This window comes from Psychrobacter sp. UBA3480 (genome assembly GCF_002377945.1).
Lineage (GTDB): Bacteria > Pseudomonadota > Gammaproteobacteria > Pseudomonadales > Moraxellaceae > Psychrobacter.
In genome coordinates this window covers 122,560-180,230 of the sequence record NZ_DFQV01000020.1, presented here as the reverse complement: position 1 = coordinate 180,230, position 57,671 = coordinate 122,560, and the positions used below count along the sequence as shown (strand labels likewise).

At 40.8% G+C, this 57,671-nt stretch carries 46 protein-coding genes (1 of these 46 running past the window's edge); 6 read left to right on the top strand and 40 right to left on the bottom strand.

Going from position 1 to position 57,671, the window contains the following annotated elements; translation table 11 throughout:
- Positions 1 to 430 carry the end of a CobW family GTP-binding protein gene (locus tag B2863_RS08055; RefSeq protein WP_296209099.1) on the top strand. 830 nt of this gene lie to the left of the window's left edge, so 430 of the gene's 1,260 nt are visible here — the last part of the coding sequence; its start codon lies off the left edge, out of view; it ends in the stop codon at positions 428 to 430.
- A gap of 252 nt (positions 431 to 682) precedes the next feature.
- On the opposite strand, the gene B2863_RS08050 is transcribed toward B2863_RS08055, so the two are convergent.
- The 4 genes from B2863_RS08050 to ubiG form a co-directional block, all read right to left on the bottom strand.
- On the bottom strand, positions 683 to 949 hold the full coding sequence (locus tag B2863_RS08050; RefSeq protein WP_101204603.1) for a DksA/TraR family C4-type zinc finger protein: 267 nt from the start codon (positions 947 to 949) through the stop codon (positions 683 to 685).
- A 159-nt stretch (positions 950 to 1,108) separates the two neighbouring features.
- On the bottom strand, positions 1,109 to 1,945 hold the full coding sequence (locus B2863_RS08045; protein WP_296209097.1) for a YciK family oxidoreductase: 837 nt from the start codon (positions 1,943 to 1,945) through the stop codon (positions 1,109 to 1,111).
- Positions 1,946 to 2,020: 75 nt separating this feature from the next.
- Positions 2,021 to 2,731: an HAD family hydrolase gene (locus B2863_RS08040; protein WP_296209095.1), complete on the bottom strand. Its 711-nt coding sequence runs from the start codon at positions 2,729 to 2,731 to the stop codon at positions 2,021 to 2,023.
- Positions 2,732 to 2,798: 67 nt separating this feature from the next.
- On the bottom strand, positions 2,799 to 3,626 hold the full coding sequence (ubiG, locus tag B2863_RS08035; RefSeq protein WP_296209093.1) for a bifunctional 2-polyprenyl-6-hydroxyphenol methylase/3-demethylubiquinol 3-O-methyltransferase UbiG: 828 nt from the start codon (positions 3,624 to 3,626) through the stop codon (positions 2,799 to 2,801).
- Between the two features lie 505 nt (positions 3,627 to 4,131).
- Here ubiG and B2863_RS08030 point away from each other — a divergent pair.
- A complete protein-coding gene (locus B2863_RS08030; protein ID WP_057757933.1) occupies positions 4,132 to 4,752 on the top strand; it encodes a thiol:disulfide interchange protein DsbA/DsbL in 621 nt (206 codons plus the stop codon).
- A 200-nt stretch (positions 4,753 to 4,952) separates the two neighbouring features.
- On the opposite strand, the gene yjgA is transcribed toward B2863_RS08030, so the two are convergent.
- The 8 genes from yjgA to mazG form a co-directional block, all read right to left on the bottom strand.
- Positions 4,953 to 5,465 (bottom strand): ribosome biogenesis factor YjgA, encoded by a 513-nt coding sequence (yjgA, locus tag B2863_RS08025; protein ID WP_057757930.1) that lies wholly within the window; start codon positions 5,463 to 5,465, stop codon positions 4,953 to 4,955.
- A gap of 49 nt (positions 5,466 to 5,514) precedes the next feature.
- Positions 5,515 to 6,480, bottom strand: coding sequence for an RNase adapter RapZ (gene rapZ / locus B2863_RS08020; protein ID WP_296209091.1), 966 nt, complete (start codon positions 6,478 to 6,480; stop codon positions 5,515 to 5,517).
- A 51-nt stretch (positions 6,481 to 6,531) separates the two neighbouring features.
- A complete protein-coding gene (gene panC, locus B2863_RS08015; RefSeq protein WP_296209090.1) occupies positions 6,532 to 7,434 on the bottom strand; it encodes a pantoate--beta-alanine ligase in 903 nt (300 codons plus the stop codon).
- A gap of 57 nt (positions 7,435 to 7,491) precedes the next feature.
- Positions 7,492 to 8,292, bottom strand: a complete 801-nt coding sequence (gene panB / locus B2863_RS08010) for a 3-methyl-2-oxobutanoate hydroxymethyltransferase (protein ID WP_296209086.1) — start codon at positions 8,290 to 8,292, stop codon at positions 7,492 to 7,494.
- A 126-nt stretch (positions 8,293 to 8,418) separates the two neighbouring features.
- On the bottom strand, positions 8,419 to 8,940 hold the full coding sequence (gene folK / locus B2863_RS08005; RefSeq protein ID WP_296209083.1) for a 2-amino-4-hydroxy-6-hydroxymethyldihydropteridine diphosphokinase: 522 nt from the start codon (positions 8,938 to 8,940) through the stop codon (positions 8,419 to 8,421).
- Between the two features lies 1 nt (position 8,941).
- Positions 8,942 to 11,164, bottom strand: a complete 2,223-nt coding sequence (pcnB, locus tag B2863_RS08000; protein ID WP_296209081.1) for a polynucleotide adenylyltransferase PcnB — start codon at positions 11,162 to 11,164, stop codon at positions 8,942 to 8,944.
- A gap of 166 nt (positions 11,165 to 11,330) precedes the next feature.
- A complete protein-coding gene (locus B2863_RS07995) occupies positions 11,331 to 11,705 on the bottom strand; it encodes a ComEA family DNA-binding protein (protein WP_296209078.1) in 375 nt (124 codons plus the stop codon).
- Positions 11,689 to 12,555, bottom strand: coding sequence for a nucleoside triphosphate pyrophosphohydrolase (gene mazG, locus B2863_RS07990; protein WP_296209076.1), 867 nt, complete (start codon positions 12,553 to 12,555; stop codon positions 11,689 to 11,691). Before mazG ends, B2863_RS07995 begins: the two co-directional genes overlap by 17 nt.
- A gap of 138 nt (positions 12,556 to 12,693) precedes the next feature.
- Here mazG and B2863_RS07985 point away from each other — a divergent pair, with 138 nt between their 5' ends.
- Entirely contained in the window at positions 12,694 to 14,181 is a 1,488-nt protein-coding gene (locus tag B2863_RS07985; RefSeq protein ID WP_296209073.1) for a phosphomannomutase CpsG, read from the top strand.
- Positions 14,182 to 14,283: 102 nt separating this feature from the next.
- Here B2863_RS07985 and B2863_RS07980 read toward each other — a convergent pair whose 3' ends face one another.
- The 22 genes from B2863_RS07980 to sdhC form a co-directional block, all read right to left on the bottom strand.
- Positions 14,284 to 15,669: a UDP-glucose/GDP-mannose dehydrogenase family protein gene (locus B2863_RS07980; RefSeq protein ID WP_296209070.1), complete on the bottom strand. Its 1,386-nt coding sequence runs from the start codon at positions 15,667 to 15,669 to the stop codon at positions 14,284 to 14,286.
- Between the two features lie 37 nt (positions 15,670 to 15,706).
- Positions 15,707 to 17,386: a glucose-6-phosphate isomerase gene (pgi, locus tag B2863_RS07975; protein WP_296209069.1), complete on the bottom strand. Its 1,680-nt coding sequence runs from the start codon at positions 17,384 to 17,386 to the stop codon at positions 15,707 to 15,709.
- 3 nt (positions 17,387 to 17,389) lie between these two features.
- Positions 17,390 to 18,274 (bottom strand): UTP--glucose-1-phosphate uridylyltransferase, encoded by an 885-nt coding sequence (locus B2863_RS07970; protein ID WP_296209067.1) that lies wholly within the window; start codon positions 18,272 to 18,274, stop codon positions 17,390 to 17,392.
- Between the two features lie 80 nt (positions 18,275 to 18,354).
- Positions 18,355 to 19,416, bottom strand: a complete 1,062-nt coding sequence (gene galE, locus B2863_RS07965) for a UDP-glucose 4-epimerase GalE (RefSeq protein ID WP_296209065.1) — start codon at positions 19,414 to 19,416, stop codon at positions 18,355 to 18,357.
- 127 nt (positions 19,417 to 19,543) lie between these two features.
- On the bottom strand, positions 19,544 to 21,772 hold the full coding sequence (locus tag B2863_RS07960) for a polysaccharide pyruvyl transferase family protein (RefSeq protein ID WP_296209063.1): 2,229 nt from the start codon (positions 21,770 to 21,772) through the stop codon (positions 19,544 to 19,546).
- On the bottom strand, positions 21,765 to 25,250 hold the full coding sequence (locus B2863_RS07955) for a hypothetical protein (protein ID WP_296209060.1): 3,486 nt from the start codon (positions 25,248 to 25,250) through the stop codon (positions 21,765 to 21,767). Before B2863_RS07955 ends, B2863_RS07960 begins: the two co-directional genes overlap by 8 nt.
- A 20-nt stretch (positions 25,251 to 25,270) precedes the next feature.
- Entirely contained in the window at positions 25,271 to 26,323 is a 1,053-nt protein-coding gene (gene pseI / locus B2863_RS07950) for a pseudaminic acid synthase (RefSeq protein WP_397476662.1), read from the bottom strand.
- Positions 26,324 to 26,788, bottom strand: a complete 465-nt coding sequence (locus tag B2863_RS07945; protein ID WP_296209055.1) for a GNAT family N-acetyltransferase — start codon at positions 26,786 to 26,788, stop codon at positions 26,324 to 26,326.
- 3 nt (positions 26,789 to 26,791) lie between these two features.
- Positions 26,792 to 27,883 carry a UDP-2,4-diacetamido-2,4,6-trideoxy-beta-L-altropyranose hydrolase gene (pseG, locus tag B2863_RS07940; protein ID WP_296209050.1) on the bottom strand — a complete coding sequence of 364 codons (1,092 nt, stop codon included), beginning with the start codon at positions 27,881 to 27,883 and terminating at the stop codon, positions 26,792 to 26,794.
- Between the two features lie 112 nt (positions 27,884 to 27,995).
- Positions 27,996 to 28,796 carry an SDR family NAD(P)-dependent oxidoreductase gene (locus B2863_RS07935; protein ID WP_296209047.1) on the bottom strand — a complete coding sequence of 267 codons (801 nt, stop codon included), beginning with the start codon at positions 28,794 to 28,796 and terminating at the stop codon, positions 27,996 to 27,998.
- A 1-nt stretch (position 28,797) separates the two neighbouring features.
- Entirely contained in the window at positions 28,798 to 30,426 is a 1,629-nt protein-coding gene (locus B2863_RS07930; protein WP_296209044.1) for an aldo/keto reductase, read from the bottom strand.
- Between the two features lie 211 nt (positions 30,427 to 30,637).
- Positions 30,638 to 31,807, bottom strand: coding sequence for a UDP-4-amino-4,6-dideoxy-N-acetyl-beta-L-altrosamine transaminase (gene pseC, locus B2863_RS07925; RefSeq protein WP_296209041.1), 1,170 nt, complete (start codon positions 31,805 to 31,807; stop codon positions 30,638 to 30,640).
- Positions 31,807 to 32,805 (bottom strand): UDP-N-acetylglucosamine 4,6-dehydratase (inverting), encoded by a 999-nt coding sequence (pseB, locus tag B2863_RS07920; protein WP_296209038.1) that lies wholly within the window; start codon positions 32,803 to 32,805, stop codon positions 31,807 to 31,809. The genes pseC and pseB overlap by 1 nt, the downstream gene beginning before the upstream one ends.
- Positions 32,806 to 32,916: 111 nt before the next feature.
- The gene (sucD, locus tag B2863_RS07915) at positions 32,917 to 33,792 is read right to left on the bottom strand and encodes a succinate--CoA ligase subunit alpha (RefSeq protein WP_101204626.1); all 876 of its coding nucleotides are present in this window, start codon (positions 33,790 to 33,792) and stop codon (positions 32,917 to 32,919) included.
- A 150-nt stretch (positions 33,793 to 33,942) separates the two neighbouring features.
- Positions 33,943 to 35,109 (bottom strand): ADP-forming succinate--CoA ligase subunit beta, encoded by a 1,167-nt coding sequence (gene sucC / locus B2863_RS07910; RefSeq protein WP_057757869.1) that lies wholly within the window; start codon positions 35,107 to 35,109, stop codon positions 33,943 to 33,945.
- 158 nt (positions 35,110 to 35,267) lie between these two features.
- Positions 35,268 to 36,722, bottom strand: a complete 1,455-nt coding sequence (gene lpdA, locus B2863_RS07905; protein WP_296209032.1) for a dihydrolipoyl dehydrogenase — start codon at positions 36,720 to 36,722, stop codon at positions 35,268 to 35,270.
- A 261-nt stretch (positions 36,723 to 36,983) separates the two neighbouring features.
- Positions 36,984 to 38,231: a 2-oxoglutarate dehydrogenase complex dihydrolipoyllysine-residue succinyltransferase gene (gene odhB, locus B2863_RS07900; protein ID WP_296209029.1), complete on the bottom strand. Its 1,248-nt coding sequence runs from the start codon at positions 38,229 to 38,231 to the stop codon at positions 36,984 to 36,986.
- A gap of 155 nt (positions 38,232 to 38,386) precedes the next feature.
- Positions 38,387 to 41,263, bottom strand: coding sequence for a 2-oxoglutarate dehydrogenase E1 component (locus B2863_RS07895; RefSeq protein ID WP_296209026.1), 2,877 nt, complete (start codon positions 41,261 to 41,263; stop codon positions 38,387 to 38,389).
- A gap of 914 nt (positions 41,264 to 42,177) precedes the next feature.
- The gene (locus B2863_RS07890) at positions 42,178 to 42,888 is read right to left on the bottom strand and encodes a succinate dehydrogenase iron-sulfur subunit (protein WP_055123743.1); all 711 of its coding nucleotides are present in this window, start codon (positions 42,886 to 42,888) and stop codon (positions 42,178 to 42,180) included.
- A gap of 223 nt (positions 42,889 to 43,111) precedes the next feature.
- Complete coding sequence (gene sdhA, locus B2863_RS07885) at positions 43,112 to 44,962, bottom strand: succinate dehydrogenase flavoprotein subunit (protein WP_057757857.1); 1,851 nt, start codon at positions 44,960 to 44,962, stop codon at positions 43,112 to 43,114.
- 331 nt (positions 44,963 to 45,293) lie between these two features.
- Complete coding sequence (gene sdhD / locus B2863_RS07880) at positions 45,294 to 45,698, bottom strand: succinate dehydrogenase, hydrophobic membrane anchor protein (protein WP_296209794.1); 405 nt, start codon at positions 45,696 to 45,698, stop codon at positions 45,294 to 45,296.
- A 2-nt stretch (positions 45,699 to 45,700) separates the two neighbouring features.
- Positions 45,701 to 46,087, bottom strand: coding sequence for a succinate dehydrogenase, cytochrome b556 subunit (sdhC, locus tag B2863_RS07875; RefSeq protein WP_082624524.1), 387 nt, complete (start codon positions 46,085 to 46,087; stop codon positions 45,701 to 45,703).
- Positions 46,088 to 47,100: 1,013 nt separating this feature from the next.
- On the opposite strand from sdhC, the gene gltA reads away from it, so the two are divergent.
- A complete protein-coding gene (gene gltA / locus B2863_RS07870) occupies positions 47,101 to 48,381 on the top strand; it encodes a citrate synthase (RefSeq protein WP_057757851.1) in 1,281 nt (426 codons plus the stop codon).
- A 132-nt stretch (positions 48,382 to 48,513) separates the two neighbouring features.
- On the opposite strand, the gene B2863_RS07865 is transcribed toward gltA, so the two are convergent.
- Positions 48,514 to 49,446: a hypothetical protein gene (locus B2863_RS07865; protein ID WP_296209019.1), complete on the bottom strand. Its 933-nt coding sequence runs from the start codon at positions 49,444 to 49,446 to the stop codon at positions 48,514 to 48,516.
- 219 nt (positions 49,447 to 49,665) lie between these two features.
- A complete protein-coding gene (locus B2863_RS07860; protein ID WP_296209016.1) occupies positions 49,666 to 50,199 on the bottom strand; it encodes a type IV secretion protein Rhs in 534 nt (177 codons plus the stop codon).
- Between the two features lie 437 nt (positions 50,200 to 50,636).
- On the opposite strand from B2863_RS07860, the gene B2863_RS07855 reads away from it, so the two are divergent.
- Together B2863_RS07855 and ribBA are read left to right on the top strand one after the other, a co-directional pair.
- Positions 50,637 to 51,926: a replication-associated recombination protein A gene (locus tag B2863_RS07855; protein WP_296209014.1), complete on the top strand. Its 1,290-nt coding sequence runs from the start codon at positions 50,637 to 50,639 to the stop codon at positions 51,924 to 51,926.
- Between the two features lie 344 nt (positions 51,927 to 52,270).
- On the top strand, positions 52,271 to 53,383 hold the full coding sequence (gene ribBA, locus B2863_RS07850) for a bifunctional 3,4-dihydroxy-2-butanone-4-phosphate synthase/GTP cyclohydrolase II (protein WP_296209011.1): 1,113 nt from the start codon (positions 52,271 to 52,273) through the stop codon (positions 53,381 to 53,383).
- Positions 53,384 to 53,531: 148 nt separating this feature from the next.
- Here the strand turns inward: ribBA and B2863_RS07845 are convergent, their stop codons facing one another.
- The 4 genes from B2863_RS07845 to hemC form a co-directional block, all read right to left on the bottom strand.
- The gene (locus B2863_RS07845; RefSeq protein ID WP_296209009.1) at positions 53,532 to 54,023 is read right to left on the bottom strand and encodes an acyl-CoA thioesterase; all 492 of its coding nucleotides are present in this window, start codon (positions 54,021 to 54,023) and stop codon (positions 53,532 to 53,534) included.
- 52 nt (positions 54,024 to 54,075) lie between these two features.
- Positions 54,076 to 55,110 (bottom strand): hypothetical protein, encoded by a 1,035-nt coding sequence (locus B2863_RS07840; RefSeq protein WP_296209006.1) that lies wholly within the window; start codon positions 55,108 to 55,110, stop codon positions 54,076 to 54,078.
- 60 nt (positions 55,111 to 55,170) lie between these two features.
- Positions 55,171 to 56,160, bottom strand: coding sequence for a uroporphyrinogen-III synthase (locus B2863_RS07835; RefSeq protein WP_296209004.1), 990 nt, complete (start codon positions 56,158 to 56,160; stop codon positions 55,171 to 55,173).
- Between the two features lie 110 nt (positions 56,161 to 56,270).
- Complete coding sequence (gene hemC / locus B2863_RS07830) at positions 56,271 to 57,305, bottom strand: hydroxymethylbilane synthase (protein WP_296209000.1); 1,035 nt, start codon at positions 57,303 to 57,305, stop codon at positions 56,271 to 56,273.
- Between the last annotated feature and the right edge of the window lie 366 nt (positions 57,306 to 57,671).

The following is a 57,671-nucleotide window of genomic DNA, read 5'->3' as shown; positions in this document are numbered from 1 at the left end:
TACCGATGAGACCGAGGCTCAGGCCAATCCTCAGACCAGTGCTGATAGTGATCTCCCCTATCGCTACCATGAAGAGCAGCAAGATTTTCAATTGGCTGGATGGCGACTACCTGCACACTACATACTAAACGCTGATGATTTACAGAATTGGTTATTAGCCTTGCCAAACTGGCAACGTATCAAAGGCGTGGTGCATACTTCTGATGGCTGGATGCAGATCAATTTTAACCCTGGTAGTCTAACTACTAGAACTATCGACCCACAGACGGATAGTCGATTGGAAATTATTTTGCAATTAGGCAATACTGTCGATACAAATGCTGTCGATAAAGCTACAGAAAAATCAGAAGCTGAGAATGATGCCAAAGCGTCATCAGTATTAATAGATTGGGAAGAGTGCGATCGCGAACTGATGGCGCTGGTCATATAGCAGTAGACATAAAAAAACGAACATTGCTATTTTATCTAGCAATGTCCGCCCTTTCTTTTTTCAACGCAACTAGGGCGTGTCCTCATTTTAAAAATGATGATAAAAATGAGATAAATCGCAGTCAAACAAGGAAAATAGCGCAGATAATATCGAGATATTATTCAGCTATTTGACGCCGTTTGGCAAGATTTAGCCATTTTTAACCCATTTAGATGACTATCGATTGAATTGAGGACACGCCCTAACTATTTTTTAACGCAATTGACTGTCTTTACTACCACGACGATTAAACAGCTCAGCCGCTTTTGCCTCTTGCTCGAGCTCCGTCTGACAGCTAACACAATGCTGAATACCGGGCACTGCCAGTCGCCTTGCCTCTGGAATAGGCTTACCACATTCGTCACACAGCTCAGCACTTACACCTGTCGGTAACGAACGTCGCGCGCGTTCCAATGCATCATTTACCGTTGCATCCATTTGTTCGTGCTCAGCACCATCTCTTGACCAGCCACCTGCCATAATCTTATCCTATTTTTTTATTCATTATAATTAAACAATACAAATGTCTTTAATAACAAATAGATGGGGCTAGCCATGGTTAATTGCAACCTGCGATAGTGTATAAAACCATCAATAAAGAATGACGTCGTTATTTCGACTCAACTTAAAATTTCGCTACTAATCTTTAGGTTGTAGCTTAATGACCTGACCGCGTACGCCAATACTTTCGTCACTCATCAGACAGACATAGCCTGCCATGATATCTTCAGGTGTTTTTAAGCTCATAGGATTTTCACCTGGATACGCATGTGCGCGCATATTGGTACGAGTACCACCTGGATTAACGCAGTTAAAACGTAGATTGGTTGTGTTCTGCGTCTCTTGAGTAAAGATATCACTCATACCTTCTACTGCTTGTTTGGAGAGTGCATAAGCACCCCAAAATGCGCGAGGATGTGTACCTACAGTGCTAGAGGTAAAGACAACAGAGCCATGATCAGCATCTTTTAATAGCGGCAATAGCGCTTGAGTCAGCATAAAAGTCGCTGTGAAATTGACTTTCATCACTTGGGCGAAAGTATCGACATCATACATCTCAAGCGGCGTCAATTGTCCTAATACACCAGCATTATGTAAGATACCATCTAACTGGCCGACTTCTTTATTGATTAGCCCTTCGAGCTGCTGCATTTCAGCGTAAGTCGCCCCTTCTAAGTTCATCGGCAACATAGCAGGCTGCTTACCGCCAAGGCTTTCAATCTCATCGTAGACATATTCAAGCTTGCTACTAGTGCGTCCTAACAATAAGACAGTGGCGCCATAACGAGCATAGGTCAATGCCGCAACGCGGCCTATACCATCCCCTGCACCAGTCACCAAAATAGTCTTGCCATCTAAGCAGTTACTTGACGGTACAAAGCTACGAATATCATCATGAGTCAAAGGCTGAATAGGACTCTGAACAGTTTGTTTATTGTCTTGTGGATCGACTGGTTGATTATTATTGTCACTCATGGCATTGCTCACTACTTATCATTAAATCGTTGAGGATATGTGCTTATGTTTGTAAATCTGGTGATATATAGCAGTCTATAAATACTCAAACTTACCAGACGATAGCAGCAATTTATTTAACTGCTCAGGCGTATCCGTAATATAGTCGGCGCCCCATTTTTTCAAAGACTTTTGATCTTCAGGTGGAATATACCCATAAGCGGCCAAAATCGTTGGCATGCCAGCGGCGTTGCCAGCTTCAATATCACGTACATGGTCACCAACATAGAGTACGCAGCCCGCTGCCCCTCGTGGAATACCCAGTTTTTCTAGCGCCATATACATTGGCTCTGGATCTGGTTTGGTACGTGATACATCATCTGGACAGACCAAAACCGCACAGCGTTGATCCAGTTGCATCTCACTTAATAGCTTTTCGGCCAAATAACGTGGCTTGTTGGTAACGATACCCCATGGCACACCCTTTGCTTCAAGCTCAGTCAGTACCGCTTCAAGCGCCTGAAACACGCAGCTATCGACACAAATATCTGCTTCATAATCATCTAAGAACTGCTGACGAAACTCAAGCAACGCTTCCTCGCTGACTTCGAGTTGATCGTTATGTCTTAGCATCAATTGCACCATGGCCGAGGCACCCGCAGAGACTTGCTCGCGGATTTCCGCTTCAGGCGGTGCCTGCCAATTATTTTCGAGACTCATTTTACCAATGATACGAACAAAATCAGCAGCAGTATCGATTAATGTCCCATCAAGGTCAAATAAAACAGCTTTTACAAATTGGGTCATAGTGGATGCTCTTGAGATTGATGACATGTTTAGTGAAAGTATGGCAAATAAATGGCTGCGTGCAGCATTAAACCAGTGGCTTTTGTACGGCTATCATATAATTAACATCGACATTTTGGGCAAGCCAGTAGCGTTTGGTCAGCGGATTATAATGTAAACCGATAATATCCTGACGAACAAATCCAGTATTAAGGGCCATTTTGTCTAATTCAGCTGGCGTGATAAATTTGGCATAGTCGTGGGTGCCGCGATCAAGCAATCGCAGCACATACTCTGCACCAACGATGGCAAACAGATAAGACTTAGGATTGCGATTAATCGTTGATAGTACACAGACGCCGCCAGGAGCCAGCAACTCATAACAAGCTTGCACAATCGAGCTAGGATCTGGCACGTGCTCTAGCATCTCCATGCACGTCACCACATCAAACTGACCAGCATGTGTTTTTGCCAACACTTCAACAGGTATATGCTGATAACGAAGCGTGCTCTCTAACTGACTTTGCTCTGCATGTAACGCAGCAGCTTTTAGGTTCTCTGTACCTAAATCAATCCCTGTCACATCAGCACCGCGGCGTGCCATAGATTCTGACAATATTCCGCCGCCGCACCCTACATCGAGTACTTTTTTGCCAGCAAGTCCTTGCTCAGCGGTTTTATTAGCAGCGTGTTGATAGCCACGTTTGACGTTTTCTTCTATCCAGTTTAAACGTAATGGATTGATCTCGTGTAGCGTTGCAAACGCCCCTGTGTTGCTCCACCACTCACTCGCCAAGTTATTAAATTTTTCGACTTCGCTAGGATCTACGTTGATGGTGGTAGACTCTGTACTATTGAAAGCGCTATTATTATTTTGATCATTTGAAGTTGATGAAGAATTTAAAGCAGAGCTCATGGTATATTCCTTGATTGTCACTATCGTTATTATCGTTTACAGTGCACGATTATGTGCTTAATATTAGCATGAGAGTAGCAGTTTTGTCGTAAGCACATCGTCACCGATTGTGAATAGGCTCAAACTTTACCCTGTTTTTTGGGCAGTATCTTGATATAGAAAAGATACATATCTTCGTGACAATATCGCATCCTGATACTTTTAAATCTCTTAAATTCCATATAGAAATAAAGCAGACGTTTGAGAAACAGTAGGTTCAGAAAGTAACAAGCAATATACCTTAAATAATAGCTAACAGCTTTACAACTATCGGTTAAGAATGCGATTCACAAGTACATACATTTTACGTTATCATAGTCGATACTTTGCTATTGTTCGATTATACTCGACACTGTCTGGTTTAGACGCTTTAAAAGCTATATATTTTAAAGTGTCACATGTTTAACAACCATATAGACACCAACCTCTTAACCCATTCTAAGTCTCCACACCTCAAGGATAAAGTATGAAACGTGTCATCACACTGACTGGTCTAGCCATGGCCATTGGACTTGCCTCTATGGGCGCACAAGCTGCAGACTATGTCGCTGGAAAAGATTACCGTGTGCTAGACAACCCAGAGAAAATCAGCGGTGATGCTATCATTGTTCGTGAATTCTTTTGGTATGGCTGCCCACATTGTAATGCGCTTAACCCGCACATGGAAAAATGGGCAAAAACCAAAGACAAAGATGTTGCATTCTTCAAGACACCAGCAGCACTTAACCCTGTTTGGGAAGCCAATGCTCGCGGTTTCTATGCGGCTCAGCTTTTAGGCTTTGAAAGCAAAACTCATGACGCATTATTTGACGCTATCCATAAAGATGGTAAAAAACTGTTTGACCAAGCGTCACTAAGCAAATGGTATGCATCAAAAGGTGTTGATGAAAAGAAATTTAACAGCCTATATAACTCGTTCGCTGTTGGTACGAAAATCGGTCGCTCTCAAGAAGGCGCCAAGCGTTATCAAATCACTGGTGTTCCATCTGTCGTGGTACAAGGCAAATATGTAGTAACTGGTGAAAACGCTAAAGTCGCTAAAGTTGTTGACTACTTAGTTGACAAAACTCGCGCTGAAAAGAAATAATTCAAGCCATAAGTACTTGAATAACTCACATGACGTACAGCATATCTGTATGTTGTGCACAAAAAAGCCAATCATATATTGATTGGCTTTTTTGCATCTTAACCTTTTAGCTATACGTCTTTTAATTACTCATTATTTAATTGCTAGTCTTTCAACTAGTAAAATTCTAATTAATAGATTTCAAGCTTGGTATATAGATGTTATTTCTTCAGCTGCGATAAAATAGCCACTTCACGTATATAGCTTGCCAAATCTGCTTTAGATTCTGCCAACAACTCATCATCTTGCATGTGTTTGGCATACTCTATCCACAATAGTAACTGATACATACTGTGGTGCTCAGAAGCTTTATATTGCTTCACAAACTGCTTAAGTGTACCTTCATCATTGATATTTAAACGCTCGTACCAGCTCTCTATTTTTGAGACTTGCTCTTTAGGAAAAAAGGCATCAAACAGTGCTTTTATCAGCTCATGGCGATTCTCTTCAATCATAAGCTTGCCAACACGTTTGGTCTGACGATTACGAGCATTTGCGCTAGTAATATCAGCCAATGCCATTAGCTCTGCCATAAAATAATCACTGGCAGGTAAGGCTTTTAGCTGTTTTTTCGATAAGCTAGCAAGCGGTATAGATAATTGCTGCAAGCGCTCATGGGCTTTTTTGAGTTCTGTGCGCGAAACGCGCATATCCTGTTCTTTCCAGTCGATCATAAAAGCTTTCCAAAATAATAATTAATAAATTAAATAGTGTCTGATATCACTACCAGCGACTTTTTTCGCGGTGTTTTGCCAATACCTTCACGCCTTTAGGCATGGCGTCAGAAAGGCAGCGTTGTAGATGATCAGTGATAAAAACAGAGCGATGTTTGCCGCCTGTACAGCCTATGGCAACCGTGACCGTATGACGATTATTGTGCAAAAACTCTGGTAGCCAACGGGTCAAAAACTTATCGATATCACCCATCATTTCTGCTACTTCTGGATAATCTGAGAAGAATGCGCCTACCTCAGTATCTAGTCCTGTTGAGTCACGTAACTCAGGGTTCCAATGTGGATTCGGTAAAATTCTAACATCGAATACAAAGTCAGCATCGATAGGGCTACCGTATTTAAAACCGAAAGACAGTAGATTGATGACAATCTGATTGTCCATACCTATATGTTCACGCAAACTGTCTTTTAATTGATGAATATTTAGGCTACTGGTATCAATCCTAATATCAGCATGACCAGCAATTGGCTCTAATAGCTCAACTTCTTTTTTGATAGCAGCGGGTAAATTAAAGGCAATATGTTTAGCGTTATCACTATCAATATCTTGTGACATTAGAGGATGTACGCGTCGCGTCGCATTAAAACGGGCTATCAGCGTACTCTCTTGTGCAGTCACATATAAAATTTGTACCGCATGCGACCCATAAGTTTCCTTGAGAGAAGCATATGTCACTGCAAAGTTAGATAAATCCGCACGTGGCGTTCGAATATCGACACCAAGCGCAATACGATGAATGCCGCTTTCATTAACCAGTTTATGAGCAGCATTAGGTAATAAAGACAGCGGCAAATTATCAATAGAGTAATAGCCTAGATCTTCTAAGATATTCAATACTGAGGTTTTACCAGATCCCGAACGCCCTGAGACCACCAATATACTGAGCTTATTCGTAGACGTCTGATCCGCTATCGTTGCTGCTGCATTACTATTTTGATCCTGACTTACACCCATGATCTACTCATCCAAGTCTATTGTATCTAGTCTACTGCTATGTCATAAAAGCTAATTTACCACTACCAACTGATTGTCCAACAAACGCGCTTTTCCTAGCCACGCTGCAACTAAAATAACGATGTTTTTGTTCTCTATATTAAAGGCTTTAGAGTCACTTACGACAGAACCTAACTCCTCAGTCTTTATTTCCAGATAATCAATAATAAAACCTGCGTCACTAATACGTGTCCGCGTATCTACTAATAGCTTATCAAATGCTTGCTGACTAAGAGCCGTACTTTTCAAACGCTGCGCTAATTCTTGCAATGCTTGATGTAATACAGGAGCTACTTGTCGCTCATTTGCACTTAAGTATTGATTGCGCGATGATAGCGCTAAGCCATCATCAGCACGAACAATAGGCGCGCCGATGATATTAATAGGATAACTCAAGTCACGTACCAACTGCTTAATGATAGCAAGCTGCTGATAGTCTTTTTGTCCAAATACTGCCACATCTGGTTGTACGATATTGAATAATTTAGCGACAACAATACCAACACCATCAAAGTGTCCAGGACGTGATTGACCACATAACTGATTGGCAATAGCCCCTGCCAACACAGCAGTAGGTGGTGGTAATACTGGGTACATTGCATCAATGCTAGGTGCAAACACATAATCTGCATCCACTGTCGCAAGCTTAGCTACGTCTGCATCTAATGTACGCGGATAGCTGTCAAAATCTTCCCCAACGCCAAACTGAGTAGGGTTAACGAAGATACTGACCACCACTATATCTGCATGCTGTTTGGCAATTTTTACCAGCTCAAGATGACCGTTATGCAGATTACCCATCGTTGGTACTAACGCAATGCGCTGCTGACAGTCTTGTTTGTCACTTTGTTGACCACGATAAGGCTGCAGCGCTTCACGTAGTGACGAGATATCATGATGAATAATTGGAGACATGATTACTTTTCTTCTATTCAGACGTTCTGTTATTCAATAACTTTAATAACTTCAAAATCAGCTAAATTGGTGCTGCTCAGTCGGGAAGCTACCTTCGCGTACTGACTGCTGATAGAGCGCAAAAGCACCTTCGATACTGTGTGCGCTATTACGCTCATCGGTTAAAAAGTCATGAATAAAACGTGGAACTCGGCCATGCGCCATACCTAGCATGTCATGCATAACCAATACCTGACCATCAGTATCGGCTCCAGCACCAATACCAATAACTGGCACGGCAACAGCTTCAGTAACGGCTTTTGCAAGCGCGGCTGGAACACATTCTAATACTAGCAGTGCAGCGCCAGCGTCAACGACTGCCTTAGCATCTGAAAGTAGTTTATCAGCCGCCTCATCACCGCGACCTTGAATTTTATAACCACCAAACACGTTGACAGACTGCGGAGTCAAACCAAGATGTACACAAGTTGGTGTACCTGCTTGTGCCAAGGTCGTTACCAATTCACAAAGCTCACTGCCGCCTTCGATTTTTATCACATGCGCTCCTGCTTGCATTAGCGTGCGACTATTAGTGACGGCTTCCGGCAATGTCACATAACTCATAAACGGCAGATCAGCCAATATCAACGCGTGTTTGTTACTACGGGCAATATTAGCAGTGTGATAAGCCATATCATTAACTGTCACAGGTAGTGTTGAGTCATGACCTTGTACAACCATGCCCAAGCTATCCCCAATTAAAATCGTATCAATTTCGGCTTTTTCCATCATTCGTGCAAACATCGAGTCATAACAGGTCAAGCAAGTGAACTTGGTACCTTCTTTCTTAAATTTATTTAGAGTAGATAATGTTGTCATATGACCCTCAATTAATCTGCAATGCCTTTGATTATCAATATTTTTACTATCAGAGCTATGCTTGAAATACGTTAGACGAATCTTTCAAACATTTAACGTCTATCACTTAGCATCAATTACTTATAATCAATCGCTTGATAGTAATGTTAAACCTGTCCAATCGCGACTTTGGGAATAGTCACCTATCGACTTACCGGCGATGGTTAAGTTTGGCGCCAATTCTCGCAGTGGTATTAAGACAAAATTGCGCTCACTTAAACCAGCATGCGGTATTGTCAGTGTTGGATCAGTAATCTGTATCTCACCGTATAGCAAAATATCAACGTCCAGACTACGTTCGCCCCAACGGCGTAAACGTGCTCGCTTGGCCATGCTCTCTAACTGCTGACAAAAAGCAAGCAGCTCATAAGGGGTAAGTGTCGTCTCAAAACCAGCCACTGCATTAACAAAATCTGGCTGGTCTTGTGGCCCCATCGGTGCTGAAGCGTAAAAAGAAGATACACTTACTTCGCGTACTTGCTCATATGCTCGCATTACTGCAAGCGCTTGCTGCAAATGATCGGCAGGCGAACCCAGCTCATTAGCGAGGTTGCTACCCAAGCCCACATAACAGGTAACCCAGTTACTATTATCTATACTGTTATCCATATTATACGCTTTCAGTACTAGGCTGACGGCGGCGGCGCTTCGATGGTACAGGGCCTTTGTTATCAGTTATTTTCACAGCAGGTATCTGATCATTCGTATCTTGCTTCGCTTTAGCAGCCTTTGCAGTAGTTGCTTTCACCGATTTCTTGGCTCTCGCAGGTGCAGCGGTTTTTGTCGCGTCTTTACTATCTACTGCCTTGCTACCTACTTCCTTTACACTTTTAGTATCGCTTTTATCAGACGCTTCAACTGCAGGTTTAGGCGCTTTTTTCGCATACTTCGCTGCTGGCTGTGCTTTACCATTACCGCCCTTCGCATCGCTATTGCCTTGTACTTCGATGTTGCTCGCACTATCTACAGTAGGTTGACGACGGCGACGCTTATGCGGAATCGGCTCGTTATTCATACTGACTAACGCAGGTGATCTTGCGATCGAGCGAGTTGGTCTAGCTGACGCTTGAGCTTCTGGCTGGCTGGTATTAGACGGCTGAGTGCTACTATTTACGCGCTCGGCTTTAACCCCTTGCTTTGATGCATCTTGATTGATTGATGCTTGCTTTCGTACAGGTGCTTTGCTGCGCTTCGACGTATCATCAGCTGACAGCTGCTTCTGCAATGGTGGCACAACGTTTTCGTGCTCGATAACAAATAATGGCTTAGGCTTCACCTGCTGACTTGCCGATTGTTTATTATTAGCAAGAGACAACAGCTGTAGCTGAGCAAGCTCGTTATTGTCTTGCTCTACTTGCTGCACGTTGTGTCTTCCGCTGTCAGTGCGGCCAGCTTTAGTTTGGCTTGCAGCACGGCGACGACGGGCTGGAATATTTGACGAATCATTTACCATTGTTTGATCATTTCTACCTTTTTCAGCACGGTCATCGGCTTTGTTTTGCTTTGTACTGTTCTGATTAGGTGCTGCGTTATCAGTAGTCTGTGTTTTTGATTCTTGACGATTACGTCCGCGACCACGTTGCCCTTTTTTATAAGCGCCTCGGCGAATATTTTCATCAAATTCATCAATCGCCTGCTGCTGCTCTTGTTCAGACAAGGTTTGATACGTCTGCCACCAGTCACCCATATCGTTGGTTGACTCTGATAGCGGATGCTCTGCATCACCACATTGCTCACGCAACAACAAAAAGTCAAAGCCCGCACGGAAGCGCGGATGCTCAGATAGCTGGACGATTTGTTTGCTGCGCGGAGCTGCAAGTTTTGGCTGCAATATCCAAATATCACGGATAAATTGCTCAGCAAATTTCGGAATAGCGGTTTTGATACGCTGACGGTCGATGACTTTACCAGCAGCATGCATTTGCGCTTCGGCAAACGGCATATTACGTTTCTTGGCTTTTGCCAATTGATGTAGGTAATTTTCCCACAGTAAGGCAGCATAGAAGAACGCAGGGTTGATACTCTTGCCCGCTGCAATACGCTTATCGGTATTGATAGCTACCTGATTGACTAAAGCGCTTGGCTCAGATGGGGGATAGATAATGAGACTATCAATCGCACCTGACTCAAATAATAGTGGCAATAGGGGTACTAGATAGCCACCGGTAAACATCTTTTGCGTTTCATCATAGAGACGATGCGGTGATATTTGCTCAAGCAGCGCCCAGTTCCCATCATTAAATTGAGCAGACAACGCTTCATCAAACTCAAAACCCAACTTGGCTTTGAAACGTAAGGCACGTAACAAGCGCACAGGATCTTCTTCGATACGTACTGGCGCATTGCCCAATAGACGAATGATTCTGTTATCAATATCATCAAGCGCGCCGCAGAAATCATGGACGATGCCTTTGAGCGGTTGATAATAAAGCGCATTAATAGAGAAATCGCGACGGGAGAAATCTTGTTGAATATCGCCCCAAACATTGTCGCGCAGAATCATACCGTCTTGATTGGTATTAGCATCACTGGTTGGTGGACCACGGAAAGTAGCAACTTCAATCAACTCGCGACCTGAATACACATGCGCTAACTGGAAGCGGCGACCGATAATGCGGCAGCGCTTACCAAAGACATCTTTAATCTCATGCGGCTTGGCATCGGTGACAGCATCAAAGTCTTTCGGGCGCAGACCTAATAAAGTATCGCGCACCCCACCACCGACGATATACGCATCAAACCCAGCACGGGTCAATGTGGCAATCACTTCAGTAATGGAATTGGGTAATTCAGATTTGTTCAGTTCTAACTGCTTGGCGGCACGCTCGGCCATGCATCTACTCCTCGCCGGTATTCTTTAACTACCCCTGAATAACACAGCGTTTATCAGGCGGATGTACCCGCTAGTTTAACAAATTTTGGACCTACTGGGGGTGTTATGACATTTACTTACATGCTATTTTGTCAATATTGGGGTTAATTAATGCAAAACACCATAATTAATCACGCACGCTTAAACGTCTTTGGTTTTTCTCGACTGTTTTTGCACCGATACCTTTCACCTTTGCCAACTCATTCACTGTCTCAAAATCGCCAAACATGTCACGATATAAAATTATCGCCTGTGCTTTACTGCTGCCGATACCATCCAACGAAACCAGATCGCCTTCATTGGCTCGATTGATATTGATGACTTTTTGCTTACGCGCTTGTGTGATAGCTTGTTCTTTTTCTATTAAATATTTATAGGCACGCTGAGGGTCGTCAAAACAAGGATCTGCATTGGCGTTATTGAGTGCGACTACAGATAATAGGAGACTAAAAGCGGTGGTCGTCAGTAAGCTGGTAAATGAAAATTTACGATGAGCGTTCATGTCGTTTCGCCGCTTCCCACAGTGCATCCATTTCTGTTATATCGCTGTCTTCAATACGCTTGCCAGAGAGTTCTAGCTGCTCCTCAATATAACCAAAGCGAGATTTAAACTTGTGCACGCAGGTTAAGGTAGCCGCTTCTGCATCCAAATTTAGTTTGCGTGCAACGTTCACGAGTGCAAACATACAGTCGCCTAATTCCTTTTCGACTTCTCTGATATTTGCTTTGACCTCGATTGTAGACTTATCTGTTAGCTCATGTTTTAGCTCAGCAATCTCTTCGTCTAGCTTATCTACAGCACCTGCAATACCTTCCCAATCAAAACCCAACTTTGACGCTTGCTTTTGTACATCTTGCGCCTGCATCAATGCGCTACCCGCTTTGACTTGGTCTAAGCGTCGTTTCGATTTACCACGTGCTTCGCGTGCCTGCTGTTCCTCGAGCTTGATTTCGTCCCAGCGTACTTTTACTGCCGCATCGTCTTTGAGCGTTTCGGCTTCAAACACATGTGGATGACGGCGAACCAGCTTCTCTTGCAAAGTACTGATAACATCGCTCATATCAAAGCGCCCTTGCTCCGCATACATCTGACAATGAAACACCACTTGCAGCAGCACATCGCCAAGCTCACCTTTGATGTCTTCATCATCGTCGCTTTGTACCGCTTCGCCTAGCTCGTAAGCCTCTTCGATGGCATACGGAATAAGGCTATGGTTGGTTTGCTTTTTGTCCCACGGACAGTCTGTCCTTAGTCGTGCCATCAACGCTAACAAATCATCAAGCTCGCCAGTAGCGTCTGGCGTTCCTTGCACGGGCTTAGGCACGGTAATTTTATTGTCTGAAATACTCATAAGGATAGCTCTTATCGTTTTATGTATTGTTTGCTGATTCGTTTAATAGTTAGTGTATCATTGAACACAGCTTGGCTTATAATTGTGCTACTGACGACTTCATTTTACCACTGCTCATGCGCGAGGAACTTTATCATTATGCCCACTTCTGCGACCACCAGCTATCAACCAGCTGCGACATTCGACCCTATTACGATCAGCTCATTCAAAGCTTATGATATACGTGGTGAGCTTGGCGTTAATCTGGATGAAGAGATTACTTACCGTATTGGGCGTGCCTTTGCGCAGATTTTATATCAGCGTTATCAGGCAGCGGCTCAAACCCAAGTCAATGATATGGCAACTCTAAAACCTGCTATCGTTATCGGTAGTGATATTCGCCACTCTAGTGAGCAGTTAAAGCAAGCAGCTATCACAGGTATGATGGATGCAGGCGTTGATGTGATTGACTTGGGTATGAGTGGTACTGAAGAAGTATATTTTGCCACCAGTCACTATCAGGCGTTAGGTGGTATCGAAGTGACTGCCAGTCATAACCCTATCAATTATAATGGCCTAAAACTGGTTAAAGAACATTCAAAACCAATCAGCGCCGATGATGGGTTGGCAGAGATTCAAGCACTGGCAGAATCTGGGCAGTTCACGACTGACAATCAATCAGGCAAATTGCAGTTATTGACGGATAAAAGCGCGTACATCGATCATGTTATGACTTTTATCGATACTGATAAACTAAAACCACTCAAACTGGTCGTTAATTCAGGCAATGGTAGCGCAGGTCCTGTGGTCGATTTATTAATAGATAAATTAGCACAAGCAGATGCACCGATTGAAGTCATTAAACTGCATCATACACCAGATGGTAGCTTTCCTAACAGCATCCCCAACCCAATGATCGAAGCCAATAGAGTGGCTACCCAGCAAGCCGTTTTGGAAAATAACGCAGATCTTGGCATCGCTTTTGATGGTGACTTTGATCGCTGCTTCCTATTCGATGAACATGGCGAATTTATTGATGGTAGCTATATCGTCGGTATGCTCGCTCAAGCTTTTTTGAACAAATACCCGAGTGAATCAATCGTCTATGATCCACGAGTGATTTATAACACCGAAGCAGTGATAGAGGAACACAACGGTAAGGCTGTCATTAGTAAATCTGGACACTCATTTATCAAGCAAGTCATGCGGGACTCAGGTGCTGTATATGGCGGTGAAATGTCCGCACATCACTATTTCCGCGACTTCTTCTATTGCGACAGTGGCATGATTCCATGGTTATTGACCATTGAACTGTTGTCTATCACTGGTAAAACACTATCCGAATTGGTCACAGGCTATATTGCCGCCTATCCTAGCTCAGGTGAACTAAACTTTCGTCTTACAACCTATGACGCACCAACAATTATTAGCGCAATTGAAGATAAATTCAGCAACGAGCAACCAATTAAATCAACACTCGATGGTTTAAGTCTGAGTTTTGGCGAATGGCGCTTTAATTTGCGAGCATCGAATACTGAGCCGCTTATCAGATTGAATATCGAAAGTCGCGGTGAGCAGCCGTTACTGGCTGCTAAAACTCAAGAAATTCAGCAATGGCTAGCAACGCAAGGTGCCGTACCAGCATAAAGTCATTAACTCAGTAAAAATCATTCTGATTGTCAGTCGAAAAAGGCTCGCTAATGAGTATTAGCGAGCCTTTTTTCTATACACAGAAAACCTTAAATCAAACTATTTAGTTCGACCAATACCCATATAGTCACCTATTAAGCTATTAATTTGCGAGCATGTCAGGGCATTTTGCGCATCAAATACTGGCATGGCTTGCTGATTGATTTTGGCAATATCTAATTGATCTCGCGGTGACCAACTAACGATGAAAATAGCATGGGTATCGCAAAGCTGTTGATAGGGACTAATAATAAGCTCAAGCAATGGCTGTTGCTGATAGAGCTCGGCAAGTTCATGCTGTGCCTTATCGCTATAAACCAGTGTGCGAATATTATAAGACCACAGTAATGCTAACAACGGATGAATAGCTGAACCAGCGGTACGTCCTGAACCTGATTTATAACTACCGCCCCAAATCATAACTGTTTTATTATCAATGAACCCATCAAAATATTGCCAAAATTTACGGAATATCAGCTCTTTTTGATCTTCATTGATATGCACGATAGATTGTAATAGAGGCATATCCAAACTGTGTGTACGGCTTGATTGTTGCAATTTAGCCAGCTCGGTAGGCAAAGTATTACCACCGAATCCCCACCCTGCTTTTAAATAACTGCTGCCTACCCGCTCATCCAATCCCATAATGCGACTGACTTGACTGATATCGACGTTTTGACTATCAGCCAAACGTGACATCTCATTCATAAAGCTCACTCTAGTCGCTAGCATCGCCATGATACTACTGCGAGCAAACTCTATCGTTGCGATATCAGCATGATGAGTAGCGCGTGCGTGCTGCATCAAGGGCTTCAATACATTCAAGTGCTGGCTGCTACTTGCTGTCTTTTCACCCAGTAGCCATAACGAAGGATTCAACATCGAGCTATACGCATCGCCGTCTTGTAAGAATACAAATGGCACATAATAGACCCAAGCACGTCGTAAACGCTGAGCCAAATCGGCTACATGGCCTAATTGCTCAATGCCGCTCATAATCACAGGTAGCGCCTGCTGATGGCTTTGATTAAACGCGGTAATCCAACTGTCTTCTGTCCATGCTAGCTTGACACTGTCTAAAAACAACCAATAAAGCGTCACCGTACTTTGAATATCAGTTTCGTTATGACCAGCTGCTTCATAGCCCTTTATTAGCATATCGGCACTAGCTGGCAATTCCTTACTGATAATGACCTGCTGCTGCTCATACATTTGCCATAGGGCTTGCAGATGATGCTCAAAACCATATTGCTGTATCTGCTGTTTCAGTAGCGTCTTGTCTGCATAAAGATGTACACACTGACCGAAACTTGCCAGCACCACTGCACTGGTAATCGCCTCTATGCTATGACCGATAAGCACACAGACTGTGGAATCAGTTAATTGGTTTGGTTCAGATTTATTGTTATATTTATTCATATGGCTACCATCTAAAGCCGTCTCCATGAGCGTGCTTTCCTATATTATTGACGTATCAATACTACTAAGACAGCTGTTTAATACGCTGTAGTAATTGGTCAGTAGACGTATCGAATAGACCTTGAGCATCTTTCTGAATATGCTGCATAGCATGGTGTACGGAGTCTGCCATTTGCTTGCCCATCTCGACGCCCCATTGATCAAACGGATTGATATCCCAAATGCTGGCCATGACATAGACCTTATGCTCGTAAAGCGCTATCAATGCGCCTAAGCTATGCGGCGTCAGCTCATCAATCAGTAACGTGGTTGAAGGTTGGTTACCACGGTAATACTTATATTTGTCTGCTTCGGAAACTGTCTGTGGATCGACCAGATCTGTTACAGCAGCATTGCCAAATGCCAATACTCGACTTTGCGCCAAACAATTTGCTAAAGACAATTCGTGCTGTTGCTGCAATGAGGAGTTTCGCGCCTCATCACCGTAGCGACGTACACAAGCGATAAAGTCACAGGAAACCTGCTGCGTGCCTTGGTGTAGCAGCTGATAGAATGCATGTTGTGCATTTGAGCCGATTTCACCCCATAGGATTGGGCAAGTATCATAGTCAATATGATCCCCGTTCCGAGTAACGGACTTACCATTACTCTCCATCTCTAGCTGGGTAAGATAACTCGGCAAATAGCCTAGCCTGCCATCATAAGGTAATACAGTGTGCGCATTTACTTGTAAAAAAGTACTGTTCCAAACGGCAAGCAACCCTAATAATACCGGTAGGTTCTCCGAAAAATCAGCCTGTGCAAAATGCTCATCCATACTATGAGCACCGCTTAATAGTGCCTTAAAGCCATTCATACCAATACGAATAGCAATGGCAAGGCCAATCGCCGACCATAGAGAGAAGCGACCGCCGACCCATTCCCAAAGCTGCAACTGATGCTCAGGATGAATTCCCCAAGCTCTCATTTTTTCACTATTGGCTGAGATGCCGATAAAGTGACGACGCAATACACTATCTTCTGTTCCTGCACGGAGTTTTGCCGTCGCAAGTAGCCAAGATAATGCTGTCTTGGCATTTGATAAAGTATCAACTGTCCCAAAGGATTTGGAAGAGATAATAAATAGTGTGGTCTCAGGATTTAAATGCTTGAGTAGATTATCAAGCTGCGTACCGTCCATATTGGAGACAAAATGCACCTCAATACTGGTATCTGCCCACTCGTCGAGCGCTGTAGTCGCCATGAGTGGGCCTAGATCAGAGCCACCAACCCCAATATTGACAACATCTGTAATCGCCTTGCCCGAAAACCCGCGCCATGTACCATTGCGCACGCGCTCTGATAAGCGTGCCACTTGTGACAAACTATGATGTACATCAGTGACGATATTTTGTCCATCGACTTGTAATGTCGCTGTCTCTGGCAAACGTAGCGCCGTATGCAACGCAGCACGCTGCTCGCTGGTATTTACCATCGCCCCTTGTAGTAACGCATCAATACGGGCATCCAGCTCACAACTATCGGCCAAACTTAGCAAATTAGACAATACTGTCTGATCAATACGCTGCTTACTAAAGTCCATATACAGCGCACCAGTCTGCACACTAAAATGCTTAGCGCGTTTATCATCTTGCGCAAATGACTGTGCAAGCGACCACGGATGCTTTGCAAGCGTTTGTAGTTGCTGCCAGTATTTAGAATGTCGAGCACTGCTATATGCCTTATCGCCCTTTATCTCTTCCATCAGCTATTCATCATCTGCTAATTGCTGCTTGGCAAAGTAGATGAATGCCTGCATATACGAGCGCATATCTCCTGCATCGTAGCTATTGCCGCGCATAGTTGTGACATGGACACCATATTCACTAATGAGCGCGTCAATCGCATCCGTCAGCTGAATCTCACCGCCAACTGAAGCTTTAGTATTGGCTAAGTAATCAAAGATATGGTTACTAAATACATAGCGCCCTACCACAGCCAGATTGGAAGGAGCATCAGCTAAATTAGGCTTTTCTACAAAACCAACTACTTTAAAGCTGGCATTAGTATTTATTTCTTCATCAATGTCATTAGTATTGCTGAGCTTTTCATCTAGTCGAGCGATACCATACTTATGTACGTCTTCATCCGCTACTTGTTCAACCAATATCTGTGAATGACCATCGGTAGCAAAGGCATCTAACATAAACGCCAAATTGTCAGCTGACATATCAGTAGTAAAAGGATCAAGCACGACATCAGGTAACAATACGGCAAAGTCATGCTCACCAATGATTGGTCGCGCTGCCAGTACTGCATGTCCCAAACCTAACGCCTTACCTTGACGTATCATCGACACAGTCACATCTTCTGGCAACCAATTTAAGCTATCAGCCAACTCATCTTTGCCTTTATGACGCAATTGGTTATCCAATTCCGCATTGATATCGAAATAGTTTTCTATAGCGCTTTTTTGCGCATGACCGACCAAGACAATATGCTTAATACCGGCAGCGATAGCCTCTTCGACCACGTAGTGAATAGCAGGGCGATTGCCAAGCGGCAACAACTCTTTTGGCACAGATTTCGACAATGGCAGCATACGGGTGCCAAAGCCTGCGACAGGAATAACAGCGTGAGTGATTTTTTTCATAGTTTTTTAGTTATTTTAAGAAGGTGGGTAGGAATGAGTCAATCATAACGCATTATTAGGCAGCTGTAACGCCATACGACTTAAGAGACATCATAGCCATTCGGGTTCATGCTCTGCCAATGCCATGTATCTCGACACATATCAGCAATTGATAGTTCAGCTTGCCACCCTAACAGTGTTTTCGCTTTATCGGCACTGGCATAGCAACTGGCGATATCCCCTGCACGACGTTCTACAAACTGATAAGGAATGCTCTGACCAGATACATCAGAAAATGCAGATGCCAATTCTAATACAGAAGTACCTTTGCCAGTGCCTAAGTTGATAGGTAAAAAGCCTACTGAGTTCTTTTTTGCCGTATTATCTTCATTTGGTCTGGTTTGTTTATCTAGATAATTTAGTGCAGCCACATGACCTTGAGCTAAATCAGTAACATGAATAAAGTCACGTACACCTGTTCCATCGACAGTAGGATAGTCACTACCAAAGATACTGAGCTTGTCAAGTTTGCCGACGGCCACTTGAGAAATATAAGGCATCAAGTTATTAGGAATGTCATTGGGGTCTTCGCCAATTTGTCCTGATGGATGTGCGCCTACTGGATTAAAATATCTAAGAGCAATCAGGTTCCAGCTGTCATCAGACACAGCTAAGTCTTCTAATATATGCTCGACGGTCAGCTTACTCTGACCATAAGGGTTGGTACAAGAACGCTTTGATTTCTCATCGATAGGCAGAATTTCAGGGTCACCATAGACAGTGGCAGATGATGAAAAAACGAAGTTTTTCACATTATACTCTTCCATAATTTCTAACAAGGTTATGGTGCCGCTGACATTATTATTATAATACAGCAATGGCTTTGCTACTGACTCCCCAACTGCTTTTAACCCAGAAAAGTGAATCACGCCAAAGAATTCGTGCGAAGCAAAGACCTCTCTGAGTAACTCAGGATCTCGTATATCCCCTTCGATAAACTCAATTGTCTGTCCAATAAGAGTAGAGACACGGTTAATCGCTTCACGGCTACTATTAGATAAGTTATCGTATACAACAATATCATAGCCTGCTTCGTGTAGTGCTATACAAGTATGCGAACCGATATATCCAGCACCGCCTGTAACTAATATTGTATTTTTCATAAATTTCTCAGGCACAAAAAAAGACACCTTTATGATAGAAGTGTCTTTATGTTATACCAAGGAATGGTTAAAGATACAATAAGATAGTACTATTTCTAATTAAACTTAGTATTGTCAAAATACCAATTCATTGAAACACAGGTGAAAAAATATTTTTAATTTCATTTAAACATTTATGCACCGTTATAGTCTTCTTATCTATAGTATATGTTACAACCCAAGTTGTATTTTTATGATATATATCTTGGTGTTTTTGATTAAAACGCCAATTAAACTTATTACCAGTTGATAAAGCAATTACCTTTTTACCCAATCCCCCACAAATATCTAATAAACTATTGGGCGGAGTAATTATCAGATCACAGCATTCTATTATTGCTGCAATATTTTCAATATCATTCTTTCTATCTATTCTTGGCTCATATACATTAATGTTGTTGAACCCCAATATACCAATATTTACATATAAAAAATTATCATAAACTTCGAATATTTTATGATAATTTTTGGCAGAAAATATATTAGCTATTCTCTCAGGAGTATTTATTTCTGTACCCGTACAAACACCTATAATTTTATCTTTATCAAAACTATTAAATAACCCAAACCAATAAGCTTTTAGGTTTTCATCAGCCGCTAACGATACATAAATTTTCTCTAGGTCATGTCTAAAATATGAGAATAAATCTTGAGCCGGTACCATAACGTGATGGTCATTCAAAAAGTCATCTTGATTCATATAGACAAAATCAGGATTAATTCTTGTAAATAGAGCTATCAACCTCTCATCACAAACTATAGTTATTTTTAAGAAATTCTCAGTAAGATACTTAAAAATTAAAGATTGTTTAACTTGGTCACCAATCCCGCCTTCCATTATCACTGTAATTTCTTTAGAATCTAGATGTAATGAATAATGACTTCCATTATCGATCAAATTGCAACTAAAAGGTCTAAAGTGCAATAGCTCCCATGCTTCTTGCAATCTGTGTGAGTGAAGTAGGTAAATATATTTAGCTTGGTTCCAGCCAGCCTTGTCATTAGTTTCTAAGTCTAATATTTCGGTATAACGACCCAAATCCATATATAAATAACTTAGATACTTATAAGCTCTCTTGGCATCCAACTCTATCAACTGCTTAAGTAATTTCTCAGCAGTATTAAAATCTCTGACTCCGTAAGCTGCTATTGCTGCATTAAATATTAAGCTGCTATCTTTAATAAAAATAGTACTATATTTTTTATAATATATAGTATAAGAGCGATTTTTTATAAGATTACTTTTAGCTAACAAGTTCTTTTCACTCAGAAGCAAGTTTTCTCTTAGTACATTTTTATAAAAGTTAGTTTTAGAGGTATTACAGTGTACTTTTATACTTTCCTGCCACTGATTGACTGTTATAGATTCCTTTACATCAGAGTTATTAAATAATAAACCAAAATAAGTATCGAAAACCTCAAAATCTTTATTTTTACTTTCTTTCAAAAATGACTGAAACTCTTTGTATAAATTTCTATTTTTCATAGCATAATTGATACAGCTTTCAAGATCTTTAGAGTGAGTACATATTGGTAGAGGAAGGTTAGATGATTTGATAATACCCTCCACTTTATGAGAGTTGGAAGGCAATGCAACGAAGGGCTTACCGCCCAATCCACTAAGGTAAATCGAGTGATATCTAGGTGCTATAATTAAATCTGCTGTTTGAAAATTAGCGACTGTATGCTGCCACTGATTGTAAGCTTCACTATTCTGTAATGGATAGTATGAAACATCATAGTCAGTTCGGACTTTGCTTACGATGGGATAGATAACTGACTCTACATGGGGATGCCAGTCATTTACAATTACCTTTGAACAAAAATCTATACTAATCTCATCACTGAAGTCAGCATTTACTATACTATCAACTGTTAGCCTACAGTCGATACCTTTACTACGCAGATACTCATAAGACAGCCGCTCTCTGACAGCTAAATCAGTCAAGCTTTTAAAAACATCATCAAAACCGTCTATCTCTTGTATAGTAGCATTAATTAAGAAAACAGGTTTATTGATACTTATTGCAAATTCCGCTATAGCTAGTAAAAACAATCCTCTATTATGATGTAAAGTACCTTCACCATTTATTATAACTCCATCACATAAGTGAACGCCGTTTGCTATATCACTACTTTGTATAAACTCAAGAGAAGATACACGATCCCCTTTCCAATACTGTTTGATTTCAGAATTGCTATAAGTTTTTACTTTTATATTTCTACTAAATAAAGATGTTAAGTGAGCATAGCATACTCCAATACAACCGATATGAGGGTCAATTGCTGTATAGTTGAGATAGATAATACTATTCATTAGAGTGACCGAAGCTATGTAATCTTGTATTCAACTCGCTAACTAATGCTTCTTTGTCACCCTTATTTGGGACATCTACAATAGTCATTGAGCTATGCCATACATCAGTAGAGTCATTATTAATTTTTCTCCATGTAATTTCTGAAGAGTTGGAAAATAACCAAGTATTAACTCCTAAGGCACCAGCTAGTTCTGCAACTGTCGTAGCAGGTGCAATAACTAAGTCTAAGCACATCATTAAAGCTGCTACATCGTCTAGATCATTATATTGATCAATATTAGTAAAGTTAATCATCTTCCCAGGAAAGTGCTGTTCGATCCACTCTAACTCTTCTGCACAATCATCATATTGTAAGTTAATAAACTGTATTGAATCATTATGAAAAATAGGAGCTAATTGCTCAATATCTAAATAATGCTCCATACGGGTAAAGTTAGTAAGGCTACTTCTCCAATTTAATCCTACTAGTTTTTTGCCAGATAATTTATAAGATTGTAAGCGTTGCTTATATTTATCAATTAAATCAATATCCGCATATAGATATTTATTACCTGTAAAGTCTGCATAAGTGTCTCTAAATTTCCCTATGAAATCAGTTACTAAAAATACTTTACTGTAATTCTCTAGTTTTTTAAAAGCATTATTATCTAAAATGGTCGTGAGCGTCGTAGAGGGCAGTTGATCATAATCACCTACAGGATAGCTTTCACTAAAACCTCTTGTTCTTCGAATAGGCAAAAAATCTATATTTTTGAACGATCTACTAAGTAAGTTATACAATCTATAATCACACGAGATGGTAAACGACTTAGATGAATAAGCTTTTTCAAGTTCGCTATAGATAGACATAAATCTAATCTCGTCACCGGGACCATAGACTGCCAATATCAAACTATTATTCTCGATAGTAATGTCAGCACTTTTTACAGCTTTTCTAAAATTATTCTGTAATAAGAAACCAATATCATTAGTAAAGTTTTCGTTTATATAACATTCATATGCCTCACCAATTTTTCCTTTATGCTGTAATATTGGCAATTCAAAGGTAGTGTTTAAGCTCATCCCAATACTGGTACAATGCGCAATATGCTCTCCTGCCCTATCAAAATTTCCTATAAATATATTTAGTCTGACCAACTGCTTTGTAATAAATTCACTCGTATTGAACCTTGAATAGCTTTCGAGAATATCTATAGCCTCTAAATCTTTTCCCTCAGAATGTAAAAAATCGGTATATACCTTTAGTAGCTTATCAGGTCTAGTATTTTTAGAATTGTACAACTCCAAAAACAGTTTTTTAGAAGCTATGTAATCACCATGTTCGATCAATCCCATTAAACGAGATATAGACTTATCTGTGCTGAGATATACAGTTGAACCTATTAAGTCAAACCAGGTAGAACCACGACCAACCATGACTCTATATTTAGATATTAGTTCAGGATTCAATTTGGTAGAAAGTAGTACATAATCTATAATACATGGTATAGAATAATTACTTAGAATATATTTATTATCTATATATTGATTCAATGCCTTTCTATTATTTTTTTCTATATCAATCATCATAGACATTAGACTAATACCTAACGACTGATTGAAATTAAAAGTATTATATAAAGTCCTCGAAGCAGTATTGAGGTAGTTTATTTTGTTTATCGTGCTGTCTGGTAATCGTAACAGTTCTTCAATAGTTTTTAATAATTGAGAGAAATCACTTCGTGAACTAAAAAATTCTAATTTGCTTACAAGTAACTGTCGCTTCTGATTATTCCATTCTTCTAACTTTCTATCTTCAGAATCAACTTCAGAATCAACTTCAGAATTCGTCTCTTTTACATTATTTTCATTCGCATTATACAAATCATGAGATATGAGTTCAGATTCTGCAAAAAACTCTTGAGCCTCTATCAAACTTATACTTTTCTGTTTAGGAAAAAAACCTGATATCAATTTATTTAAAAACAAGTTATCTAACTGACTTTTAATAGAAAATAAAAAATCAATAAAAACATCTTGATCGCAGACACTCATAATACTAATTAGGAAGTCTTGTCTTTTTTCTAAAGACACTTCACCCCAAGTATAATTGAGTAAAATTGCATCTATTTCAAAAGGCTTGAAATAGATAAACATTTCTTTATACAGTCTACTATCGCAAGTTGCAAGGTTCCTCAATGTATGTTGAACCGTTAACTGCAAGGAAGGCTCCAAACCCTCATCCAACTCACCTTGATAATCAGCTTTATATGTTAATTGCAGCACTTCACTACGTATCTTATGGATAGTAGTAATCAAGGGGTAGATATTATTTTCAGAACCTTCTGCGACCCCTACTATATATCTCGGATATATAATATAAGCCCCGATAAATAACTCAAGCAAAGACAGCTTTCTATTTCGTCTGGTTAAGTCAAATTCACTTCTATCATCCGTTAATCCCCAACCTGCATAAAAAGGTTGACCTAACACAGTCACCTGTTTTCCTCTAAGTAGTGCCTCTAAACCAGTCAAAGAAGTAATAGTGTAAACATGATCTACCCTTTCAATTAAATCGATAATATGTTCATCAGGCGATAATATTTCAGCGAAAAGCTCTACATTTGTATTCTTAAAATTAGATTCTTGAAATCCTTTGAAGATTTCTGGATGAGGGCGATAACATATTTCGGCATTTGGATTCTCATATTTAGCTAATCGAACCATATCCTCCATAGACCATCCATCTGGATTTCCATATCGAATTGATGCATCGTTATCTACTTGTCCAATAACAAGTACTCTTTTCTTTAGTTTAAGACTAGTAGAGTGATACATAGCAGGAGGGTTGTACTTAGATACTTTCAAATCTATGATTGAGCTTAGAAGCTTAGAAGCTTCTTTTGCTAAATTATTATGAATGTTAAAGTCATAATAATTTAAAATTTTTTCGATATCCGAAGGTTGTGTAGAGTTATAATATAATCCTGATTTATCAAAAACAAGCGAGTATGGAGTGGCTCCATTAGCTCCCAAGTCTGCAGAACGTATAAAACCATCTTCTACACGCCATATATCTATATTTTTATAGCTTATATACCTGTTTAAAAATGTGCTTTCATTGTAGCCCCATATTACTACCACTTCAGGTTTGATAGATAAACGCTGCATTACACCTATCATTTTGTAGTTCGTTAATTTACGTGGTGCAAACGCTACTCTAAATTCATCTAAATAATCTGCAATAAATCCAAACTTCCAATCGTTACAACCTATAGCAACTGCTATAGGCTTATCTGTACCCTCTACCCAGTTTTTTCCTACTAAATATAGCTTTTCAAAACCACTATCTTCTCCAAATATCTCATAAGGGTCATGAACTACGAACTGATACTCTTTACCAGCTGGTACTTTTTTTTTCCAGTGATTTTGAGTACGTTTTGAAAAATACTCGGCTAACTCAGACTTTTGATGGGCTTTAGACTGTTTATCTATCATACTTGATATACTCTAATATATTACTTTGCAATAGCTTCGGATGTCACAGGCGTAGCATAATCAACATTGATTGATACTGTTTTGCCGATAATACTTTCTAACATCTTAGGAGGTAGACCAAAACCTGGCCTTACACTTCTGATAGAATCAGATGTAATTATATCCCCAACTTTCAAAGGTTTTACAAAGTACAGAGACCTTCTAAACTGTGCGTTACCTTCTTCACTTGACTTACGGCCGTAATCCACTCTACCTAATGCCTCCCAACAAATACGTCCAGCATCACATAAATGTTTTAACTCTGCTGCTTCCAGAGAAAAGCTATCATCTGGCCCACCGCCACTTCTATCTAGGGTTACGTGCTTTTCTATTATATTTGCCCCCAGTGCTACACTTGCTATTGCAGTAGTGTTATCCAATGTATGATCTGACAAGCCTGTAATCAGATTAAATCGTTGCTGCATATCTAGTATAGTTCTTAGGTTGTAATCACTAGAAGGGGCTGGGTAACCACTAACGCAATGTAGGATAGCTAACTGGTTACAGCCTGCTGATTTAGCAGCATCAATAGCTTCTGCTATCTCCTCATCGTTAGCCATTCCTGTTGAAATAATCATAGGTTTGCCTGTTTGAGCCACATACCTAATAAGTGGTAAATCAATTGCTTCAAAACTAGCAATTTTATACGCCGGTGCATTTAAGTCTTCCAACATATCAACCGCAGTTGTATCAAAAGGAGAGCTAAACATAGTAATACCTGTTGCCCTTGCCTTATCGAACAATGGCTTGTGCCATTCCCAAGGAGTGTAAGCAGATTGATAAAGATCATATAAAGTTTGACCATCCCACAAGCCACCTTTTATCTGAAACTCTTCTTTATTGGAGTTCAAGGTAATAGTATCCGCAGTATAGGTTTGCATTTTTACTGCATCAGCCCCACAACGCTTAGCCATTTCAATTATTTGAAATGCGTTCTCAATATCGCCATTGTGATTGGCAGACATTTCAGCAATGATGTAAGGAGCGTGCTTAGGACCGATTTGTCTATTTTCTATGAAAAAATCTTTCATCAATTAAACCTCATGATATATATATAAATTAAAGTTTGGACGATACATGCTGTCGTAACTAAAATTATTGGCAGCAAATACCTTCTGAGAGGCAATATTATTTTCATGTATTACAGCATGATATACATCTAAATCAGTAACTTTTATTACCTTATTAATTGTTCGTTTAGCGTAGCCTTGACCAGCATATTTAGGATCAATAGTTAGGGAGATTTCTGCTGTAGACTTTGCACTGTCTAATATCAAATCAAGTCTTACAACCCCAACAGTAATGTTATTATCTGCGATTTTAAATATTTCTGTTGTATTGCTTTTTAGCTTGTCATTAAACCATTTGATATGATCATCATACTTAGGAGTATTAGAATCCAATGCGAACTTCCGTATACCCTCTATACATTGAAGGCTATATAAGTAATCTAAATCATTCTTATTTATTGGAATTAATATAAGCGTATCGTTAATCATCTATTAACACCTTTTTTCATAAGTTAGAACAAGCTCTTTAACTACTCTATTTGCGCCTATTCCATCTACTAAGTTCATAATGTTATGTTTACGTACTAGATATTTAGTGTTACTTATGGACAATCGAATTAAGTAGCTAAATATAGAATCAACAGTAATAGTATTTAAACTACCTAAATAGTCGACTAGGTCTTTTTCATGTAAGTAATGTACTAAGTCTTTTTGATTGTCTGCCACATCGATTAGAGCTGAATTCAATCCTAAACAGAACCTTTCCCATACTGTAGAACCACAGGCGCCTAAGGCAAAGTCACTAACTTTCATTAAAGATGACATTTGATCAGTTTGCTCTTCTAAAAATATATGTCTGGACTGTTTGACCATATTCTTACAATAAGCAAGATCTTCTAAAGGTAATTTCCCAGTAATAACATGAAATTTAAATTTGTTATATTTAACTAGTGCTGGTAGGAAAATTTTCCAGACTTCCATATTACCAACACCCCCAAAGTTTACTAATATAGTCTTCAACTCATCTGAAGGTTTTTGTGCTTTAGATTCTCGTAAAGAAACGAATTCGTCTCTAAGCAGTGAATATTTTGGTCCTAATAACCTTGAACAATGACCAGACACTAAATCATCATATCTAGAGTTAAGATTTGGCCAATAATTTTGATCAATCAATAAGTCACAAGTATGTTTGCGGTTTGCCAAATCATCAATTACTGCTATAGGTAAAGATATCGCATTTTTTACTATATTTTCCCATGTGCTATCTATCGAGTAATGATCAATGACTATCATATCTATATGTTGCTTAGTAACAGCATTAATGAACTCTTGAGCATCTTGCTCTTGAGAAACCCCTAACCAATTTAAATGCTCTTCAGAAATATCTTCGGATGCAGCATACCCAATAATGTAATAAGTAAAACCGCTAATAACGATTAAACTCAGTAATTCTTTATCATATTCTCTAACGAAGAAAATACTTGAAATAGAGATCTTTTTCAGTTCACGAGCTAATGTAAGACAACGCTGTAAATGACCTGTTCCTATGTGTTTAGCTATGTCAACTCTAAAACCTATTTTCAACTCTATATCCTTAGTTTGTATCTTAACAATTTATCTAGTTACACTATTGAGCTAACATCATTTAGAAAAACACAAAAACTCTAAGAAAGTCTTTGCCACTTATTGTTCCAAACTACCAAGCTGTCCATCCACCATCTACCACCAAATTACTACCATTCACGTAGCTAGAGGCATTAGACAGAAGAAATATAATAGCGCCTGTAATCTCTTTTGGGTGACCAACTCTACCTAGTGGCACTTTGTCTGCTAAAACTCTAACAAACTCTGGATTAGCCTTAATAACACTTGTTGAAGGGAATGGGCCAGGAGTAATACTATTGCATCTAATCCCTTCTAAACCAAATTCACATGCTACATACCTAGTCCATTGTAACATTGCAGCTTTAGCTGCCCCATAAAAAGGAGGGTTTGTAGTCACAGCTTCTTCATAAATTCTTTGATCAGGGCTTACTAGTCCATACATTGAAGATATATTAACAAATGAAGCTCCTCCCGACATTTTTACGGCTTCCCTCAACTTCGGTAAGAAAACATTTAATATATTGTGAGCAGCAACAACGCTAATATTGTAACTCTCTATGTAATCAGCTGCACTAGCGATCTCAACTGTTCCACCTCTTCCATTGTATGCATTATGAATCACTCCATCTAAAGCTCTAAGTTTTATACTGCTATTAAAGGCATCAATTGATGATTTATCAGTAACATCAAATACGGCAGCTTCAACGTTGTAACCAAGACCTTTCAATTCATCTACCATTTCTATACATCGTTTATCACTTCTAGAATTTATTAGAACGTGTGCTCTTGCCTTTGCTAAAGCTAAAACCATTTCTTTGCCAAGATATCCTGTTGCACCAGTAACAAGTATAGTTTTCCCTACTAGTGAGAACAAATCATTCGTATCTTTCATGCTATGTTTTCCATTTTGCAGGATTTAATAGAGAACTTGGGATTTCTGGACGTGATGACTCTATTTGGGCTATTTGCAAGGTATTTAATTTAGGATTCATGAGCAGCTTCATATTTTCTTTAAACTGTTCTACAGTCTCCATACCTATAACTAAACCATCTATCCATTCTGCTGAGTTTACGTATGCGATACATAGGTCAGATATACTACTCCGACCTAAGGTACATATAAGATGATTTAACCATGTATTGATAGTTATATAATCCTCGACACCTGCTTTTTGCCAGCTCCTATTATTATTAGATAGCAGCAGACCCTGTAAGTAGATACTGCGCACATGAATAGTTAAGTTACGCTCTTTCTTCTGTTTTAAGACTTCATGTACAACATCACCCCATCTATTGTCTAAGATATTAAATGGCAACTGTATGTACTCAATACTTTTGACCTTTAAAGCTTCTAATAATTCATCAGGCGACTGTACAGAAACGCCTAATGAATTAATTCTAGCTTGCTCTTTATGATAGTTTAGTCGCTCCCAGACAGCATGATCCCAATATTTTAAATGCTCAAATCTATGTAAAAGCAAAACATCAATGTTTTTTTTATCTAGATAAAAAAGGGATTCATAAATACTTTTATCAATAAATGCGTTTATAGCATTTTTATCAGCTATATTAGAACAAGCAGACAACGCTGATAATTTTGTTATAATCTGAACTCTACTAGCCCAACTACCTTTCACAGCTTTACCAATTACTTTTTCGCTATCACCATATTCTCTAGCTGTATCCAAATATTCGATACCATTGGAAATCGCGAGCTTAATTATACTTTCACTTTCTGTACTATCTGGTTGGCCTTTATAGTTGTTTATTCCATAAGCCATACCTAGTTGAGCAGTGCCAAGTACCAACTTATGTAGAGGATTCTGTGTTATTACTTGTGGACTTTCAACTTTCAACTGGTTGATAAGAGTAAACAACGAAGTATTCACTGGCTCATCAAAGTTCTCAAATACATTACTTACTCTCTGATAATCATCGAAGTCATCAATAGTACATCTATACAAACCGAGCTGATGATTCTGGTACTTAGTAAAAGTATTAGAACCATATTTTCTAATAATATAAGGCGTTACATGTTCACGATCATAATCATCATTAGTCTCTCTATTTGCTTCTCTGAGATCAGATAGTTTTAATACCTCAACACTAACCCCATAAGGCAATCCTGAAATTTGACCATTACAAGATAAGTATGTAGAACCATTTGCATAGAAGCTTTGTTCTAATTCATCAATTAGATTTCCATCTGGAAAGACGTTATCTGCTGTTAGTCTAAATACTACTGTATCATCGTCAAACGAAGATAGACCCTCCACTATTCTTCCAAGTACATCATTTAAACTTCCTCTGAAATAGGATATATTCCATTTCTCAAGCTCCTTAATTAAAAGATCATCATCTTTTTCTTTTGATGTAGCTACTATGACCTTTCGATTGGTATTAGCAGCTCTTTGCGCTGCTAATACCGCAAGTGGAATTCCTTTTATTGGTAGTATAACTTTACAAGGAAGCCGACTAGAGCTGGTTCTGGCCTGGATAACTATAACACTAGTTTGTTCCATATTATTCTCAATACCTATTCATCCAATTTTTAAAAAAAATAACAACCCATACAATAAAATATAGAGTAGTAAGATCAATCAAAGCATAGAAACCCAAGAATAATACAGACTTGCGTTAAATGTTAGCTATACAGCACTACCTCTTTGAAAGACTAAGGTCTTGATTGTCATGCTCAATTGATAGCCTATAGTTAACACTATGTCTGATTCGTTAAGAGTTCAGTATACTTTTAAGTGTACAAACCACCCTATCTTGGCTTTCAATACTTAAATCAGGATATAAAGGTAGACTAATAGCTTCTTCATAGTATTGTTCTGCTTGTGGAAAATCACCTAGTTTAAAGCCAAAATGCTCTTTGTAATAAGGCTGAAGATGTACAGGTATATAATGAAGATTGACACCAATATTAGCAGCACGCAAAGCTTTAAAAACTTCTAAATGCGTAGGTTTGATTTCATCTAGCTTTAATCTAATTACATAAAGATGAAGACCAGAATAAGCTTCTTGTATTTGAAAAGGCACAATCACGGCAAGACTAGCTAGTTTCTCATTATATCTATTTGCAATCTCATGACGACTTTTTGTAATACTCGATAGTCTTTTTATTTGTGAGACCCCAAGCGCTGCCTGCATTTCTGTCATACGATAGTTATAACCCAAGTCAACTTGTTGATAATACCAAGGCCCGTCGGGTTCGTGAGTCATGAGATCAGAATCACGAGTAATACCATGACTACGTAACAAATCCATCTTTTGCGCTAGCTCTTCGTTTTTCGTGGTTGCTACGCCGCCTTCAGCAGTCGTAATTATTTTGACTGGATGAAAGCTAAAAATCGTGATATCCGAATATTGGCAGTTACCTATTGGCTGGTTTTTATACTTACCACCTATAGCATGTGAAGCATCCTCGATAATAGAAAAACCATACTTTTTAGAAAGTTGATATATCCTCTCCATATCGCAAGGCTGACCACATAAATGCACAGGAATCACTACCTTTGGTAATTTATCTTGCTCTTTAGCAGCTTCGAGCTTATGTTCTAGAGACTGAATAGATAAATTATAGGTTCTTGGATCAATATCCACGAAATCAACTGTAGCACCGCAATACAAAGCACAGTTTGCAGATGCTACAAACGTAATAGGTGTCGTCCAAACAATGTCACCTTGGCCCACGTTCAAAGCCAAACACGCAACGTGGAGGGCTGAAGTAGCACTGTTCATTGCCAGAGCATATTCAACATTACAATATTCTTTAATTGCATTCTCGAATTCTGGTACTTTAGGACCTTGCGTTAAATAATCAGACTTGAGGACATTGACGACCGCGTCAATGTCCTCCTCTGTAATATTTTGGCGACCGTAGGGAATAAAATTCATTAGATTTTACCAATATTATCTTTGTTCTCTTGTACCCAAGATTCGAGCTCTTCTCTTGGCATCCATTCAGTATTATTATCACTTGAATAAACAAAACCTTCTGGAACTAATTTACCATCTTTTACTCTCTCAGGTGAATGACCCCAATTGTTAATAGTAGGTAAGATTTTAAAGTGTTCAGGGTATTCATAAGTATAATAAGAATCTTCAGCGCCAATCATTTGCTCATGTAGTTTCTCACCAGGTCTAATACCAACCACCTTAGTGGCAGCTTCTGGCGCTACAGCTTTTGCTACATCCATAATATTCATTGATGGAATTTTTTTAACGTAAATCTCACCACCTTCCATATCTTCAAAAGCATGCCATACAAGCTCAACACCTTCTTCCAAAGTAATCATAAAACGTGTCATACGATCATCAGTAATAGGTAGCTCACCTCTTTCTTTGATTGACAAAAAGAAAGGGATCACTGATCCACGTGATCCCATCACATTGCCATATCTTACGACAGAAAATTTAGACACGTGCTGACCGCTATAAGCATTTCCTGCTACAAATAATTTATCAGAAGTAAGTTTAGTAGCACCATATAGATTTATAGGACTACTTGCTTTATCAGTTGATAGCGCCACTACACCCTTAACACCTTTATCTATGCATGCATCAATTAGGTTCATTGCCCCATGTACATTCGTTTTTACACATTCAAAAGGATTGTATTCTGCTGTTGGAACAATTTTAGTAGCAGCAGCATGCACGACATAATCAACTCCATCTAAAGCACGGTATAGCCTTTCTTTATCTCTTACATCGCCAATAAAAAAGCGTACGCGTGGATCATCCTGAAACAGTTTAGCCATTTCCCACTGCTTCATTTCATCTCTTGAGAAAATAATAATCTTTTTAGGGTTATATTTTTCAAGAGTCATCGGGATAAACTTATGTCCGAATGAACCTGTACCACCTGTCACTAAAATCGTTGAATTACTTAACATTTATTTTTATCCTTGAATTACCATTATTAAACCAATAAAAAACACCCCATTGTAGGGGTGCCTTCTCGATATTTCAATAGAGTTTTAGTAGTTAATAGGTTTTTGAGCCTTTTACCAACCAGTAACTTCTTTTAGCTTATCACCAAGTTTAGATGGGTCACGTGTATACGCGATACCAGCATCTTCAAACGCTTTGAATTTCTCTTCAGCAGTACCTTGACCACCAGAGATGATAGCGCCAGCATGGCCCATACGCTTACCTTCTGGAGCAGTAACACCAGCGATATAACCAACAACTGGCTTAGTCACATGGTCTTTGATATAAGCAGCAGCTTCTTCTTCAGCAGTACCACCGATCTCACCGATTAGGATGATAGCTTCAGTCTGTGGATCAGCTTCAAATAGCTTCAATGCATCAATCTGGTTCATACCAGGGATAGGATCACCACCGATACCGATACAAGTTGACTGACCAAAACCAAGCTTAGTAGTCTGAGCTACGGCTTCATAAGTCAACGTACCAGAGCGTGAGATGATACCTACTTTACCTGGCTGATGGATATGGCCTGGCATGATACCGATTTTGCACTGACCTGGAGTAATAACGCCTGGGCAGTTAGGACCAACCAAACGTACGTCGCCAGCTTCTTCAAGATAGCGTTTTGCTTTTAGCATATCGATAGTCGGCACGCCTTCAGTGATCACAACGATCAACTTAACGCCAGCATCTATTGCTTCAACGATAGAATCTAGTACGAATGGTGCTGGTACGTAGATAACAGAAGCGTCAGCTTGAGTCGCTTCCATGGCTTCCGCCATAGTGTTGAATACTGGTAGGCCTAGGTGCGTTTGACCGCCTTTACCTGGCGTCACACCACCAACTACTTTTGTACCATATTCGATGGCTTGTTCAGAATGGAACGTACCATTTTTACCAGTAAAACCTTGTACCAATACTTTGGTATCTTTATCGATTAATACACTCATTATATTTTCCTTGTATTCGGTTGTCTTGTAACAGTGGTCTTTATAACTATCATTATCAAATTTTGATAACCAACTTTTATTATAAAAACCACTATTACGATTTGACTACTATGCTTAAGCGTCTATCTCTAAACACTTATATTTAAAGACTTACGCTTTAACAGCATCGACAATTTTTTGAGCCGCGTCAGATAAACCTTGAGCTGAAATCAATTTCAGACCAGACTCTTCTAGGATTTGTGCGCCTAGCTCAGCGTTGTTACCTTCTAAACGAACAACAACTGGTACTTGTACGTCAACTTCTTTAATAGCAGCGATAATAGCTTCTGCAATCATGTCACAACGTACGATACCGCCGAAGATGTTGATTAGAACGCCTTCAACACTGCTGTCTTCTAGGATAATTTTGAACGCTTCAACAACGCGATCTTTAGTTGCGCCGCCGCCAACGTCCAAGAAGTTAGCAGGCTTGCCGCCATACAATTTGATGATGTCCATGGTCGCCATTGCAAGACCAGCACCGTTAACCATACAACCGATGTTACCTTCTAGAGCAACATAGTTTAGGTCAAATTCAGCTGCTTTAAGCTCACGCTCATTTTCTTGAGTTTTGTCTTGTAGCGCTGCGATTTTTGGCAAACGATATAGTGCGTTTGAGTCGATACCGATTTTGCCATCAACACAAACGATTTCGCCATTTTCACGAACAGCTAATGGGTTGATTTCCATTAGAGCAAAGTCGTTTTCAACGAATGCTTTATAAGCGCCAGTCATCAATTTAACGAATTGATTGATTTGCTTACCTTCTAGACCAAGTTTGAACGCAACGTCGCGCGCTTGGAAAGGCATTAAACCAACTAAAGGATCAACATTTACTTTAAAGATTTTTTCTGGAGTGCTGTGTGCTACTTCTTCGATATCTACACCACCTTCGGTAGATGCCATGAAAGTTACACGACGAGTTGCACGATCAACGACTGCGCCAAGATATAGCTCAGTTTGTACTGGATACATATCTTCTGCAACCAATACAAAGTTTACTGGCTGACCATCAGCATCAGTTTGGAACGTTACTAGGTTAGTACCGATCAACTCTTCAGCAACTTGCTTAGCTTCTTCACGAGTTTTAACCAGTTTTACACCACCAGCTTTACCGCGACCACCAGCATGTACTTGCGCTTTAATTACTGCAATGTCAGTTGGGGTTTTGTCAAAAGCTGCAGCAGCTTCTTCGCCGTTATGAGCGATGATGCCTTCTTGAATTGGCAAACCGTAGCTTTTTAATAGCTCTTTTGCTTGATACTCATGTAAATTCATTGATTGTATCCTTTATTTTTTACAATTAATAAAAAGTGAAATCAAGTGCGCACATGTACATATTAATCATACGTCTGACGCACTCATGATTGTGGCATCACCAAAATAGCGATACCCCAATCAGGTTGTAAATCGATAATAACTAAACGAGCAACTACTTATTTCTTACGCTTTTTGCGCTGGATAGCGTGAATAGCACGGCCATCTGCAGATAGAGCAGCTTCATGCACTGCTTCTGAAATAGTTGGATGAGCAAATGTCATCAACTGCAAATCTTCAATACTAGAGACAAATTCCATCGCGATCATACCTTGATGGACGATATCACCAGCACCAGCAGCGATAGCATGCATACCTAATAGACGATCTGTTTTTGCATCAGCAACTACCTTCACAGAACCTTGCGCTTCACTTTGCGCTAATGCACGACCGTTGGCAGCTAAGTTGAAAGAACCTGTTTTAACTTCATAGCCAGCTTCTTCAGCTTCTTGCTCAGTCAAACCTACCCATGCGATTTCTGGATGAGTATAAATGACATTAATGATAGTGTCATAGTTAACTTGAGGTTTTTCGCCATGAATACGCTCAACAGCCATCATGCCCTCTTCCATAGCTTTATGCGCAAGCATAGGACCACGGACCAAATCACCGATAGCATAAACGCCATCAAGATTGGTTTTGCACTGGTCATTAACATCGATAAGGCCACGTTCAGTCAACGTGATACCGCTGTCTTCGCCAAGCAGTTTTTCAGAATAAGCGCGACGACCAACACAAACGATCAGCTTGTCGAAGCTCTCTTCAGAAGACTCGCCTTTGCTTTCGCTAGTGACGACAACTTGGTCACCTTGTACTTCAGCATTGGTTACTTTGGTATCGACACGGATATCAAGACCTTGCTTCTTCAGCATTTTTCCGGCTTCTTTTGAGATGTCTTTGTCAGCAGCAGCTAAGAAGCTAGGAAGTGCTTCATATACCACTACTTCTGCACCTAGACGACGCCATACTGAACCAAGCTCAAGACCGATAACACCAGCACCGATAACGCCTAGACGCTTAGGGACTGAGGTGAAATCAAGTGCACCAGTTGAATCAACAATACGGTCACCGTCAGTTTTGGCAACAGGAATCTCGATAGGCACAGAACCTGCCGCAAGAATGACATTCTTAGCAGTGATCGTCGTTTCGCTTTCGTCTTCTAGAGCAGTAAATTTGACTTTTTTGTCAGCGCCTTTACCGTCGACCAATGTACCCCAGCCTTGTAGCCAGTCAACACCATTGCCTTTTAGCAACGCTGCAACACCACCAGTCAACTGCTTAACAATACCTTCTTTACGCTCTATCATTTTTTCGATATTGATAGCAACGTCACCAGTACTGATACCGTGCTCGTCAAGGTCATGCTTAGTAGCTTCGTAACGATGTGAGCTATCAAGTAGGGCTTTTGATGGGATACAACCAACGTTTAAGCAAGTACCGCCAAGTGCTGGCTCGCCTTTGTAAACGCGCTTTTCGATACAAGCAACACTCATACCGAGCTGGCCTGCACGAATAGCTGCTTCGTAACCACCAGGACCGCCGCCGATGACGACTAAATCATAATTGTCTTTCATAGTACGTTCCTATTTTTAATTGTATGTGTCATTTAAACTGGTTGTTATCTTGCTGATAGATCAGCGTTATCTACACTGAACAGTTAATACACTATGTCAATGAGATAGACTCACACATCGATAATCGATAGCAAGTCACCATTATTAAATTTATTTAAATACAGTTATCAGCGCATCAAGTAATCGCTGACTAATAAAAATCATTATCTATACCAAAGTTAAAAAGCTTGTATCAGCGGTTGCCAATACAAGCTTAAAAGCTTACAGGTCTAGTAGTAGCATTGCAGGGTCTTCGACCAACTCTTTGATAGTTACCAAGAACTGTACTGCTTCTTTACCATCGATCATACGATGGTCATAAGATAGCGCTAGGTACATCATTGGTAAGATTTCAACTTTACCATCGACAGCCATTGGACGGTCATTGATAGCGTGCATACCTAGGATAGCAGTTTGTGGTGGGTTCAAGATAGGTGTTGACATTAATGAACCAAATACACCACCGTTAGAGATAGTGAACGTACCGCCAGTCATGTCTTCTAGACCAAGCTTACCTTGCTGTGCTTTACCGCCAAATTCACGGATTGTGCTTTCAACATCAGCCATGCTCATGCGATCAGTATCACGTAGTACTGGAACAACCAAACCACGATCTGAAGATACTGCTACACCGATATCATAAAAACCATGATAAACAATGTCATCGCCATCTAGTGAAGCGTTTACTGCTGGGAAGCGTTTCAGTGCTTCTGTCGCTGCTTTTACGAATAACGACATAAAGCCTAAACGCACGCCATGACGTTTTTCGAACTTCTCTTTGTACTTAGCGCGCATGTCCATCAATGGCTTCATGTTCACTTCGTTAAACGTCGTCAACATCGCAGTATCTTGTGATGCTGATAATAGACGCTCAGCAACACGCTTACGAAGACGAGTCATTGGAACACGTTTTTCAGTACGCTCACCCATCGATTCAGCAACTGGACGGCCGCTATCAGACTTGATACTGCTGTCTGATTTCAAGGTCGGGTTAGCCATATCAGTTTTGGTTACACGACCACCGCGGCCACTACCTTCAACTTCTTTAGGATCTACGCCTGACTCTTTTGCTGCTTTACGAACTGCTGGGCTTTGATCTTTATGATCAGCTTCACCTTTGTTATCTGTTGCTTGAACAGGCTCGCCACCATCAGCAGCTTGCTTTGCTTGAACTGGCGCTGCTGGTTGGTCTGGATCTACTGCTGGCGCTTCTTTTGCACTAGCACCAGCACTTGCACCGGCTTCAAACTGAGCAATAAGCTCATCAGACAATACAGTATCGTCAACTTGCTTTACGATTTTGGTCAATACACCATCATCAGGTGCCACAACTTCTAATACAACTTTATCAGTTTCAATTTCAGCTAGTAGGTCATCACGATTAACTTGTTGACCTTCAGTGACGTGCCACTCAACGATTGTGCCATCGGCAACCGATTCTGGAAAAACGGGGGCTTTGATGTCAGCCATCGATATACTCCTTAGATTTGGATATTCATACTTATTATTAAGTCGTGATAGGCAGCCGGTAATCTTTTAATAACTTTGCTTATATTTTATTAAAAAACACTGACTGTCATCGCCTGATTCATTTATCTTCTATAATCTTTTGATTAAACAAGGTGTTACTGAGCTAATTCATCAACACTTATGCCAAGGCCACCAGCAATGAGTGCTTGCTGTTGTTGAGCATGCAGTTTCGGTGATCCTGTTGCAGGGGCTGCACTAGGAGGACGCGCTACTGGCTCCATGACTTTTGCTTTGGTTGGATGCGGTACGACAATACGGAACATATGCGGTGCCAAATAGTACCAAGCGCCTTGGTTTAATGGCTCTTCTTGCGTCCATACAATTTCAGTTAGGTTGCTATACTTTTCGATTTCAGCGATTAAGCGAGTCTCTGGCAATGGATACAATTGCTCAATACGAACGATAGCCACATGATCAAGACCTAATGCGCGGCGCTGCTCTAACAAATCATAATAAACCTTACCACCACACAGAACCATACGAGTCACTTTATCTGCGTTGTGATCGTCCATTTCTGGCAATACCGTCTCAAACTTACCGTTAGCAAGCTCTTCTAGATTAGAAGTCGCTAGCTTATGACGTAATAAGCTCTTTGGTGACATAACGATCAATGGCTTACGGATAGGACGTACTGCCTGACGACGTAATGCATGATAAATTTGCGCAGGAGTCGTTGGCGTAATGACCTGCATATTGTCTTCAGCACATAGCTGTAAGAAACGCTCTAGACGTGCAGATGAATGCTCAGGGCCTTGACCTTCAAAGCCATGTGGTAACAACATGGTTAAACCACAAACACGCTGCCACTTGGTTTCGCCGCTTGAGATGAACTGGTCAATCACAACCTGAGCACCGTTAACGAAATCACCAAACTGTGCTTCCCAAACGATCAATGCGTTCGGTACGGTGGTCGCGTAACCATATTCAAAGGCTAGTACCGCTTCTTCTGACAACAATGAGTTGTAAGTAGCAAAGCGTGCTTGGTTCTCACTTAAATGAGATAATGGTACATACATACTGCCATCATTGACATTGTATATTTCACTATGGCGATGTGAGAAAGTACCACGGCCAACATCTTCACCAGTAATACGTACTAGTACGCCGTCATTATCAACCAATGATGCATAAGCCAATGTCTCAGCTGCACCCCAGTTAAGAGGCTCTTCGCCAGTTTGCATCGCTAGACGCTGTTCAACGACTTTTTGAACCTGACGTTGTAACTTGTAGCCTTCTGGCATTTCGGCCATACGGCGTCCATAACCTTTGAGCTTTTCGATATCAACGCTAGTATCCCAGTCATCAACCAAGTCATGACCTAGATAAGGTTTCCAATCTACGAACAACTGCTCGTTAGGCTCTTGAACCAATGAGCTAACAACATAATCACCACGGTCTAAAGACTCACGATAGTCATCTTCGTACTGTTTCTCTTCTTCGGCATTCAAGATACCTTCTGCGATAAGTTTTTGCGCATAAAGAGTACGAGTAGTCGGAAGCTTCTTAATAACAGCATACATTAATGGCTGAGTCGCAGATGGCTCATCTGCCTCGTTATGGCCATTACGGCGATAGCAGAACAAATCAATGATGATGTCTTTGTCAAACTTATGACGATAATCTAATGCTAACTGAGCGGCAAATACGACTGCTTCAGGATCATCACCGTTTACATGTAGGATAGGAGCATGAACCATTTTGGCAACATCAGTACAATATTCAGTTGAACGAACATCTTCTTGACGGCTAGTAGTAAAGCCAACTTGGTTATTGATCACGATATGTACAGTACCGCCAGTGGTATAAGCACGGGTCTGTGACATTTGGAAAGTTTCTTGAACTACACCTTGACCAGCAAAAGCGGCGTCACCATGAATCACGATAGGTAATACTGAATTACCACCAGTATTATCTAGTAGTGGCTGATCGTTACGGCGTACTTGACGGGCACGTACTGAGCCTTGTAGTACTGGCGCGACAATTTCAAGATGCGATGGATTAAATGCTAAAGCCAAATGCGCTTCGCCACCTGGTGTCATCACATTAGATGAAAAACCATTGTGGTATTTAACGTCACCTGAGCCTTTTTCTGGCTGTACTTTACCATCAAACTCATCAAACAAGTCTGCAGGATTTTTACCTAAGATGTTGACTAATAGGTTTAGGCGGCCACGGTGAGCCATACCAATGACCATTTCTTTTGTGCCATATCCACCAGCACGTTGAATGATTTCATTGATCGCAGGAATGAAGCTCTCGCCCCCTTCCAAACCAAAACGCTTAACACCCGTGTATTTACGAGCAAGGTATTTTTCTAGACCTTCAGCAGCGGTTAAGCGCTCAAGGATAGATAAACGTTTTTCTTTGTCAAATTTAATATAGCCTAGATTAGTCTCTAGGTATTCTTCCATCCAGCGTTTTTCTGTACTGGTAGTAACATGCATGTACTCGACACCAATATGGCCACAGTAAACACGTTCCATGATTTCGATGATTTCGCGCAATGTCGCTTCATCTTTACCGATGACTAAATCATTGGTTGGAAATACGGTATCAAGATCAGCTTCTGACAAATTATGATAAGCAAGCGTCAAATCTTCTACTTCTGCACGTGGATGCAAATCTAAAGGATCGAGTTTAGCATGGCGATGACCGCGACGACGATATGCTGAGATTAGTTGCTGTACGCCCATCTGCTTAGGATCACAGTTGGCAGAGCTGCTAGGGTCGGTATCAGTACTGCTACTCTTATTTGCCGTTTGATTACGAGCAAGTAGTAAGAACTGATCTTTGATAGCGTTGTGCTGAGCATCGTTCTGCGACTTATACTGTTCAAAGTACGTTTGCCAGTCAGTATCAACACTATCAGGGTCTGTTAGGTATTGCTCGTAGAGAGCTTCTATATAGTTGGCGTTATCGGCAGCCAGTTCGGTATGTACTTGGCCAGATTTTTCTTTGGTTATACTATTCATAATAATCGTCTATTTGATAGATAAATGAATGGAATCGTGCTTATTATTGTGTCAGTCGTTGTATGCTCAGGTAGTTAGACAATGTGTCATATCCTGTCAAATACTATTCGATAAAACACTTTTATCCCTAAGTATTGCCATCACCATAGAATATTGCTGTCATTGTCTACAAGAGCAAGTGATGCTAAATAGTGGTAACAAGTCTTATTGCAATACCCGTCTAAAATAAAAACTATTTGTGAACGCTCAGTTTTCTTATCTAGCTCGTTTCACAACATTAATTTATATATACTTCTTTGAGTCATAACCAATCCATTAATGATAAGCTATTAATAGATAATTATATTTTCAGCTAACCTATAAACTGGTTATTGATGCTGGATTACCCTAAATTTGCTGATAAATCCTGCCTTTTCAGACAGACATACATTGCTGTATAGATTATCATGCCCATTTTTTGCGACATAGTTTGTTTGTTCAATACTAGGTATTTATGTAATGAATATCTATCATCAATTATAAACGCATAATCATTGTGCGCATAGTATTTTAGCCCGATAATGTCACAATGTGTTCAAACAGCACATATTTAGCGCTGAAAAAGACGCTTTAACCATCTCATTAAATACCAAATACAATTATAACAAAATTCGACTATGTCTATATTCGATTATATAGGGTGATTGTCTATATATTATTTCTTATTACATACAACCAACGTATTGACCATACAGTTTTACTCTAAAATCATTTAATACCTATTTTTAAATAGGCTAAATTCACCATATTTTTAAATAACAAGTTAGCTATAAAAATTAGTAAACCTATATATCAGCTTTTTAACTAACAAAAACACCACCTAATGAATAGGTGGTGTTTTTCGTATAGTAACTATAAATATCAGTTACCTGTGCTTAACCAGCTTGGTCAATCAACATATTACGTAGATGACCGATCGCTTTGGTTGGATTCAATCCTTTTGGACAAACTGATACACAGTTCATGATACCGCGGCAACGGAACAAGCTAAACGGATCGTCTAAGCGAGCTAAACGTGCTTGAGTATCACCGTCACGGCTATCAGCAACGAAGCGATAGGCATGTAATAACGCTGATGGTCCTAGGAACTTATCAGGGTTCCACCAGAAAGATGGGCAACTGGTTGAACAGCAAGCACATAGGATACATTCGTATAAACCGTTCAGTTTTTCACGCTGTTCAGGTGACTGTAAACGCTCAGTTGGCGGTGCTGGCTGATCATTGATTAAGTACGGATGCACTTTTTCATACTGCTCATAGAACTGGTTCATATCAACAACCAAGTCACGAACCACTGGCAAACCAGGTAGCGGACGAACCGTTACTTTTTCTGGTAGCGTGTTCATGTTGATTAGACATGCCAAACCGTTTTTACCATTAATGTTCATGCCGTCAGAGCCACAAATACCTTCACGGCAAGAGCGACGGAAAGTAAGCGTTTCATCTTCTTTCTTTAGGCGTAATAGTACGTCAAGCAACATACGATCTGAATCAAGTAGCTCAATCGTATAAGTTTGCATGCGTGGCGCTGCGTCCAGATCAGGATCGTAGCGATAGATTTCGATGGTGCGAGTACCTCGGCTCATAATGCTAAACTCCACACGTAGGTGATGGCGGGCATACAAAGATTGCAACATATTTGCGCTAGCTATTAATCAGTACTGATAACCAGTATCGGATACCAATTAATAGCGTAGTAGCGCTGGCATGAGCATGTAGCTGGCGGTCACCTTTTTAATAAATTAATAAGGGATAAAACGTTAACACTGCTGTTATCTATCAACTATATATAAAGTATGCAGTCTAGAATTAGTAGACGCGGACTTTTGGTTCGATATAATCAACGGTTAATGGCACTTTACGTACTGGCTTATAAATGATGCGATTGCCTTCAGAGTACCATAAAGTATGCTTCATCCAATCGTGGTCATTACGGCCGTTAGGTGCGTAATCATCATCTTCTGGACGATCATAATCGGATACACTGTGCGCGCCGCGGCTTTCATGACGCTTCGCTGCAGATATCATTGTCGCTTTTGCTACTTCATACAAGTTAGCAACTTCGAATGCTTCAATACGTGCTGTGTTGAACACTTGTGATTTATCGCCAAGATGGATCTTGTCGATCTTTTCACCTAGCGCTAAAATTTTCTCAACGCCTTCGTCCATCATCGCTTGCGTACGGAATACACTAGCGTGCTTTTGCATCGTAGCACGAATCTCATCAGCCACGTCTTGCGCGTTGTAGCCTTCAGTAGACTGTTGCAACTTGTCTAAACGCTTCACTGTAAAGTCAAGTACGCGTGGATCAAGTGGCTTATAGTTATGATCTGCATGATGGAACTCATCAACGATATGCTTACCAGCTGCACGGCCAAATACCAATAGATCTAGTAGAGAGTTCGTACCTAGACGGTTAGCACCATGTACACTTACACAAGCACATTCACCGATTGCATAAAGACCTTTAACCACATTGCCTTTAGCGTATAGACCGTCTTCATCAGTACCTGCTTCTAAATCCGGTACAATTACTTGACCATGAATAGTGGTTGGAATACCACCCATCATGTAGTGAATGGTTGGGATTACTGGAATTGGCTCTTTAGTGATGTCAACATTGGCGAAGTTTTTACCAATCTCAAATACTGATGGTAGACGCTTCATGATGGTTTCAACACCTAGATGCGTCATATCCATTACGATATGATCAGCATTAGGACCACAACCACGGCCTTCTTTGATTTCTTGGTCCATTGAACGCGATACAAGATCACGCGGTGCCAAGTCTTTTACGGTTGGTGCATAACGCTCCATGAATGCTTCGCCATCTTTGTTACGCAAGATAGCGCCTTCACCGCGGCAACCTTCAGTCAATAGTACACCTGCACCATGAACGCCAGTTGGGTGGAACTGCCAGAACTCCATATCTTGCAATGGAATGCCAGCACGTACTGCCATGCCAATACCGTCACCAGTATTGATATAAGCATTGGTAGACGCAGCAAAGATACGACCAGCACCACCTGTCGCTAGGACAGTAATTGGTGACTGGAATACTGCAATCGTACCCGTCTCTTGCTCAAGTGCGACGACACCGTTGATGTTACCAGCTTCGTCTTTGATCAAATCAAGGGCGATCCACTCGATAAAGAACTCAGTGCCCTGCTCTAGGTTTTTCTGATATAGCGTATGTAGTAGTGCATGACCTGTACGGTCAGCAGCGGCACAAGCACGTTGTACAGCTTTTTCGCCATAGTTAGACGTGTGACCACCGAACGGACGCTGATAAATCGTACCGTCTTCGTTACGGTCAAACGGCATGCCCATGTGCTCAAGCTCATAGACTACTTTTGGCGCTTCACGGCACATATATTCGATAGCGTCTTGGTCACCTAACCAATCTGATCCTTTAACGGTATCATAAAAGTGAAAGTGCCAGTTGTCATTGCTCATGTTACCCAAACTTGCACCGATACCACCCTGAGCGGCAACTGTGTGCGAACGCGTTGGGAATACTTTGGTTAGGACTGCAACCTTCATGCCCGCTTCCGCTAAATGCAATGAAGCACGCATACCTGAGCCGCCGCCACCAACGATAACTGCATCGTAGTTTAGGGTCTTGATATTACTAATGGTATTGTCTTGTCTAGTTGCCATTACGGTTTTCCTAATGCCTGTTAATGCGTAAAAGTAAATCAAAGACTTTTTAAGACATCTCTATTACAGCTATAAAGGCTTACTATTTGGCCATTTCATACGCTTATAAAATAAAGAGTCTCAATAATCATTAACCACTTAATTTGCATATCTATCGTTATACTGGACTAAGCCTACTCAACTATAATCAGATTAGCTGATCAGTAATGCCAGTCCAATGCTATGACTATTCTTGGCTATCAACGGATGACTCTAAAATACTTTGCCAACTAATATATCAGTTGGATGCATCCGTCGTTATATATAGATATCAGAGCTTTTTATGAGATGGTTAAACGGCAACGATACCGAAACCGTTACCCCAAAAAATCATGATGCCCCAAAATAGAAATACTAAAATAGCGATAATCATCAATGACTGTAGTACTAAACGTAAACCTGCTGCGCTTGAGCCCAGTTTGCCTGTTGTAATATAGTCAGTAAATACTGTCCACATCCCGACCCAAGCATGACCAGCTAGTGCAAGTACTGCAACCAAGCTGAATAGACGCATCGGTAGGCTGGTCATAAATGATGACCATTCAACAAAAGTGACATCGCCATGGGTCAAAAAGAAGCCCAGCAACACCACACTATAAACGGCTAAAACAACAGCACTAATGCGCTGAATAATCCAATCACGTGAGCCTGAACCTGTCAGACCAGTAGCACTTTTGATTCCTGAATCATTTTTTATCATTAGAACATCACCCATACAAATGACGCGACAACTAAAATCGCTGCAATCACAAAACTGACCATAGAGGCAGTGCGGCCAGATTTTAGCTCTTCGTTCATGCCCATATCAGCAAATAAATGTTTGATACCCATTACAAAATGATATGCAATGGCGGCAACAAATATCCATGCTAAAAAGCGCACAAGTACATTGTCAAATACGGTCGCAAAACTCTCAGGCGATGCCAATGAGTTCTGTAGTATCCATAACATGACAGGAATCAATAAAAATAAAATAATGCCAGAGATACGATGCAAGATAGAGGCGATCGCGATCGGTGAGCGATTAACGCTAATCACTTGGCTTAAAGGCAGATCAATAGGTCGGTTGCTTTTCACAGCGGGCATCCTTTTGCGGTTATACTCCTGTATCTGCTATCAACGCCTGACATAAATAGTGCCAATTGAGCATTGAGCAACACACGAGACGAATAAATTAAGGAAGAGCTAGCTGACTTCGTTTAGTTTGCGCTAAATATGAAGAAAGGATCATGTATATAAAGGTATTGATAGACTGTTCAATGTCGCTTGTCGAATTGACAGGCCTATCAAACAACCTATCTATTATACAACAAAGAAAATAAACATGAGTAACATCGACTAACCAGTCTATTTTAGAGGTCGTATGAATAGTAAGACAACGTTACTATGTCTTCTATATCAGAGCAGACCTTATATTAGGCACTTGAAATCTTGTGCCAAACAAATAAAAAATATTGGTTAAGAAGAAAATTCAAACCATAGAATGCGGTTTGGTCTATCGTAACACCAGACAATCGTAAATAAGCATGAATAGAAGACGCTCTGAACGACACTATAACATGGTCATTTATTAATTCGCGCAAAGCTAGTGCCAGTTAATTCCTACAATTATAAAATGCCTGAGCAATAATTACAAATTTATCCATTCAGTAAGAATATATACATATTTAATAAATGAATGAATAAGCATATTACTGATTTTAACAGTGCTTATTATGACAAACTTTAATCCGCTTACTAGGCATAGTCCGCCAGTTTTTGGTGTCATTATTTATGAGTTTTGTCTCTTAGATATGTTAAGAAACCCAAAATATTGACTTGATAATGCTGCTATAAACTTGCTCAAAAACAGATGAATTTTAAGCAAAATAACCTGACAGACATATTTTGATACAAAAATTACAGCGAATAACTACCGCCACACCGCGCCAATTGGACACATGGTCCATAAAAGTTTTTTCAAATCATCAAGAATTGCTGCTAATATACCCTGCGTACTAAATGAGTTGAATGCACTTTTACCGTTCAACCGACAATGACGCGAGGGTATGCGTCTGTAGTAATTTATTCTAACAAGTCAAACCAATGGAGAGCAATTTATGGCTGATACTAATGCCAAACTAACCGTGAATGGTGAAGAATACGAACTTCCTATTATTAAAGGTACTTTAGGGCGCCCAGTTATCGATATTGCTGCTTTACAAGAATCAGGATTTTGGTCTTATGACCCTGGTTTTAAAGTAACTGCTCCTGTTGAATCAAAGATTACTTATATCGATGGTGGCAAAGGCGAGTTATTACACCGCGGCTACCCTATCGACGAGCTAGCGAACAATGCTGAATACCTAGAAGTTGCTTATGCACTTCTACATGGTGATCTACCTACTGCTGAACAAAAAGCAGAATTTTTTGAAAAAATCCGCGAGCATACTCCTGTTCATGATCAATTGCGTAAGTTCTTTGAAGGCTTCCGCCGTGACGCGCATCCAATGGCTATTATGGTTGGTGTTGTTGGTGCCTTATCAGCGTTCTATCATGAAGACCTAGACGTGAGCAATGAAGAACATCGCGAAATCACAGCTATTCGTCTGATTGCTAAAATGCCTACGCTTGCTGCGATGAGTTATAAATACTCACAAGGCGAACCGTTCATGTATCCGCGTAACGACTTTAACTACGCAGAAAACTTCTTATACATGATGTTTGCAACGCCTGCTGACGTAGACTACGAGAAAAACGACGTTATCACTCGCGCAATGGACAAAATCTTTACTTTGCATGCTGACCATGAGCAAAACGCTTCTACGTCAACGGTACGTTTAGCTGGTTCTACTGGTGCAAACCCTTATGCATGTATCGCTGCTGGTATCGCAGCCCTTTGGGGACCATCACATGGCGGCGCGAACGAAGCTGTTCTTGAGATGTTAGACGAAATCGGTACTGTTGAGAACGTGCCTGAATTCATGGAAAAAGTGAAGAGCCGTGAAGTGAAGCTAATGGGCTTTGGTCACCGTGTTTACAAAAACTTCGATCCACGCGCTCAAGTAATGAAAGAGACTTGTGATGAAGTACTAGAAGCACTAGGTATCAACGATCCTAAGCTTGAATTGGCGATGGCACTAGAGAAAATTGCGCTAGAAGACCCGTTCTTCATCGAGCGTAACCTATATCCAAACGTTGATTTCTACTCTGGTATCATCTTGAAAGCCATTGGTATCCCAACGTCAATGTTTACCGTAATCTTTGCATTGGCTCGTACTTCAGGTTGGATCAGCCATTGGTTAGAAATGCACAGCGCTCCGTTCAAAATCGGTCGCCCACGCCAGTTATACACTGGTGAAACGCGCCGTGATTTTGTAAAAGTTGAAGATCGCAAGTAAGCAAAAATAATCGTTACCCAATAAAAAATCCCGCCATCGTGCGGGATTTTTTATTGTCTTAACTCTCGTTATTTGATATTGATTGTTTTATGAGAAATGATTAATTCAATCAGTTCATAAAAATATAGTCAGTTACTGAAACTCTTTTAACGTTTGCTCATATTTGGCAATCTGCTCATCGTATCCTTCGATAGTTTCATTAAACTTAGCCATTAGCGCTTCAAACTCTTGTTGCTGCTTCTGCTTCATTTGCTGCATATCAACCACTTGCTGAGCTTCTATTTGTTCCCATACTTGATGCTGAATAATTAAACGAGCAAGTGCCGGACTTTTTGCACTTACTCTACCAGCAATCTCTGCATGCTCAAATAACTGCGGAACCAAGGTCGCCACATTGATTAATGTATCAGAATCCTCTGCGCTCAGCGGTGTTGTCACCGGTTGATATAAAGCGTCCATGGTCTGCTGATAACGTTCTATAATTTGGTCCTCGGTCAACATAACAGGTTTACGCGGCTCAAGACTGATACGTTTTAAAACCGTTAAATCACGCTCACCAACTTCAGTGCTAGTATTGACGTCAACCTCTGCATCTACATTTGGATTGCTGTCTATCGGGGCGATATCGATATTCGATGGCACCACTTCTTCAGGACTGGTAGCGGTAGTATTTGCGTTAGGAGCGGTATTATCGGTCGCTACTTCGTTATTACTATCTGTATTTTCACTATTATTAGTATTCAGTAATAAAAGCTCCTCACTGTCTGACGCATCTGCCGCTTGCAATGACTCATACTCTGCTTGCAATCGTCTCTGTAAACTCTGTGCTTGTGCGACATATATAGGCTGAAATTGTTTTATGCGCGCCGCAGCTGAGTCACTTTTTGGCATAGGCTGACTGTCTTCTACGCTTGTTTTTTCACTGGTTTGACTGTCATCAGCTACAGGTGATGTGTCAGACTGCTGACAGCCTGTCAAAAACAACACTCCTGACAGTGCGGCTACAAGCAAGGTCGGTGGATATCGAGTATCAACATTAGGCTTTACTGACAAAAATTTAAACATGAGAGTACATATCCTTTGGTAAAGCAAAATTATTAAAGGGTAAATTACAATTACGGTTCATCATTCTTTGATTTTTAGCAATACAACTGACTGTTAAATCGTCCAATATAGTTATCCAGTATTTATCCAACTGACCTGTAACTCAATTACTATATAACTCAATCGTTCTATAATTCGGTTATGACTTATCATAGCCAAGCTTAATCTTATTCTTGAAAACTAGATGACTGATGGATCATCAGTACCTGTTGCCTTAACAATAGGCTGCTCTGTCAAAAATGGAATACAAGCTTCCCACTCTTGGCAGTTCTGACCACGCTGACGACGTACAAAATAGTCTTGAACCATACGAGCCTGCTGCTCAATACCATACTTAAAAAACGATTTGCCTGTTTCTAACACGTAGTCGTATTTTCGGTTGATGATCGCTCCACGTACCACTTTTAAGCCTTGCTGTAACTGCCATACGTGCGTTAGCTCATGTATAAGCCAGCTTTGTTTGCTCAGTGGAGCTTCGCTAAAATCCGTAATCCAATCGACTGAATTAAAATAGATATTGCCATTGGGGCTGACGGCATAATGTTTTAGTACCCACCACGCTGTCTTTAACTGCACTTCATCAAGTTTGATGCTGTCACCAAATACTGAATACGCCAACGCTATCTCGCCAGCTGTCAGATAACGTGACTGCTGCTTACCTGTATCACTACGCCAGTAGCTATTGAATAAGCGTTTAAGAGTCGGTTCAGACATCGTTAATGCAATACCTTATATTTGATAAGCCATTTTTAATAGTTAATAGTCGCGATTGGCCAACCTTTGTCATCAATACGGTAGAACTGTTAATAGTAGAGCCGTTAATATAGATGAATGATGAAAACTAAAGTGCTCAGGACACAAGCTATACGCTTAGATAGCTTTCATTAACATATTTTTGCGTTAACCTAGCGCGTATGACTTGTAACAAGTATTATCCTTATAAACTAGCCTACTTCTACTGCTGATGTCTAATACTCATTGCTATTATAAAATTGCTGCGAAAATCATGCCAAACGTATATGAGTGGCGAAACTCAATAAAAATGATAAAGGTAGCCTAGTATGCTGTTGTTTGGATTTAACTATAGAGGCTTTGCTGTTACTACCATTGCAGCTAGTAGATAGTTTTTTTATTTTCCGATAGAGAGTCTTATGCCACCTAACTTCCATGCCGATACTCCACTTGCTCAGCGTATGCGCCCTACTTCTCTTACCGATATTATTGGTCAAGAGCATTTGCTGGCAGCTGGCGCACCGTTACGACGCTTGGTAGATCAAGGGCATCTACCCTCGATTATTTTGCATGGGGAAGCAGGTATTGGCAAAACAACCATTGCGATGTTGTTAGCCGATGCCGTTAATCGACCTTTTCATGCGCTCTCTGCGTTAAATACTGGGGTCAAACAGTTACGCGAAGTCTTAGATAATAAAGACTCACTGGTATTTGAATCACCTGTAGTCTTCATTGATGAGATTCATCGCTTTAATAAAGCACAACAAGATGCGCTATTGGGCGCAGTAGAGTCCGGTGATATTACTTTGATTGGTGCCACTACGGAGAACCCATCATTTAGCGTCAACAATGCTCTACTATCACGTTGCCAAGTTTATCGTTTAGAGCCGTTAACACCTGAGCAGATAAGTGCCGTGCTGCAACGAGCCCTTTCAGAAGATAATATACTCAAAAAACTAACCGTCGATTTACAAGCAAAAGATACTATTAGTCAATTGGCCCACGGTGATGCTAGAAAAGCGCTAAACTTATTAGAGTTAGCCATTCAGACCGCTGATGCTAAGCAGTCGCCAGTGATTGTTGATGATGAGTTGGTCAGCCGAGTGGCACAGACTGCTTTGGTAAGATATGACAAAGATGGTGAGCAGCATTACGATATTATCTCAGCGTTGATAAAGTCAGTCCGTGGCTCAGATCCGGATGCGGCATTGTATTGGATGGCACGTATGCTCGTAGGCGGCGAGCCTGCTGATTTTATTGCGCGGCGCTTAGTGATTTTGGCCAGTGAAGATATTGGTAATGCCAATCCTAATGCTTTACTCCTAGCTGATGCGGCATTGCGTAGTGTGCAATCTATTGGTATGCCAGAAGCGCGTATTATTTTAGGTCAAGTTGTGGTGTATCTAGCGACCAGTGCCAAAAGTAATAGCACTTATAAAGCAATCAATGCTGCGATGGCGTTGGCTGAAAAAGATGTCTCACCTGTACCGCTACATTTGCGCAATGGCGTCACCAAACTGATGCGTAGTCAAGGCTACGGTCAAGGTTATGCTTATCCGCACGATTATCCTAACCATTACTATCCTCAAAGCTACTTACCAGATAATTTGGTTGGTACCAGTTTTTACGAGTTTGCAGATAATCAGCGTGAGCAGCACAGTAAGCAATTTATGGACTGGCTAAAAAGCCAAGCAGCGAGCAATGACTAACTGTGATATAGATCAATAAAATATAACGCACAGATTTACGAGTCAGTTTTAATGTTCATTGATAATATTTATGACTATTTTTGACATACTGAACGATATAGTGGGAAGATGGCGCAGCACGTGACGCTGAAAAGCGTTAAAATAACCTCATAATGATATATACAAGCAATTAAGCGAGTCACTTTTATATCAAATTATATTGCTTATAGCGCGATTTACTTGACCGTAGTAGCGCTTTGCTTGACCGTAACAGCGCTTTGTATTATCTACTGCTACAATAAGCAGATAGAGCCTTATATTCTAAATGACACCTATTTATAAATAATAAAATATTGAGATTTACTATGAATTTAAATGCAATCCCTGAGATTATCGAAGACATTCGTGCTGGAAAAATGGTCATCTTGATGGATGATGAAGACCGCGAAAACGAAGGTGATATCATCATGGCAGCGACGCATGTGCGCCCTGAAGATATTAACTTTATGATTACTCACGCACGCGGCTTGGTTTGTTTGACCTTATCACAAGCGCGTTGCCAGCAATTGGCACTGCCACTGATGTCAGATCGTAACGAGGCGAAGTTTAGCACCAACTTTACTGTCTCGATTGAAGCGGCTGAAGGCGTCACCACGGGTATTTCTGCTGGTGATCGTGCACGGACTATTCAAGCAGCGGTATCTTCGTCAGCAAAGCCTGAAGACATCGTTCAGCCTGGACATATTTTTCCAATTATGGCACAAAACGGTGGTGTTCTTCACCGTGCAGGCCATACAGAAGCGGGTTGTGATCTAGCACGTTTAGCAGGTCTAGAGCCTGCAGCGGTGATTGTAGAGATTATCAATGCAGATGGTACGATGGCGCGCCGTGACGACCTTGAAATATTTGCAAAAGAGCATGACATCAAGATAGGCACGATTGCTGACCTTATCAATTATCGTATCGCTAATGAGCAAACGGTAGAAGAAATTGAGTCACATCCATTTGAAACTGAACACGGTACTTTTACGCTACATCGCTTCCGTGAGTTTGGCGCTGAAGAAACACATTTAGCCTTGGTAAAAGGTGATGTCAGCGAAGGCGTCAGCACTGTACGTGTACACGGTTTCCACCCATTACGCGATTTGTTTGCAGCTAAAAACGATATGACTGGCCGTAGTGGCTGGAGCGTACAGTCAGCACTAGAAGAAATCAGTGCTTCAGATCGTGGTGTGCTGGTATGGATTGGTAGCAATCAGCCAGTTGATTTGGGAGATGCGCTGGACAAAGCCGCAGACAACGAGTCTCAATCAACCATCACGCAGCAACCTTATCGTAGCATCGGTGTTGGTGCACAGATATTACGTCATTTAGGTGTCCGTGATATGCGCTTATTGTCATCGCCAATGAAGTTTTTTGCATTGTCAGGTTTTGATCTAAACGTGGTTGATTTTGTTCATGCACCGCAGCAAGACTAATATCTGTTTGCACCATTGAGTGAAAAATCAATGATAAAAAAGGCACGCTAGCGTAATATTAGCGTGCCTTTTTTGTTTTTAACTATCGACTTTCAACACACAAGGGTTTCTCTAAAAAACCTGATAATCACTTCATATAGAAATCAGCTTAATACTCAGGCGTATGACCAAATTTTGCTTCCAGTGCTAGTAGTCGCTGACGCTCCTCTGTTGTCCATGGCAATTTACCTTTCCCATCACTATCAAGACGTACGACGACTGCCTCTGCCGTAGCAACGATTGTTTCTTGCGCGGTACTATAGTAACTATACTCCATCGCCATGCTGGTATTGCCTAAACGCTTGCAGCGGACGCCTAATAATAAAGTGTCTGGATAGGTGACTGGGCGTAAATACTGGCAGCTCGATTGTGCCAAGACCGTGACCATACTGCCATCAAACATACCTAGCGCATGCAAATAACTAATGCGTGCTGACTCAGCGTAACGATAGTAAACCACATTGTTCAAATGATTGAAGGCATCCATCTCACCCCACTGTATAGGCTGATGATGAATAACAGGATAATGAGCTAATAACTCAGGGCGGTGTTCGTTTGCTGCATCAGATATATATGTTGAGCTTTCATTAAAATGGGTCATTGCTTACCTTACGTTTTGTATTTTCTGTATTAACTATTGTGACTAGCTTCCGTTAGCGTTGCGGCTTGTCTAAGATTTCTGTCGTCAATAATGGCGTTGGTTTGGGTGCATGAGCAATCAACTGATTTAGCCATACAGTTACTTCTGGTATGTCACTCGGTGCTTTCATTGTCTCAAGATTACTTTGACCATCGATTGGTTTTTTATCAGCTTGTACAATGCCAATCGCGCCAGCTTGTGCTGAATTTTTATTATCGCTAGTTGAAGCCTTAGGCACCAACGTTTTTAACTGTTTACGTGCTTGAGTCAAATAGCTGACAAGTTGATCTTGCTTACGCATATTGCTTGCTTGGCTTGCTAGATTCAACGTCATGATGACTTCATGGATAGTGAGCTGACGACGCGTTAAATTTGTATCACTAGCCGCTGAATTATCAGCAGCATTGATTGCTTTAGGCTGCTGTTTATTTTCAATAGCTGCATCTACCAGCTCTCGACGCTGTAGATCCGTACCTTCGTAGCTACCAAGACGCTCATGACTGTGCAAAAATTCCTGAATATTTTGAATCGCAAGATTTTGTATTTGCCATGGGCTTGGCTGTGAGCTTTGTGCCTGCAGACGCTCAATATCTTTGAGCAAACTTTGCTTGATAACGATAGTGAGCGCAGGCGCAATCTCATTACTGCTCTGCGACAACTGCCAATGTAGACCTCGCAATAACTCAATCGCCGCACTGTCATTACTATCCGCCAACAGTCTATCAGCAGCTTTGATTTGGATACGCAACAGGTCCAACTGATTCTGAGCTTGGCTACTGGCCTTTACCCTAGGCTCCGGTAGCGTCTGCTGACTCATGGCAAATAGACGATCATCCATTTCGTTTAATCGACTGATTACTTGCTCATTGCTCTGCAAACGATCGTTGACACTATGCTGAAAGCGCTGCTGACTAATATATAGCCACAATAATGCAGCGATCAGTAATAAGATAACCAGCCATTGCATCCGTAGCAGCAAAATATTTGCTTGCCGGCGCTGCTGAACAGTAGAAGGATCCTTAGATAAGGACTCAGAATTCATTGACATAAGGCAGTACCGTTATTGGTATAGATAAACATGTTTAAAGCAAATGAGAAATTTAAGGTATTATATTTTAGAATGAATGGCTGAGAGAATCGTATCTGGCGATAAATCCTCTACTCGCCAGTAGCTCAACTGCTGTGCTGCAACCATATTGGCAAGACGCTCACCCAACACAACGTAGGAAAAATCTTTTAACGTAAACGATAGACGTTGTGTTGTATTAGCCACTGCATCAGAATTTTGCTCTTTGTCTAACGTCTTCAGTTGCTCGTCATTGACGATATTTGACCAATGCTCAAAAGCTGCCGCACTGCTGATCACGACAATTGGCTTTGACTGCTGTGATGACGCAGTACTACGAGTAAGAAACGCTTGTTGCCACTGCTGGTACTGAGCCATTGCATCGATAGGCATTGTACGCTCGTACCAAGCAATACTATCGATATGTACACCGCGCGCCTGTAATGTATCAACCAATAATCGACGTCCACCAAGCCCGCGCCATATCAGCAATTTATCGCCTGCTTGTAAGCTATCGATTTCAGGCATTGCTAGCATGCCTTCATTATTGGCCGTCTCAGGCTGAAGTATTTGATAGTTTGTTGTATCTATACGCACCTGACTGAACTCTGCTGCCGTTGCTTCACCAACCGCAACCAGAGGACTAGGTAGTGACAAACCTTCTGACAATCTCTGCGCATAGTTGCCATTACTATCTTTCGTTTTGTATTCACACTTTTTATGGTCAAGTGACTGCCAAGCGGCTAGCCCCGAAGCCGCTGCAGTTGGACTGACGATAACAAGCGCTTTGTACTCCCCCGCCATCCACTGATGCATTAATGCAATATCTAGATCAGTTGTTAGACGTGGTTGTAGCGTCAACATTGGCATCTCAATCACTACCAATCCTGCCGCTTGCAAATGCTGCGTCAACGGTGCTGCTCGCTCTACTGGCCGAGTATTAATGACAATTTGCGGCATTACTTTTGACTTCTCATTAGAATAATTTTTATGAGAAGTTGTGTATGTAGATTGAGTTGGCATTGATGACATAGGTATACCATGACAAAAAACGAGTGAAAAAGGCTTAAGTATACAAAAATGGCTGATGCTTAGATCAGCCTATCTTACGGTTAATCAAACCTATAGCGACTGTACTTGCACTACTCAGGCTGATAGATCGCTGACAAAATAGCGCCTGCGCCATCGGCAAGTAGCATTTCTGCGACATCGATACCTAGTTGGTTGGCTTGGGCTTCTTGCTCGGCTTGTGTCCCAACCAACGTAGCTCGTTTGTCTGCCTTCAACAATTCGCTACCATCGGCTTGACCTACTCGACCGCGTAGCCACAGCACATTCCCACTATCGTTATTGCCATTATCACCATTGTTATCATTATTAACACTGGTTTCTTCAGCTGTCTGCAAAACTGCATAAGCGGCGATCGGTACTTGGCAACCGCCCTCTAGATGACGGTTCAGAGCACGCTCAGCGATAAGTCGAATACGGGCTTTATCATCATTGAGTGGTGCAAGTAATTTGAGGACTTCTTCATCGCCTTCACGGCATTCGATCGCCAAAGCGCCTTGTCCAACGGCAGGTAAACAAGCCGCGATATCAAGCTCACCGCGTATTCTCTCGTCCAGTTTAATACGCTGCAATCCGCTGGTCGCTAAAATAATGGCATCATACTCGCCAGCATCTAACTTACCTAGACGAGTGCCGACGTTGCCGCGCAAGGTTTTGATTTGCAGGTCAGGTCGATAGGCTTTGATCTGGCATTGACGACGTAAACTTGACGTCCCAACGACCGCACCCTGTGGTAACTCGTCGATACTATTATAAGTGTTTGAGACAAAGGCATCTGTTGGTGAGGCGCGTTTGCAATAGACACCTAATGTTAGGCCTTCAGGAAGCTGCATCGGAACATCTTTTAGCGAGTGCACTGCAATATCGGCTTGTTTTTCATACAGCGCTTGTTCAAGCTCTTTTACAAACAATCCTTTGCCACCGATTTTGGCCAAAGGTGTGTCCAAAATCTTGTCACCCTTAGTAACAATTTTTAGTAAATTAATCGTCAGATTAGGATACAACGCCAATAAACGATCACGAATATGCTCGGCCTGCCATAAGGCTAAAGGACTTTGACGTGTAGCGATATTTAGAGTAGTCAAAACAGGTTGCTGCGGATTGCTCATAAAGGGCCTCAATAAGTTCGATACTAATACTATAGTGGCTATAGTCCCTATGTCAGTACCATTCATATTTATACTGAATAGTATCGATATTACTCGATAGGGCAAGTTTGCCAAAGCATAGGCGACTCAAATGATTAATAGTAGATGCTGACGCAAAAAAATACCCCTATTTAAGCATAAATAAGGGTTTGATGATATGGAATGATTGGTCGCTATCAGGACAGCCTATTACATGCTTTGGATTTTATCACGTAAGGCAGGTAAATGACGACGACTGACCGCTAGTGTCTCATCAATACCTTTAAAACGTATCTGATACTGGCCTGCGTCTAGAGTTTCTAAAAAGTCCAAATAACTAAGGTTGAT

Bases quoted from the DNA above. Each gene is read 5' to 3' on its own strand.
- B2863_RS08050 (WP_101204603.1), bottom strand. From the start codon at position 949: ATGGCAGGTGGCTGGTCAAGAGATGGTGCTGAGCACGAACAAATGGAT.
- B2863_RS08045 (WP_296209097.1), bottom strand. From the start codon at position 1,945: ATGAGTGACAATAATAATCAACCAGTCGATCCACAAGACAATAAACAA.
- B2863_RS08040 (WP_296209095.1), bottom strand. From the start codon at position 2,731: ATGACCCAATTTGTAAAAGCTGTTTTATTTGACCTTGATGGGACATTA.
- ubiG (WP_296209093.1), bottom strand. From the start codon at position 3,626: ATGAGCTCTGCTTTAAATTCTTCATCAACTTCAAATGATCAAAATAAT.
- B2863_RS08030 (WP_057757933.1), top strand. From the start codon at position 4,132: ATGAAACGTGTCATCACACTGACTGGTCTAGCCATGGCCATTGGACTT.
- yjgA (WP_057757930.1), bottom strand. From the start codon at position 5,465: ATGATCGACTGGAAAGAACAGGATATGCGCGTTTCGCGCACAGAACTC.
- rapZ (WP_296209091.1), bottom strand. From the start codon at position 6,480: ATGGGTGTAAGTCAGGATCAAAATAGTAATGCAGCAGCAACGATAGCG.
- panC (WP_296209090.1), bottom strand. From the start codon at position 7,434: ATGTCTCCAATTATTCATCATGATATCTCGTCACTACGTGAAGCGCTG.
- panB (WP_296209086.1), bottom strand. From the start codon at position 8,292: ATGACAACATTATCTACTCTAAATAAATTTAAGAAAGAAGGTACCAAG.
- folK (WP_296209083.1), bottom strand. From the start codon at position 8,940: ATGGATAACAGTATAGATAATAGTAACTGGGTTACCTGTTATGTGGGC.
- pcnB (WP_296209081.1), bottom strand. From the start codon at position 11,164: ATGGCCGAGCGTGCCGCCAAGCAGTTAGAACTGAACAAATCTGAATTA.
- B2863_RS07995 (WP_296209078.1), bottom strand. From the start codon at position 11,705: ATGAACGCTCATCGTAAATTTTCATTTACCAGCTTACTGACGACCACC.
- mazG (WP_296209076.1), bottom strand. From the start codon at position 12,555: ATGAGTATTTCAGACAATAAAATTACCGTGCCTAAGCCCGTGCAAGGA.
- B2863_RS07985 (WP_296209073.1), top strand. From the start codon at position 12,694: ATGCCCACTTCTGCGACCACCAGCTATCAACCAGCTGCGACATTCGAC.
- B2863_RS07980 (WP_296209070.1), bottom strand. From the start codon at position 15,669: ATGGAGACGGCTTTAGATGGTAGCCATATGAATAAATATAACAATAAA.
- pgi (WP_296209069.1), bottom strand. From the start codon at position 17,386: ATGGAAGAGATAAAGGGCGATAAGGCATATAGCAGTGCTCGACATTCT.
- B2863_RS07970 (WP_296209067.1), bottom strand. From the start codon at position 18,274: ATGAAAAAAATCACTCACGCTGTTATTCCTGTCGCAGGCTTTGGCACC.
- galE (WP_296209065.1), bottom strand. From the start codon at position 19,416: ATGAAAAATACAATATTAGTTACAGGCGGTGCTGGATATATCGGTTCG.
- B2863_RS07960 (WP_296209063.1), bottom strand. From the start codon at position 21,772: ATGAATAGTATTATCTATCTCAACTATACAGCAATTGACCCTCATATC.
- B2863_RS07955 (WP_296209060.1), bottom strand. From the start codon at position 25,250: ATGATAGATAAACAGTCTAAAGCCCATCAAAAGTCTGAGTTAGCCGAG.
- B2863_RS07945 (WP_296209055.1), bottom strand. From the start codon at position 26,788: ATGATTAACGATACGCTTATATTAATTCCAATAAATAAGAATGATTTA.
- B2863_RS07935 (WP_296209047.1), bottom strand. From the start codon at position 28,796: ATGAAAGATACGAATGATTTGTTCTCACTAGTAGGGAAAACTATACTT.
- B2863_RS07930 (WP_296209044.1), bottom strand. From the start codon at position 30,426: ATGGAACAAACTAGTGTTATAGTTATCCAGGCCAGAACCAGCTCTAGT.
- pseC (WP_296209041.1), bottom strand. From the start codon at position 31,807: ATGAATTTTATTCCCTACGGTCGCCAAAATATTACAGAGGAGGACATT.
- pseB (WP_296209038.1), bottom strand. From the start codon at position 32,805: ATGTTAAGTAATTCAACGATTTTAGTGACAGGTGGTACAGGTTCATTC.
- sucD (WP_101204626.1), bottom strand. From the start codon at position 33,792: ATGAGTGTATTAATCGATAAAGATACCAAAGTATTGGTACAAGGTTTT.
- sucC (WP_057757869.1), bottom strand. From the start codon at position 35,109: ATGAATTTACATGAGTATCAAGCAAAAGAGCTATTAAAAAGCTACGGT.
- lpdA (WP_296209032.1), bottom strand. From the start codon at position 36,722: ATGAAAGACAATTATGATTTAGTCGTCATCGGCGGCGGTCCTGGTGGT.
- odhB (WP_296209029.1), bottom strand. From the start codon at position 38,231: ATGGCTGACATCAAAGCCCCCGTTTTTCCAGAATCGGTTGCCGATGGC.
- B2863_RS07895 (WP_296209026.1), bottom strand. From the start codon at position 41,263: ATGAATAGTATAACCAAAGAAAAATCTGGCCAAGTACATACCGAACTG.
- B2863_RS07890 (WP_055123743.1), bottom strand. From the start codon at position 42,888: ATGAGCCGAGGTACTCGCACCATCGAAATCTATCGCTACGATCCTGAT.
- sdhA (WP_057757857.1), bottom strand. From the start codon at position 44,962: ATGGCAACTAGACAAGACAATACCATTAGTAATATCAAGACCCTAAAC.
- sdhC (WP_082624524.1), bottom strand. From the start codon at position 46,087: ATGCCCGCTGTGAAAAGCAACCGACCTATTGATCTGCCTTTAAGCCAA.
- gltA (WP_057757851.1), top strand. From the start codon at position 47,101: ATGGCTGATACTAATGCCAAACTAACCGTGAATGGTGAAGAATACGAA.
- B2863_RS07865 (WP_296209019.1), bottom strand. From the start codon at position 49,446: ATGTTTAAATTTTTGTCAGTAAAGCCTAATGTTGATACTCGATATCCA.
- B2863_RS07860 (WP_296209016.1), bottom strand. From the start codon at position 50,199: ATGTCTGAACCGACTCTTAAACGCTTATTCAATAGCTACTGGCGTAGT.
- B2863_RS07855 (WP_296209014.1), top strand. From the start codon at position 50,637: ATGCCACCTAACTTCCATGCCGATACTCCACTTGCTCAGCGTATGCGC.
- ribBA (WP_296209011.1), top strand. From the start codon at position 52,271: ATGAATTTAAATGCAATCCCTGAGATTATCGAAGACATTCGTGCTGGA.
- B2863_RS07845 (WP_296209009.1), bottom strand. From the start codon at position 54,023: ATGACCCATTTTAATGAAAGCTCAACATATATATCTGATGCAGCAAAC.
- B2863_RS07840 (WP_296209006.1), bottom strand. From the start codon at position 55,110: ATGTCAATGAATTCTGAGTCCTTATCTAAGGATCCTTCTACTGTTCAG.
- B2863_RS07835 (WP_296209004.1), bottom strand. From the start codon at position 56,160: ATGTCATCAATGCCAACTCAATCTACATACACAACTTCTCATAAAAAT.
- hemC (WP_296209000.1), bottom strand. From the start codon at position 57,305: ATGAGCAATCCGCAGCAACCTGTTTTGACTACTCTAAATATCGCTACA.